Raw genomic sequence first — 57,120 nt, 5'->3', positions numbered from 1 at the left:
TTAAACACTATCTTCTCACATCAAAACTCAAAACTCTTCTTACCAATTTTCTATTCAAACCGTTTCTCCTTTTACTGGCACTAAATAACACCCAGTAATTTTCCATTTACCCTGAGATTGCTTTTTCATCAGATAAAGTGCCCTGATCAAATTTCCATCTCGATCGAGTAGAAGCACTTGCTGAGCTGGGAATCCTTCAATTGTGGTCATGTTCTCAAACATCACGGAACGAGGACGATGAACTGGTTGATAAGCAGCCTTCACCATCCTTAAAAAGTTGTCTGGAGTCCCGAATTGAGCTTGAATTTCTGCGCTAGCAAAGGAGAAAGCACCTTCAGCATCGTCTTTCTGAAACGCTTCTAGTTGGCTAGTGATGACAGAACGGATAATCAGGCGATCGCTATCAGTTACTTCCATTTGTTGAGCTTTAACGGGTAAGGTGAGCGGTAAAAAAGCCAGCAAGAATTTCAGGAAACAACGGACGCAACGCATCTGAAAATTATTTTGACTTATCGGAGATTTTAATCTGGGTTAGCAAGCCGGATTGGAATGAGCCAAGAACTCCGTTAGGCTCAATCAACCAGATTTAATCTGAGACAATCTATCTTGCATTTCTACATCCACCGACACCGAGCGAATTTTGCGCCCGATTGCTGGAGGCTGCCGCAGTTCGCATCGGAGATCCGCAACTAATTCGCACAAGTGTTGCGCTATGTCCCTATCCAATGGCGTCTCCGGTTGAAAGCTATGTTCAATCTGACGAGCTAGTTGAGAACCCCAAGGAAAGCCAAACATCCCTAAAGAACCCGCTAGCTTGTGAGCTGCCCAAACTGCTCGGTGGCGCTGTTCCAACCCCAGTTCGTCTCTCAATAAGGCAGTCGTTGCCTCCTCAACAACATCTATCCGAGAGATAATCTCTCCTTGCAAGCGCTCCCAAACTTTCATCACTGCCGCCTGCGTTTGAGCGGGAGTCGGCGGCTGGTGTAGGGCGGAGGATACCGCTTGTGTTAGAGGATGAGATTGAGCTGGCTTGAGGCGATATCCTAGCCCATAAACCGTCTCAATCAGATCGGTGGGAGCGCCCGCGGCTCTCAGTTTTTGCCGCAACCCTTTAATGTGAGATCGGACGGTTTCTTCAGCGGGTGGTTGCTCAAACGACCACAGGTGTTCCAGAAGCTCGCTGCGGCTAAAGACTTGATTCGGACAGCGCACAAACAGTTCTAGTAGCGCATACTGTTTGGGGGTAAGATGCAAGTTTTTCCCTTCATAGCGTCCCTCTAAGGTAGGCGGGTCAAGACCTAGGCTGCCATTCTTCAGAATTGGCGGCTTTAATAAACAGCAATGACACAGGAGAGTGCGGACACGAGCCGCTACTTCTTCTAAATCAAAGGGTTTGAGGACATAATCATCCGCACCAGCATCCAGCGCAATGACTTTATCGCCATCAATTTCATGGGCAGCGTATAAAAGAATCGGCATCAACCGCCCTAAAGAACGTAGCCGCTGACAAAGACTGATGCCATCCAGTGTGGGGAGCATCACATCTAGCAAAATTAAGTCATAAGTACCAGCCCGTGCGAATTGCCAGCCTGCTTGCCCATCGGCTGCCCGGTCAATTATATAATTGCGATCGCTGAGGGTTTTGGTGAGAGCTTGTGCCAAACGCTCATCATCTTCCACTAGCAGAATGTTCACTTTGAGATTTCCCCTAATCCTGATTCGCTTCCCGTCAAGCACTGGCGACAGACGCCCGCAGGCATTTTCTACATATATCAATTAATTTGTCAATAGTGTTTTAAAAAATAAGCATTTCTATGAAGTTATTTAAACTAAGTTTGCCTGATATTAAAGATAAAAGCAAAAAGGCAAATAGGAATCATCACAATTTGCCTTCTGCTGGCAGCAGTAACCGTAGCAGTGAAGCATCTTTTGAAATTGGCAATTGCGGTGGGTTTTAGAAAGATTTTTAAGTACGACAATCGCTAACGATGGCTGTCTCTGCAACAATAACATCTAGCAATTTTTTGTTGTGCTATTCGATTCATCTTGGGTTTACAATTCAAGGCAAATTGCGATCGCTAATTTCCGCTAACTTCTAACTAAACAACCGCGCCACAGGACAAGTAAAACCGGGAAGCAAGGGTGAGGTGAGTTCATCGCTGGCAAATAATGTTGCTGTTAGTACCAATGTTGCCCCCTCTCGTCGATAAATCTGAATTTGCTGCAAACGCCAATCAACTATCCAGTATTCCCTGGCTCCCTGCGATGCGTAGAGTTTCAGTTTCACCTGTCTATCTCTGCGTTCATTCTCCTCGCCTGGAGATAGCACCTCAACCACCAACTCTGGCGCTGCGGTTAAATGCCCCGCATCATCTAACACAGCAGCTAATCGTTCCTTGCGTACCCAAACTACATCAGGAATCACGTTATCAGTATCCGTAAAAATGATGTCCGCGCCACTCACAGATTCTCCTAAACCAGTCTGTCGCGACCAAAAATTCAACTCTGTACAAATATTGCTACATACTCTTTGATGGCCCCAGTGGGGTGCGCGTGTCACAAATAATTCTCCATCCACAATCTCATAGCGATTCCCGTTATCTGGCAACAACTCCAGATCGGCAACCGTCCAACGGACTCGATCCGTAGTGGTCTGACTCATCAGGCACTCCTTGAGTGTGTTACTCCATTTTATGAGTGCAAAGAAAAGACTGAGAACTAAAATTTAGTCCTCAGTCTGCGAAGAGAGTGCCGCTACGCGAACACTCCTTAGTGCTATTTTCAGATGCAGGCTTTAGCCGCGCAGATGGGCGGCATTTTCCATCAGTTGCTGTTGCAGATTCACGGGTACCGGCTTATTGGAGACGAACTCCATTGAGAAGTTAGCTTGACCGGAAGAAAGCGATCGCAACTGTGCAGAATAACCGAACATTTCCACGAACGGCACTTCCGCACGGATGACGGCGTAATTTTCCATCGTCTCCGAACCCAGCAGGACGCCGCGACGAGACGAGAAATCGCCCTGCACTCGCCCGACAAACTCGTTCGGTGTCTCCACTTCCACGAGCATAATCGGTTCAAGGATGACTGGCGTTGCTTTGGCAAAAGCTTGCTTGAGTGCAAGACTAGCCGCAGTTCGGAACGCCATTTCCGAAGAGTCAATCGCGTGGTAGGAACCCGCTTCTAGTACCGCTTTGACACCAACAATCGGATAACCGATGAGATGTCCGCTTGCGATCGCTTCGCGGAAACCTTTCTCGCAAGCGGGGATGAATTCTCTGGGAATCGCACCCCCAACCACCCGATTCTCGAACGCAAACGGTTCTTCACCGGGTTCAATCCGACCGATAACATGAGCATACTGACCGGGACCGCCGCCTTGCTTCTTGAGCCTGTAGTCGAAGGTTGCCGACTGGGTAACGGTTTCGCGGTAAGCTACGGCGGGGGCACCGACGTTCACTTCGGCGTTGTATTCCCGCTTCATGCGTTCGATGTAGATTTCTAGATGCAGTTCGCCCATTCCCGAAATCAGGGTTTCCTTGGACTCCGGATCGATGCTGACGCGGAAGGTGGGATCTTCCCGTGTAAAGCGATTCAGCGCTTTCGACATTTGATCGGCATCTTCCCGTTTCTTGGGTGCGATCGCTAGCGTCATCACGGGTTCTGGCACAAATATCCCCTCCAAAGAGAGGTTAGTTCCGTCCGAGCAGAACGTATCGCCAGAAGCGCAGTCTACACCCAGCAGAGCTACAATGTCCCCAGCGGCGGCGGTTTCGACCTCCTCGCGTTTGTTCGCATGCATACGTACAATTTGGCTCACTAGCACCCGTTGGTTAGTGCGAGTGTTGTAGATGCGTTGTCCCTCGCGTAGCATCCCAGAATAGATGCGGGTATAAGTCAGTTGTCCATACTCATCTTTGGCAATTTTGAAAGCCAACGCAACCAGTGCGGCTTCCGTGTCTGCATATACATGAATCGGCTCGTTTGTCGAAATCGCGATCGCTTTCACCACTTCTCTATCGACAGGTGACGGCAAGTAAAGAGCAACAGCATCTAATAAGTTCTGAACCCCCTTATTTTTGAAGGCGGAACCCATCAGAACTGGAGTTAATTGCAAGCTTAAAGTTGCCCGACGCAGGGTTTCCCAAATCATTTCTTTGGGAATTTCCTCGCTCTCAAGTAGCATCTCCATCATCGGTTCGGAGAACATAGAGAGTTGATCGAGCATCTTTTCTCGTGCTTCTTTTGCCTCATCCCGTAAGTGTTCGGGAATCGACTGAATGACGCGAATTTCGCCTTTTTCTCCAGCAAAATAGTTTGCCGTCATTTCAACCAAATCAATGACGCCTTCAAACTTATCCTCGCTGCCGATAGGATACTGAAGCAGTACCGGGTTCAAACCGAGTTTTTCTCGCAGCGATCGCACGACTCGGAAAGGATTTGCACCTGTCCGATCCATCTTATTAATGAAGGCAATCCGCGGCACTCGGTAGCGCTTCATCTGCCGATCTACGGTGATAGATTGCGATTGCACACCAGCAACCGCGCAAAGCACCATAATCGCACCATCAAGAACCCGCAATGCACGTTCAACTTCAATCGTGAAATCTACGTGTCCCGGAGTATCAATCAGGTTAATCTGCGTATCATTCCATACGCAAGTTGTCGCTGCTGAAGTGATGGTAATGCCTTTTTGTTGCTCCAACTCCATGTAATCCAACGTCACGCGATCGCTACCTCCCCGAACTTCGCCAATCTTGTAAATTTTGCCCGTGTAGTACAGAATCCGCTCGCTGAGGGTGGTTTTACCAGAGTCGATGTGAGCGGAAATACCAATATTACGGATGCGCGTTCGGGGAATCATAGGACAAATACTCTGCCTTACCAGAGCCATGAAAAGACGTTTGCCTTGTGCGGCAACTTTAATACTACAATTATACTACACAAGTGTCAAGGGTGTGCGAAGGTAGAGCGACCGCACTCTATCATCGATAAAGGCGTATTAAATAGCTCTAAAGCTGATTGGGGAAATGCTGAAGCAGTGTTTTACCAGGTATGTGCATCGAGCTAAACAACACTTAAAATTTTATGGATACAAAACGAAGACTTTTGAACCACAACAAACGTTGGAATATAGAGATTGACCAAGCAGCACAGCTTAGACAACTCAAAAACAGGGTTATTGGAGTTACAGATCAGCTCTTAGGAATGTTTTTAGCGCAAGAAGAAATAGACAAAGAGTTTACTTTTCTGATAGGCGAAGAATTCGAGATAACTTCTTATCGCGAGGAGGTTGAGTATCTTGTTCCACCTCCAATATACCCAAGAGCTGCTAAAGAGATATTTGAACCCCGTACTATAATTAAAAGGGCTTTTGGAAGCACCTGTGCATACAAAGCAATCCAGAAAGCTGATAGTTTAAAACGGCTAGTTACCGTACTACAAAATTTATTTTGGCTTCTTGAGAGGCACAAGCACCCCTACTTAATTAAATTTTCAGAAAGAATCCAAGAAGCAGTCAACTTAACTCCAGGAGCTGGTTTGCAGGTTGTGATATCGGGAAAATCCATAACTCTCTATCCACTTGGGGCAAAATTATTAGACAAAGGTGCAGTCAACGATGTACTGGCTTGGCTTGAGAATTACCCAAAAGTAGCTAAGCATTTTGAACAGGCTCTAAAGATTTACATGGATGGAGATAGTGGTAAGTATCGAAACCTGTTGGATAACCTTCGATTTGCCATAGAACAACTTCTAAAAGAAGTGCTAGGTAATAAAAAATCACTAGAGAATCAGCAAAAAGACCTTTTGAATTGGCTAAATAAACGGGGGATACACCAGGAAGTTGTAAATTTATACAACCAACTTCTCTTCGGACAATATTGTATGTACCAAAACGATGCTGTGAAACATAGTGAAGCATTTTCCAAGGATGAAATTGAATTCATGATTTACCTGTCTGGTACTTTTATGCGTCTTTTACTACAACTTGTATAAATATCAATCGCTGCGATCGCTTCTTGTCCTTTGTTCCAGCTCAAGTTATTCAGCGCGATCGCGTAGTGTTGGGGAACGCGAAGTGTGTAAACGCCGAAAAACAGGAATCTCTCCAGAGCGATCGCATTCTCCCCCTTGGCAAACTCGCTCAAAATATAAAAAAGCTGACCTATAATTTTGGTCAGCGAATAAGATTAGATTTAGCTAGAAATCTTAAGTCCAGTAGAGAATGCGACCTTGGGGAAAGCGCTTAGTAATCTCACTTTCAAAAAAGCGGCGTAGCGTCTTCATCGTGTCAGTGTCATAAACATACTTGGTGCCGCCAAACTTGTTACGCTTAACAGTGCGTGTTTCTTCATCCATGTCCAGCTTTGATTGGGGATACCAAGTTTGCAAAACCTCTTTTGATCCAGGCGTGAAGCGGTGCGAAATCAACTCGAAAGTCAGGTCACAATCGAAATCGAGTGCTTCGCTAATCGAGTCAAGCAAACGAGTGTAGTGTGTCTCCCAATCCTCTATCGGCATAATCGGTGCAATCACTAAACCCACTGGATACCCGCCACCACCAGAAGATTGAGGTAAAGCCAACCGCCGCAAAGCTTGCAGCCGGGAAGCGACTGAGGCTGTACCGCCTTCAAACCGCCGAGACACCGGATCGGCATTCACACTGATTCGACAACGGGTGTGACCATTGTGTGGTAAGTCGAGTAATTCATCCACCGCATCGAACTTGGAAACCCAACGCAGATGTCCGTTCGTCCGCGTGCCAAAGTAGCGGATACATTCTGCAAGGCTGCCAGTTAAATGTTCAATGCCCAAGGGATCGGTGTAGCAGCTAACCTCAAAACTTGTGGCGTCGCTTCCTTCGTAAGCTGCTAGATTCTCCAATATTTGCGGCAAGTTCGCAAAGACGCGAATTACTGGTGGCCCTGATAAACTACCAGCTAAATAACAGTATTGACAGTGTGCTGGACAGCCTTCCGCGATGTGAAATTGCCAGTCAGCCGATGGAGGGATGGGGCTGAGTTTGAAGGAACTAGGCGGTGCGGTGACGACGGCGAGGGTACGCTTAGCAGTGTTATAGGTATCGCGATCGCTCTCGCCACGTAAACCAGTCAGGCGGTTTCGCGCCAACTCTTCGATGGGTAAATTAAGCGACTGGACGCGAGAAAGTATCTGCTGACCGTAAGGTTCTTCTAAAGCAGCGGGTGTGAATAAAACTCGCTCCGGCATCCACAAACGGGTGGATGGCGCTTCTGGAGATGAAATGTTGTTTGCGATCGCGTACATACTGTCAGGTTCTCCGGATTGATCAATTTGGAGCTGAAGTAAGGGGCGATTGCGATCGCCCCTTACCGATGACCTTAATTCTCTAAAACTTGGCGGATACGCCGTTCCAACAGTTCCAGATCCAGACCGCCTTCATCCCGACTAATCCGACGCACCGTTGAGTTAACGTTGCCCAAATCTACCAATAAATCTTGGAGAATTTCTTGCTGTTGACGGGATTGGGTGACTTCACGCGGTTCTTGTACCAGGTCACGAACGATGGTATCTTCAGCCCGCGAGGCAACGATGGGGTCAGCTTCTCCCTGTAGATGAACGAAGGTTCGCCGCCCCGGTCCCCGCTCTTCCTCGATGGGGATAATTGCTGTCACCTGGTCGGATCGCACGTATTTTCCGAATCCTAGATGGACTAAAACCGATGATTGTAGTTTCATTTAGAAGAATGTTTATTTTGTCCCTTACTTCTATTTTAAACGCCTAACAAAAGACCTGAGACCTAGAACTGGAGCGGGTTTTACTCCCTTAAGAGTAGTAGTATCCGGTGGCGATCGCGCGACTTTTTGACACGGCTATCATGGGCGCAAAATATCTGTTTACGCAAAAGATTTATCTGTACCATCGGGATTCCCGGTGGTTGAATGCGATGCTTCACTTGCCTACGGGTAGCCTTGCCAAGTCGGATTTAGACCAATTGGCGGCTGAATGCGATCGCTACAGAAAGATTCCATTTCCTATGGGATATTATCTGCATAATCCTCTCGGATATTAGAGAGTGCAAGATGATTAAAACTTTGTGGCAACCTCCCCGCCTGCGGACTGCGGAAGAGAACGAAAAAGAACGACGCGCGACCTGGCTGGAACTGTTTTATGACTTAGTCTTTGTGGCAGCGATCGCGGAAGTGGCGCATAATCTCAACGAACACGTCTCGCTGCTGGGTTTTTTGGGTTATATGCTGCTGTTTGTGCCGATTTGGTGGTCTTGGGTTGGGGCGACTTTTTACGCAAGTCGGTTCGATACTGACGACTTAGGACACCGACTGCTGACATTACTGCAAATGATTGCGATCGCAGTCCTGGCAGTAAACGTGCATTACGGCTTAGGAAAAACTTCCGACGGCTTCGCCCTTTCCTACGTAATTGTTCGATGTATTTTAATTTTCCAGTATCTGATCGCTGGATACTTTGTAGTGGCAGCGCGTAAGTTGACAACTTGGTACGCGACAGGCTTTGGCATTGCCGCCGCTATCTGGCTAATCTCAATTTTTGTACCCGTTCCTGGGCGTTTTTGGCTTTGGGGATTGGGGTTGATTATCGACTTTGGCACACCTCTCACTGCTGGAAAGTTGGTTGCCAAAGCGCCACCAAGCTTTTCACACATCCCAGAACGTTTAGGCTTATTTACGATTATCGTATTGGGTGAGGCGGTGATTGCCGTAGTCAAAGGCGTTTCTCAGCTGCAATGGGGTTTTGCATCTGCCACTGTAGCTGTGTTAGGGATGATTGTTGCTTTTAGCCTGTGGTGGATCTATTTTGATAGCGTGGATGGCTCACCCCTAAGGGCGATGGGACTTGGCAATATGAAAATTGGTTTAATCTGGCTCTATTCCCATTTACCCCTCGCTATTGGTATTGCTGCTGCTGGCGTGGGTGTGGAACATATTGTCGTGTCCAGCAAAACGGCAGGCGCATTACCCAGTAACGAACGATGGCTGATCTGCGGCGCTGTAGCGATTTGCTTAACTGCCTTGGCGGTGATTCACCTGATTACCTGTACTTTAGGGACAAAGCGACATCGTAAGATTTTAGCCGCCTATCGTTTGGGTTCTGCGGCTTTTATTCTGGTGATTGCGATCGCGGGTGCGGCTTTGTCACCGATTACAGTCGTTAGTTTGGTAGCTTTAGCTTGTGCTGTGCAAGTGGTGCTGGGTTTCCTGACACCCCCTCACGTTCAGCCTGAGGCAAAGTGCTGATCGATACGATAAAGGTATTCAGCCAGCCTCAGGCTTGGGAAAGCGATCGCCCACTTTCCTCAAAATTGCGTGCGATCGCGAGAATTCCAACCTCTAACGCACTCGATAGTTTCTAGCTTCCTCCCTCTAAAGGGATGAAGCAAGAACCGCAGAAGAGGATGAGGCTGGCGCTACGGGCAAACAGCTTAACAATTTATCTTCGATTGCTGAAGGCAGGAACCGCAGAAGAGGATGACGCTGGCGCTGCGGGCGATCGCTGCCCAATCGATGCCTGGAATATAGGATAATTCCCATATTTTCCTAAAGGTAAGAATTCCATCGTAAACTGCTGGTTTTTTAAAGGCAGCTTTACCTCTTCAGGCTTTTTCTCAGAGATTTGGCAGGAACGAGTGTAATAGCAGACATAAATAAACTTCTCTTTTTTCTGCTCAAGTAACGCCTCGCCCAAAGTTTGTAAATCCTGAGGTTCTCTCGTCAGGAAAAATACTTTTTCAAGTAGGGGTGCTTGGAGAACTTGAGCGACATATTGGTTGGACATCGCGACTACTGTTTCTGGTTGCGATCGCAAGAACTGAATAGCTGGGGAAATGCCTTGATAATTTTTACTGAGATAAGCTGTGCCGGAGTAGGTGTTTTTATAAACCCCAATGATAAAAAGCACCAAGAAAATAACCGTACCTATCTTTTTAATACTTCCTTTGGCCAACCTCCGGACAAATTCAAACTCTTTGATTGCGACTAAGCAAATTAGCGGTACCAAAACCAGCAAAAACCGAGGTCCCCATTGCTTGCCTCCTGCACCAGCCGGAACCATTACCGCAACCGCCACAGTAAATAAGAAACAGGTTGCATAGATAACCGTCATTCCCAAGCTTAGTTTTAGCTTTTGTCGGCTAAATAAACTCACTCCTAAATATAAAATTGCAAATAAGGTTAGGGGAAAATACTCAAACAAGCCAGAACTCATTTGATTAAAATTTGCCACCGCCACTAATAATCTATCGCTTAGCGAGAATTTCTCTACTATCTGAACGGAATGCATTCCTAGAGGATGCTTATAAATCAATGTATTCAACACAAAGAAGATGGCAATCGTCAAAAATGTGCTGACAACAAAGAGTTCCTTTCTTCTCGCTAAAAACTGAACTTTTTTTAATTTTAAAAAAGATGCAGCATAAACCAGGACAGCCAAAAACGCGACAATGCCTAGAATTTCTTCTCTAAACCAAACAGATAAGCCAATAAATACCCCACTTAATACAGCATCCTTTTTAGACAACCCTTCTGTTCCCGGTATTAATAAAGTTGCCATTCCGTGAAAGCAAAGCGCTACAGCGAGGCTATGTTCCCAATACATCGCGCTATAGATAGACAAAGGGGAAGCAAAAATTAGGATTGCAAGCGCGATCGCTGTGCTAAAAGCGTTTAATTTCAACCGTCTGCAAGCAAAATAAAAACTTACCCATACAGCCCAAGTTGCAATCAAGGGAACGACGTATAATCCTCTATAGCCGAAAAGCGCTTGGAAAGGTGCGGTAACAAGGGGAAAAGTAAACGGAAAGGTGATGAAGTACTGCCCAAATCTGTTATAGACAAACGGTTCTTGAAACGGGTATAATCCACTTTGCCAAAGATTCCGAACCCAGTCTTCTACAGGTAAGTTCAGGTCAAAGCGAAACTGCCCGCTGCTAAATTGTTTCGCTAACAAAGCTTTAAGCCCAGCATCTCCACTAAAAAAGACATCATTTGGGAGTTGCGATTGCAAAAACAGTGAAAATAAAACGCCCGCTAGAATAATGAGTAAGGGAAATCTATATTGGTTGATTTTAGCCTTACTATCAGAATCGCTAGGATTGGATGTAACATCTCTCCACGTTTTTGACATATAATTTCTCATTTTTTTATTCCCTCAATTTACAAGCATTAATATTAAATACAAGATTCACAACCGGCTCTCGTTTGGGTAAAGATTCCTTCCATAATTTTTACCAACTATCCCTTTACTTGGGTATTGTAAAAATTGGCTACTTACGTAAGGTCGGGCAATCCCTAAAATAGGTTCGCTATATTTTACGCAATTAGACTGAAATTCTACGACAAAGAATAGGCTATCTTTACTAAATCTTCAAATAATGGCTATTTTTCACCTGAAGTTGTAAAGATTAGGTGAAGTGAGGTCTAAACTATACAGAAATGAAATAAAGGCTGAGCCACTATGGTCGCAACTAATAAAACTAAGTAGAATCTGTAAATTTAGAAACAGTTTTCATCGATAGTCTTCCTAACAAACCGATAATTTAACTAAACTGCCCTCCGGATGCATAGAGAGATAAATTTTGATTCAATGCTTGTAAGCAATTTCCTGACACAATAGCTAACTCTTTCTCCAGCCGATTTGCTACTGCGCTTATGGGTGTCCGATTATAAATAATTTCTATTTCATACCATTAAATTGCTCGGTATTTCCCTAAAATTGCTCATTCTAGAAAACAACCTAGAGGCTTGGTGAAAAATTAGGCACAATTTTGAGTTTAGAGCGAATTTCGCTAACCGATAAACCCGTGAAACTGACTGCTGGCGCTACTAGCGAACTCCCAGAAAAAACATTTACTGCCAAAATTGAGAAGAGTGACCTATTTTACCGGGAAGTGCTGTGACGACTAAAACTGTTGATGCCATTCTTGAGGGTGCCCTGGCAGGTGGCGATTTGTCACAAGAAGAGGGAGTTGTACTATTAAAGCAAACCGATCCAGATGTCCAGTCAGCGATTCGGGAAACATCTGACAAGCTGCGACTCAGGCAAGCGGGTGAGACTGTCACCTACGTAATCAATCGCAATATTAACTTCACCAATATCTGCGAACAGCACTGTAGTTTCTGCGCCTTTCGCCGGGATGAAGACGAAGAAGGCGCATTTTGGTTAGAGAGTCCCCAAATTTTGGAAAAAGCGGCTGATGGAGTCCGGCGGGGGGCAACTGAGATTTGTATGCAGGGGGGACTCCATCTTGGGGCAAAAATTAATGGTGCTTCTTTGCCTTATTACCTGCAACTGGTGAAGACAATCAAAGAGGAATTTCCCCAACTGCACCTACACGCCTTCTCCCCCCAGGAAGTGCAATTTATTGCCAGGGAAGATGGTCTTAGCTACGAGTCGGTGATTGCGGCGCTGCGAGATGCCGGTGTTGGCTCAATGCCAGGGACGGCGGCGGAAGTTTTGAACGATGAAGTGCGGCGCGTCCTTTGTCCGGAAAAGCTGGATACTGCAACTTGGCTAGAAATTGTGGGAACAGCACACAAGTTGGGAATGCCAACCACTAGCACCATGCTTTCCGGTCATATTGAGACCCCAGAACAGCAGATGCAGCATTTAGACAAGTTGCGATCGCTCCAACAAACTGCTGTTGCCCAAGGATATCCTGCGCGGATCAGCGAATTCATCCTATTACCTTTCGTTGGACAAGAAGCCCCCAAACCCCTGCGTCGTTGGGTGGGGAGAGATCAACCAATTTTAGAAGACGCCCTGTTGCTGACTGCTGTGGCGCGAATTTTCTTAGGAAATTGGATTCCCAACCATCAACCCAGCTGGGTGAAACTCGGTCTTGCAGGTGCGGTGGAAGCCCTGAAATGGGGCTGCAATGACATCGGCGGCACCTTAATGGAGGAGCATATTACAACAATGGCTGGGGCAGTGGGTGGCACCTGCATGGAAGTGGAAACTTTGCAGGAAGCGATTCGTTCATTAGGGCGTCCTTACCAACAACGGGATACACTCTACAGAGTGCTAAAGAGGGACACGGTTGCTGTTCTCTCCTGAGCGGGCAGTTAATATTTGGCTCGACTCAGATCCGGGCGTCAGCGTTGCACAGCATTGGCATCCGAATCAGTCGGTTGTTGCTCAAGATGGCTCGCCCGAATGCTTCGCTCCTACGACTCTTGACTTGGTTTATGCCTCAGAAAAATCAACGTTCCCTTCTGACTGTGGCAGCTGCCGTGTTGCTGATTGCTGGCGGCGCAGCGGCTTACTGGCTGCTGATGCAGCGGAATCTATTTCAGGCCGATGTCCCGGTGGGTGCCGAGATGGTTCCCCAGGATACCTTGCTCGCCGTGTCAGTCTCGACTGATGAAAAGCAATGGCAGCAACTGCGGCAATATGGCACTCCCGCTAGCCAAGCCGCATTTGGCAAACAACTCGCCGAACTGGAAAAAAATCTCCTCACTGCTAACGGCTACAACTACCAGCAAGATATCAAGCCTTGGGTGGGTAAAGAAGTCACGATCGCTTTTTTGTCACAGCAGTTACCCCAGAATCCCAACGCTGTCCCGGTTGGTCAACAATCGGTGGTGATGGTATTGCCGATTGAAAATCCTCTGCAAGCAAAGCAAGCGCTAGAAAAATATAGAAACCCGACCTCTAGCAAGTTTGTTGAACGCATTTACAAAGGCATCAAGATTCGAGAAACCCAAGGCAGTCCCGCCCAAAAATTCTCAACGACGCTGCTAGAGCGTTCCTTAATTGTTAGCACCGATCCGAAAGGGACGGAGCGCGTCATTGACGCTTATAAAGGCGGTGCCTCCCTAGCGGATACTCCAGGCTACACAGAGGCTTTGGGGAAGATAAAAGCGGGTGCGCCGTTTGCCAAAGTGTATTTTAATGTGCCCGTGGCAACAGCAATGGCAGCCACCTATTCAGCGCGATCGCTTTCTCCCCAAAATCTCGCCTCGGTTCAACAAAGGCAGGGAGTTGGCGCGACGGTGACGCTGGAACCGGAGGGACTTCTATTTAAAGGAGTGTCTTGGCTGAAGCCGAATAGCGAGACAAAGTACGTGGTGGAAAACAACGCCAAAAGTATGCATCGGCGTCTCCCCGGCAATACTCTGATCGTGACCACTGGTGGCAATTTGCAGCAGTTGTGGCAAGATTACGTCCAAGGTGCCCAAGCGAATCCGCTGATCCGGGTTAGCCCAGAACAGATGAAGGCCGAGATTCGGTCTAAATTAGGTCAAGATTTAGAGCAAGATTTGCTGCCTTGGATGAAAGGCGAGTTTTCTCTAGCTTTAATTCCCACACCTCCAGGAACTCCCTCGATTTTAGGTGCTGGGGTGGCGTTCTTAGTGCAAACAAGCGATCGCCCTAGAGCTGAAAAATCTCTCAAGCAGCTGGATGAGGTGATGGCACAGCAATATAAGTTTCAGGTACAAGAAACGACGCTCAACGGTCAACCCATCATCAATTGGACATCGCAACTCGGTGGCTTAGCCGCCACTCACGGCTGGTTAGATGGTAATGTTGCTTTCCTGACATTAGGGGCACCTGTTGCTAGTACCCTCGTCCCCAAACCCCAAGCGACTTTGGCGGACAGCGAGTTATTCAAACAAGCGATTCCTCAGCAGCTCAATGATAAGAACGGTCTATTTTTTATTGATGTTGACCGTACCATTAACGCCGGGAATCTGTCGCTCTCGCAAGTCGATCCAAATCAAAAAATCTTTACAAACGCGATACGCTCCATTGGCGTCACGGGTGGCATCAGTAGCGATCGCAGTAGCCGCTTTGATATCTTCGTCAACATGAAGAAAGTTGGAGATCCCAGTCCTTCGCCGAAAGCCAGTCTCTCTCCCAGTCCTAGCCCTTCTCCTTAAAGTTTCGCTTTTCAACCCCAAGGTACGCTAAGGTTCGCGCTAAGGTACGCAAAGCTCAATAATTCCTTGGCGTACCTTGGCAATTGCCTTAGCAGGATGACAGCGTTAAAAAAAATAACAATTAGTTGGCTAAACCTGGGTGATTCTACCAAGCCTCAGAGCGACCAGAACCGATAGGATCAAAGTGGCGCTTGTGTGAGCGACTTAGATAACAATTGCTGGAAAGAATACAAGATGAACCTGGTTGCACTCCAGAATGGGTTAGATAATATCTCCTTCGCCGTCCTGTTTGCGACGATGTTGATGTACTGGATAGGAGCAGCTTTCAATGGCATCCCCTATCTGTGGGCTTTATCGACGGCAGGGATGGCGATCGCAAACCTCTGCATTGCCGCCCTACTGGGCGCACGATGGCTGGACGCAGGCTACTTCCCTTTGAGCAATCTCTATGAATCCCTCTTCTTCCTAGCTTGGGGGATTACCACGATCCATCTGATTGCTGAAAACATGAGCAAAAGCCGCTTAGTAGGCGTCGCCACGTCACCCATTGCAATGGGCATCGCCGCTTTTGCTGCCTTGACGTTGCCATCAACCATGCAGTCGTCAGAGCCTTTAGTCCCGGCACTAAAATCCAACTGGCTGATGATGCACGTCAGCGTCATGATGCTCAGTTATGCCGCGCTGATGGTGGGATCTCTGCTTGCGATCGCTTTCTTGGTGGTAAGTGGCGGTCAGAACGTCGAACTCCGAGGCAGTTCTGTCGGAACCGGCGGATTTCGCAGTAAAAATGACCCGGCACGCCCCTACCGTCTGCAACGCGCCAGCGATTTCGTGCCCCAGCCACAAGGAGCAACCAGCGAGTCATCTTCTGCTGTGGAGCGTATTTTTGAAAGCAATGGCAGCACGAAAACAGCCGTTCTCGATTTAGTGACCTCCCAGCCTTCCCAAGCAGGGGTATCTGAATTACCAACCCTTTCGCCCCAGCGCCTGAGCCTTGCCGAAACCTTGGATAACATCAGCTACCGCATCATCGGTTTGGGATTTCCTCTCCTGACGATTGGAATTATTGCCGGTGCTGTCTGGGCAAATGAAGCTTGGGGTTCTTACTGGAGTTGGGACCCCAAAGAAACTTGGGCACTGATTACCTGGTTGGTATTTGCCGCCTATCTCCATGCCCGCATCACCAAAGGCTGGCAAGGAAGACGACCGGCAATTTTGGCGGCGACAGGCTTTGTTGTCGTCTGGATTTGCTATCTTGGGGTCAATTTGCTAGGTAAAGGACTCCACAGCTACGGTTGGTTCTTTTGATCTTTTAGTCAATTCGCGAATGGCTTTTAATAATTAGCATTCCTGCGATTAGCCATTAGCAATGACGGATGACCAATGACCGATAACGAATAACTCTTTAAACTATCAATTCAACCGGGGGAGATGGTTGTGGATAATCAGTTCGACTCGCTAGCCAAAGGTGAAGTTCTCTCTGTGGATGAGTCTTCCCAAATTTTAATTGGGCACCGCACATTCAGAGTCGGTGAATTCGCAGATGCAATCAGAACGCAATTGGAATATGGTTTAGGCGGATGGACAGAAGAAAAGGATGGCTGGTTTAGCGACCAAGGTATTCCTTGCGAAGTTCTGAAATTCGGCTCTAACGGCTGGCAAAAAGGGAAAGTCAGATTTAGCTTAGAATTTTGCCCAGAAGATCCACAAACGCAGCAGTCATCAACCATTGAAGACAGTGAGCCACAAAGGGCACCGATCCCAGCCACCTTGGATGAGGAAGTGTTAGTTGGAGCCGAAGCACCGTTAATCTATGAGGAAGAGTTAATTCTAATAGAAGTGCCAGAATCCGCTTTGGAAGAACTGGAAATGGCACCGGAATCAGCCTTCGGTGCAGATGATTTGGAAATGGCACCGGAATCAGCCTTCGGTGCGGATGATTTGGATCTCCCCGGGGAATCAGCCTTTGGTGCGGATGATTTGGAAATAGCACCAGAATCAGCCTTCGCCGTGGACGAACTGGATCTCACCGGAGAAGCAGCCTTTGGTGCGGACGAACTGGATCTCACCGGAGAATCAGCCTTTGGTGCGGACGAACTGGATCTCACCGGAGAATCAGCCTTTGGTGCGGACGAACTGGATCTCACCGGAGAATCAGGTTTCGGTGCGAACGATCTGGAATTTCCAGAATTGTCTGAAAAGGAAGAGAACCCATCAGACTCGCTACTCGATGATGTCTGGCAAGACATGAATGAAGCTAGCTGGCGTAACAATCAGTAGGGAAGCGGAAATTGGGCGAGTAATCATCACTCACAAGCCAACCGATACCAGACTTACGAAGAAGGGGCGCTGTTATATGACAGCGCCTCTTTTTCTGTAGTTGATTTAATGAAGGCGCACGCCGCTTTACCTGATAGTTTTAGAACGACTTGGAAAGTGATCGGGGATCTTTATTACCAACAAAATTGAAAATTCAGACCGATAACAGTAAGTCTTCTCCAACTCAAACCTCAAAATCCAATCTCTCCCCCACTGTTAAGCGAGTTCCATTCGCAAAGTCCCAACCAGACTGAGGGCGTTTTCCAGCCATCTGTATTTCTCGCAATAGCAACAGTCCATCGCCAGTTTGAACAATTGGGCCAAATCCTTTGGCAATGCTCACCACCTCGCCTGGATGTGCCGAACCAGAGGACAAGGAAGACCAATCCGATAGCGCCTTTAATTCTGGGACGATTTGCCAGTAAGCCGCTCCTAGAGGGGCAGTGGCGCTGATTTTGAGCGGATTCCCCCGAAATGTTGCCACACAATCCGGGAAAAATCCTCTGACTTGGTTATGTAATGCGATCGCGCTTTTCGACCAATCGAGACAATAATCCGGTTTTTTAATCAGCGGCGCATAAGTCGCCTGCGATTCATCTTGGGGGATTGGTTCAATTTCCTGGCGTTCCAGCTTCAGGAGGGTTTCTACTAATAAATCTGCCCCAATCTCGGAAAGCTTTTGCGCCAAATCTTGAGCATTATCCAACAGTCCAATCGGCGTATTAGCTTTTAGCAGCACTGCCCCCGTATCCATCCCCGCATCCATTAGCATCGTTGCGATCCCCGTTTCTGTCTCGCCATGATAGAGGCACCACTGGATGGGAGCAGCACCCCGATACTTGGGCAAGATCGAGCCGTGTACGTTGATGCAACCCAATTTGGGCATATCTAGAATTTGTTGGGACAAAATTTGTCCGTATGCCACCACAACAAAAACATCTGCATTTGTCTGTTTTAGCTGAGCGAGCGTTTCCTCGTCTTTTTTAATCCGCTGCGGTTGCCAAACAGGTAGCTGATGCGTCAAGGCGACTGATTTTACTGGAGAAGGCATCATTTGGTTGCCCCGTCCCCGACGTTTATCCGGCTGCGTAACAACGCCTAAAACTTCAAATTCTGGATTAGCGAGTAACCGTTCTAAAGTAGGGACGGCAAATTGTGGGGTGCCAAAAAATATGACTTTCATTTCCTTAGGGAACGGTAATTGGTAATTGGTCTTGATTGAAAAGCAATTTTTCCCTTAACCATTAGCAAAAAAGTAAAAACTAAGGGTTAATAATGGCAATTTCGATGCGGCGGTTTCGTTGTCGGTTGGTATCGCTATTATTTTCTACTAAGGGAAAAGTTTCGCCGTAACCAACAACAATCATGCGATATTTTTTCTCCAAAGCAGTGAATAAATACTGCTCAGCAGCTTGGGCGCGTCGAAACGATAGCGCTTGATTGTCTGTAGATTCACCAACGTCATCGGTGTGAGCAGCAATTTGAATTGTGGCACCTGGGTAGTTCCGTAAATCGGCGATGACATTGTCTAAAATTACGGGTGCCTGTGGTAGCAGAACGCTATCGCTGTCTTTAAATAACAAGTCGCTAGGTAGGGTGGCTTTCAAAGCATCCGATGGTAGAGAAACCCTAGAAGCGGTAGTGACTTGATTGGAATTGGGAACGCGATCGCCTTGAAGTTGCTGGGAGATTTCTTGTAGACGTACGGCGAGGGGTTCGCTGGAACTCTGGCGACCGACTTGGGTTTCCAGTTTAGTCGTGCGATCGCGCAGTGCTTGCAATTGCGCCTGTAACTGTTGCAGCTCTGCTTCCAGTTGCCGTCTTTGTTCCGCACTCAGTTCTACTGGCGGACTGGCGCTGGTGACAGCAGGGGACGGCTTAAAAGTAGAGGAGGCGGTGGATGTCTCTAGTTTGGCGCGGCGCAGCACTTTCACAACTAGGGGCACCTCTGGCGTCAGGTCGGGAAAGACTCCCGCGAGGACGAGACCGAACAGCCACGCCAAGCCACCTCCCACCCCCAGCAACAGCACTCGCCAGAGTAAAACCAGTAAAAACCTCCCAATGCCTGTAGATTGGCGAGGAGAAGTGTTATCGGCAAATGGTGCTTCTTGTTTTGTCACCCGTTTTCCTATTTTTATCCAGACAACAGATTAACACTCGATAATTGCGATTAAGCTTTTTTCGTTGTCCGAGGCAATAAAAATGGGCGATCGCATTATTAACTTGCGCGAAGAGACATTTGGGAATACTTTTGGGATATAACCCTGGAGTGCCGTTGTGATGTTATTAGGTAGCCCTCAGTCACTGTCTAGGCAAGTATGTAGAAATCAGTCAACCTGCCCCCAAGAAAATTTCTTGCCTTAGATTAATTTTTAATCGCTTTTCGACCGTCTTGTGGAAAAATATCATAACAAGAGAGATAAGGTGTTTCACCCATCAAGCCGGATTCATTGAGATATGATAAATTTTTTTACATCTTTTGTTTTTTTTGACAGGTTTTGTGGATATACATATAGATATAGGGACGCTGCACCGTTCCTTGGGCGTTGCTCCTCACACAAGAAACGCCGTTTAGCAACCCCACCCCCAATCAATGTTCATTCGCCTCTTCCGCTCAGGATGGTGCTCTAATCAACCATACCTTCCGCTTATTGCGGCTGCGCTGCTGATGGCTCCTAGCTCATTTGCCTTAGCTGGCACGGCTGCGTCTACAATCGCAGGTCCCTCTACCATGCAATATCCGCAAGCCCGAAAGGAATTATCTGAAGCTGCTCCCGACATGACTCAAGCAGTAGTGCAAATCGACCCCCTCGATAGCCCTCATCCCGTCCCGTGGAATTGGGTAATGACTACTCATGCAGAAGTTACCGCCAACGGCGGCACTGGGGTACGTTACTATCGCAGTCCCTCTTTAGTGTCTCCTGATGGTCAGTATGCTGCTTACAGCCGGATTCAGTTGCAGGTGCAACCGGAGTTGTACCAATGCCGCATTTCCAGCGTCATGTTTGTAGAAAATTTGAGGACAGGGGATTTACGAACGATCTCGGCGTCTTCTCCTTTGGCTGACAATCCCTTTGTCAGTAACGAAGAAGCGGATATGCCGGGGATCATCGCCATCTTGATCCCCATTTCGTGGTCAGCGAAAGGCGATCGCGTCTTAGCACGGCAATTTGAAGGTTTATTTAGTACGTCCGATGCTTCTGACTATGCCGTTGTTTGGGATCGTCAGCAGAATCGTACTACGACTCTCTCTCCTGACCGCGATGATTACACCAACGCGGTGTTGTTAGGCTGGAGTCAAACTAATCCCGACCAAGTGCTGTTTCGAGCAGGCGAATTGGGCGAGGAAGAGTGGCCTCTATGGGCTGTTGATTTGAAGGGTCAAACCGTAGCCGCAATTGAGGATCAACCCCTCATTTTTGGTCAAACGATTACCCATTCTTGGGCAGGGCCACAGGCTCATTTCTAAAGGAACAAAATCAAGGATGAAGGATGAAAAAGATTGAAGGTGACAGAAAAAGTTTTTTACTCATACTGTCAGCCGGAATTTCAAACTTCATCCTTCTTTTTTTCTGATGAATCTAGCTTAGAGCTGCCAATATTTATATATTTTTAAACTAAATTTGGTTAAATCTTTGATTAAGTCTAAACGATTTAAACGAGTCTTTTTAAGAGTTCTCGTTAGCCTGACTTTTTTGCTTTTGGGTTCAGGCTTTTTTATTTATTATACATTAAAAAATTCTGCTAACAAAAACAATATATCAAATTATGAAATTTACCTCAAAAATCAATTAAATCAACCAAATTCTTATCCGGTTAATTATCCTATCTCATCGAGTGTTTATCAACCCGTCAGCGTGTGGACAGGACGCCTAATATTACTACCGAAAGAGCAGAGACAGCTTAGAAAATCGGTGCTTTTTGAAGTTTATAATGCTGATTCCGTGCATCAGAATCTAGTAGGAAAAATTGTAAATTTAGAATGGAGCCGGGACGCAGAAGTGCAAAGATTTGTCCAGGCTGTAACGCAAGATGTCAAATTTATTCAGGCAACTGAAGATAGTAAAAAAACGGGGAATTTGCATCCTGACCGATTAAACAATTGGCAAAATGTCGATCCCTTAGAATCCTTGGCTGGGGCGCGACCTCAAGATGATGTCGTCGTGGAACTCAAAAACCCTGTAGTTGTCACCAATCACCAAAAAGAACGCCCCTCGCTGAAGATTGCCCAAGAACCCGTACAAGTCACGGGTCGGATTTATGCTTTAGTGACAATTATTAAACGAGAGAAAGCAGATAGCGTTAGCGCAGCGTCTCCTTCGGATCGCTTTGTTGTGCGTCACTTTAATAAAAAAACAAAACAATTTGATGGCCTTTTAGAAACAATTCGGATTCCTCAAGTGCCATCTGACCGCAATGGAATTTCTCGGTCAACAAATCGAGGAATTGAAAAGTCTCCCCTCAATTCCGCAGGCTGGTACATTTATGGGACAAAAGATACCGAGGGAATATTTGTCACCCAGGCAATTGAACCCCGCGCCTTGATGCGTTTGCAACCAGATGAAGTGCGGGTAAATCGGAAATCTGCTAATTCCTATCTGAAAAAAGAACTTTGGAAAGGTACTGAAGGTCAAAAAGGAACCGCCAAGATAGTTTTACTCGATCCAAAAAGTCAACAATTTAACGAGGCGGTATCGAAATGGCGCGAGGGAGATCGAGCAATTGTCCTTCATACATACGGTGGAATTGGGGGTAAAAAACCCGAACCCGAACCGCTGGGCGTAGTTACGGGACATTTTGCTTATGGCATTGCGACAGTCGTACGCGATCGCTTCACAGATGAGTTACGCTTTGACATCGAGTATCGGCAAGTTTACGCCCATAACCCTGATGGGATTATTGCTGGCACCATGAAATGGTCTACTTATATGGGAGATTTGCAGCGGGGTTGGCTGGGAAATCGGCCTGTATCCGATGCGATCGTCAAGCTCGATGCTGTGACGCAAGATTATGATTTTGATGGCATCCAACTGTCACCTATGAAAGAATTTATGCGCCAGTTGGATATTATGATGGCACGCTACCGGATTGGAGATGGAACGGGTAGTTCAGTGGTGACACCCTCAACTTCTTGCGTACAAGATGCTAACCAAGCGCTTTTTGTGACGATTAAGCAGGTAGAGAAACAGGTGGCGTCGAATCCTCGGATTCAAGAGTGGTTGCGACGTCATCCTACCGACGCTCAAACCTTACGATTTCAGCAACTCGTGAAATTAGGGCGATCGCTTGAAAAGCAATTAGCACCCCTAGGGATTATTCGTTCCGATTGGCAAGAAAACGCTGAGAATTTAGCAGGAACCAGGACAGCGGACGGCACCCTTACCACTGTCTTGAAGGCAGCAACAACTTGGCGAACCATGTTACCTCGACGGGCGCATGATGAAATTGCCACGATTTTGTTAAATAATGGAGCCGCTTTGTGGGTAATTCGGACGAACCAAGTGGGGGGATTTAATCCAGATATTGTGCCTCGTGCCCCTACGGCACTTTTAGGGCACCGCACAAATTGAGAAAAATTCTCCCATCAAACAGCAGAAACGAGCAGGAGGCAGGAGCAGCAATGGTGCAGCAACCAAGACAGGAGGATCGACCACCACTTTACAGCTGCGTTATTGCAATTGATAGCGTCACAGGACGCCAAGAGGAAGAAATAATCGCCTTCGGCGTATCTGTAGATGACGCGAAAAACAAAGCTCAGCAGTTGTTAGCAAACTATGGATGTGACGAATCGCAAATTCTCAAGTTAATACAGCAGGCAAGAATTGAACCCCTATCTCCCTGGTGTTCTCCTGAAAATAAACAAGGTTAATCTGAATGCGATCGCTACTCGTCTGCTTTATCTAGAGGATTTTGAAGGCGCTTCCGTTCGATCTCCTCTAAAGCTTTTCGAGGATCGGTACGGCGACGACGATACCAAGTCGCGCCCCCAACCAACATCGCAATTAATAGCAAGGCACCAATTAAGGGCAAGAAATCGCCCGTTTTTAGCGCCCGTAAGCCGTAACTCCCTAACATTACAAATGGCAACACTCCGGGGATGGTTCCCAGAATGGTTCCTAGTAGATAATCCCGAAAGCGAATTGAAGTCAAACCAGCCGCAAAATTAACTAAGCCGTAGGGAATAATTGGCTGTAGGCGGATGGCAAACATATAGAATAAGCCACCCTGAATCATCTCCGCATCAATCGCTTGCAAGCGTCCACCCAACTTTTGAACGACAAATTCACGCCCCACCGTGCGCGTAAAGGCAAAAGCCACTACAGCCGCAATCACGGCGGCAATACTCGTCCAAAGCGTCCCCAACCAAGGACCAAAAATTGCGCCACTGGTAAGATTTAGTGCTGTAGAAGGCAAGATTAACAGTGTCGCCAAGGTATAGAAAACGATATAAATAATCGGTGCCCAGATACCAGCTTGATTTAGCCATGTTTGGAGTTGAGCTGGATCGATGCCTCCCAAAAAATATACTGCGAGTCCCGTCGCTACAATGCAGACGGCAGTCAATAGGAAAATGCCACTTTTAGCGTTCAACAAAAACTCCTTTGTTTTTAGCCATTAATCATTTGTCATTAGTAATAGGGCTTACGCAGAGATCCCCCTAAATCCCTCGATAAATTGGGGAACTTTTCCGGTTCTCCCTTTTTTAGAGAGGTTAGGGGAGCTAGGTTTCAAGCTTTCAGCGCGTAAGTCCGGAGTTATTCGCGATTAATCCTTGCTTATTCGTTCTTCAGATATTACTAAAGCCTCTTGAGTGCTAATTTCTGATTTGTGACGCTTTTCGGTTGACTCTTGACTTTTGAAACCATAAGCTTCACGCACTAAATAAAGCGGACGTCCTTTGACTTCTTCATAGACACGACCAAGATACTCGCCAATGATCCCCAGTGTTATTAACTGGATGCCTCCTAGAAATAACACCGCCACCATGATGGAAGCATAACCCGGAAGATCGATCCCAAAAATTAGAGTGCGAAAGAATAAGAAGCTAGCGTAAATAAATGACAAAAAAGATATCGTAACGCCCACGTAACTCCATACTTTTAAAGGGAGAAAACTAAAGGAAGTAATTCCATCTAGGGCAAAGTTCCACAGACGCCAATAGTTCCAAGTCGTGGTTCCCTTATAACGTGGGGGACGATCGAATAAAACAGAGGTTTGCTTGAAACCCACCCAAGCAAAGAGTCCTTTCATAAATCGGGTTCGTTCTGGCAGTAGCTTGATGGCTTCTACCACACGCCGATCGAGCAACCGAAAGTCCCCGGTATTGCGGGGGATGGGGACGCGACTCATCTTGCCAATGATCTGATAGAAAGCTTTGGCTGTAGAGTTTTTCAGCCAACCTTCATCACGCGATCGCCTAGTTGCATAAACGACATCATAGCCTTCGCGCCATTTGTCTACCAGTTCCTTAATTAACTCTGGCGGATCTTGCAAGTCGGCATCAATTGGGATTACCGCAGCACCCGCAGCATAGTCTAGTCCGGCACTGAGGGCGACTTCTTTGCCAAAGTTGCGGGACAAGTTGACGACTTTAATCGCTGGGTTACGATAATGATGCTCAATTAGACACTTCAGGGTATTGTCCTTACTGCCATCATTGACGCAAACAATCTCGTAGGTTGTATTTACGGTTTCTAGTACCGATAGCAGCCGCTCAAACAAGTAGTCAATATTGTCCTCCTCGTTGTAAAGCGGTACTACCACAGAGAGTTCTACTGGGTCAATATCTAAGGACATAAAAAAACAAAGACAAGCTAATATATGTCAAGTTTCACCTAACTTGACTGCACTTTAACCTAAATTCTAATTTCGTCAATATTATGAGCCGAAGCTTCACAGTTCCTAAATCATCGCGGCGCTGGTTGTCGCTGGAGATGTTGCTCCTAGGCGCGATCGCGATCGCTGTTTTGTTAAGAATTATCTATCTAGGCAGCCGAGAATTTTGGTACGACGAAGTTCTATCCCTGATCCTCGCCAGCGGTCACGGCGTTGACTATCAAGCTCCGGGAGCGCAACCCGTCAACCTGCGGGACTACAGCGCTTTATTGATCCCACGAGCCGGTGATGTCGTAGGAACGATCAAAGATGTCTATAAAGGTATCTTGGGCGATGTCCATCCGCCCCTTTCTTATTTCAGCCTGTACTTCTGGCTACAGCTATTTGGCAATAGCGAAGCTGCCTTACGAGGTCTGGGCGCATTGCTGAGTGTAGGTGCAATTGGCGGCGCTTACGGATTAGGACGTTTTGTGATGGGACATCGCGGCGGACTGATTTTTGCCGCCTTACTCGGTACAAATCCTTTCTATTTATTCCACTCTTTAAATGCCCGGATGTATGGCCCGCTGATTTTATGGACGATTCTCAGCACCTGGGCAATGCTGCATCTGGTTGACACAAAAGGAGCAACAGAGAGTGTCCGAGCCTCCGAGTGGGAAATTGAACCAGACGCCACGCCATCATCCCATCATCCCCGCAACCGCTCATCGATTCTCTGGAGTGCGATTCTGATTGTTTCAGTCGCTGCTGGACTGCTGACGCAGTATCTTTTTGTCTACTGGGTGATGACCCTAGGCATCTTTGTCCTCATCTTTGACCGGCGGCGGTGGTGGCAGCACGGATTGCGTTTGGGGACGGGTGTATTGCTGTGGATGCCTTGGTTTGTTTGGGGAACTCGGAAGCAGGGGCGTCTGGGTGAAGTGGGCAATCAGTTTTCCAAGGGAAATCATTTCGCAGATGTTACCCAAACCTTGAGCAGTCACTTGTTACTGGGAGACTGGGTGGGAGATGTCGTCAAAACTCCCGCAGAAGCGACCCTCGCGATTGTGGCAGGGTGCCTGATAATTTTGTTACTAGCCGGGTGTACCTTTAGCCTCTGGGGGCAAGGAAAGCGTCGTACCTTATTCATGGCTTTGTCACTGGGAATTTTGCCCCTGTGCATTGCATTTGCAGTGGATATTCTCGCTGGCAAATACACGATTGGCTTTGGCGGTGGAAGGGCACTGATTTTTGTTTTGCCTGGATGCTTGCTATTAATTGCTTTATGGCTGGAACGGGCGGCGGGACGCTGGCGCGGAGTAGCGGTAGCAGGTTTGCTGCTGTTGTATCTGGGCATCAGCATCGGGGACTTCAGCACGAGAAACCGCTCGATGTTCCATCAGATAGCAGATTTGATTCAACAGGAACCTACAACGCCAACTTTAATCGTGATGAACTCCCGCGCTTGGGGTCACATTCTGCGTTTGGCTTATTATCTTCCTCCCACTGCCCCGGTTCAGCTATTAGCACAGCATCCTGCCGACCTTGCGCCTGCTTTAGAAAAAGTTCTAACAAGCGGACAAGCAGCGCAATATCCTCGGATTCTCTGGTTAGAGAGCGCCCGTCCTGTGAATAAGGCTCCCAAAACGGAGGCTGAAAAACAGCAAATTCAGCAGGAAATCCAGCGAGTTTTGCAATCTCGTTACCAGTTAGCGCAATCGCAGCAGCTATCGGGAACCACGATTCTGGATGAGTTTGCGGTCAATCTTTACAAGAATCGGAATCTCTAATTTTTAGGCCATTGCCAGTTAAAACGATTCCATTCGTAAATGCCTTGAATCTCATACTCGCTGCCATTCTCAAACCGGATAATGCAGTTGGTATGAGAGACTCCGCTCTCAGTAGTCTCGTAAACCCCAACCACCGTGCAGGGAAACCATTCGCGGCTACAGGGGCCGTTTTCTTGCACCCACTCCCACAGACCATTAGAAACCTCAATGCGATCGCCTACTTTCAGCTTTAACCCTTGCTTGCCTTCCCGCTCATAATACTCAGCCAGATGAACCGGCTGAATGCGATAGAGCCACCCAAAGCCATAGCGATCGCGTAAAAATTGCATCGCTCCCGAATCCTGATTATTTAACCAGTCATTCAGTAAAGTAATCTTCCAAGAGCGATTTTGTCTTTCTTGTTCCTTGACAAATTGCAGTAAAGCTTTGACTTGTTCTGCTGTCAGTTCCTCCAATGGATTCGCACCATCGGCATTTTCATCACCACTCGCCGGGTTCTCCCCTTGGGCACCCAGCAGTTCCTTGACAACAACTTGCAGCAGAATTTGCTTCTGTGTATCGCTGAGAGGATATACAGCCTCCTCACATAGACTAAATGCTGCTTGCAGTGCCGCTTCAATCTCAGATCGGGTCACAATCAATTCCTTCTTTGGAATGGATCGCCACACAGCAGAGCTATCTCGGTGATTCTGAGTGGGAATGCCCAGACTTAGAGCGCTCATTAAGGGCGATCCCCTATTATCGCAGAATTGTCAAGATATCCCGAAGCTCCTGTTTGACTAGATTCGCGCTAAGCTGAGGGGTGAAGTTCCCAAAAAACCTGAAGTCATGGTACGGTTTATGCGATTTCGAGCTGTGTCTATTTTTTTCATCTCTTGCCTTATCGGAGTTGTGAACTTGCTGTTTACTCCTCCGGCTTTGGCATTGACACAGATTAAACTGTCTGAACTTTCCTACCATGACTGCCCATCTGAGTTAGCAGATGGGGCGGTTATGAGTACCGGCGCTTCCAGAGCTGCGAGTTGCTACATTGTTACCGGCAAAGCTCAAAATGACTCTGATAAATATGTCTACAACGCCGATATTTTTGGTCGCATTTACGACGCGAATGGCGACTCGGTAATGCAAAACCGAACGCGCCTCGGTTCGATCGAAGAAGTGCCGCCTGGAGTCAGCGATTTTGAACTCAGGATCTCGGTTGCTGCAAACCAACCGACACCCTTGCAGCTCAAGCAATTCAAAGCCGCTGGATTTAACGGTACAGTCCGCCGTTAACAAGTCCGCACGCTAACAAATCCGCCGTTAACATCTGATTGCAAGGATTTTAGATTATAGATTCACTCCAAAATCCAAATCTAAAATCCTTTGACCCTAAAAACCCGGAGTGAATTGAATGCTGGAGAACAATCCAGCCAGAATTTGCAGCACAAAAATCGCTAAAATCGGGGAGATATCCAGACCACCCAACGGAGGAATAATCGAGCGAAAAAGGTTGAGGTAAGGGTCTGTAATTGGACTCAAGGTGGAAGCTATCTGGTTCATCCAATTGACTGTCGGAAACCAAGTTAAAAGAATCCGTACAATCAATATGAACATATACATATTCAGAAAAGTGGAGATCGTATTGATCAGTAATTCGGCTGAAGAATTCATCGGTGTTGAAGGTTCCTTGTTAAAATTGGTGAACGCTTGAAACTTGAAGACAGTTTAACGGATTTACCGGATTGAAACTTAGGAATCTTGATTAAGCGATGTTCCTAGGGAACGACCCCTTTCAGAAATTCGTGCTGTATCTGAGGAAGAAAATCGCTCCCGCTCTAGTTCTGTACTCTTGCCATTTACAGTGCCTAGCTGTGTCCGGACTTCATCAATTGCTGCATTTAACTGAGCAATTTTATCCTCTAAGCCTCGCCGTGCAAATTCAATACTTTCTGAATCCTTTAGCTGACGCTTTTTCCCCTTGCTCAACTTCGCTTCTGACGAGCCAGGATTGAGCAGAGAGGCGTCAGTTGTGTCAGTTTCGGACGCGCGTCCAGAAGCAACCAGCGCTCCGACAATTCCACCGACTAGACCGCCAACTATCGTTCCAGCCAGAAATCCACTGCCAAAACTATCGCGCTGACTCATCTTAAAATTACCGTTGTTTTTTTTCTTGTTGCAACTGTTTTCAGGTTAACTTTTTGCTGACCTCGATGCCTACCAGTCTAAGGAGTCATCTGTTCAGTTGTCAGTCGTCCTAAGTAAGAAATCTGAACACAGATTTCATCTTTGATTGCTCATCTTTTGGATCGTGCGTTGGATACCGCTTTGGACACCGCATCAGGTGCCAAACGTGCGATCGCCTGCATCTCCCAGCCCCGGTACAATATACCCGTGGCTGTTCAAACCCTCATCAATCATTGCCGTATAGACAACCAAGCCCGGATACGCGACAGAAAGCTGTTGCAGGGCGGGTGGCGCTGCTACAACCGAAATAATCCGCATTAAAGCTGGGTCAACGCCTCGCTGTGTCAGTTCTGCGATCGCCCTCATCATGGTTCCACCCGTCGCCAGCATCGGATCGCAAATTAAAACCCGCGTTTGAGGGTCAAGCCGTTCCGGCAATTTATTCAGATAACAGCTAACTTCCAGGGTTTTCTCATCCCGCACCAAACCGATATGGTAAATCGACGCCAAAGGCAGCAACGTCTGCGCCCCATCTAATAACCCCAATCCTGCCCGTAAAATCGGCACCACAACCAGTGGCACCTCTGGATTGATAAATGTAGCCGGACATTCAGCCAGGGGCGTCTGTACGGTTGTTTCTATCGTCGGCAACCATTCTCTAGTTGCCTCATAAGTCAGCCAGCGCCCCAGTTCCGTCATCGCGCTTTTAAACAGCACCGATGGCGTCGCAGCATCACGAGCAACAGCCAGCCAATGTTTAATCAGTGGATGGGGAGGAACATAGACACGCAGTTGGAGAGTCATAGTTGCGATTTTGGCAGTCAGATGCCAGCTCAAAGACCTGACCTATCATAGAACCTCCTGGGATGTCTGAAAACCCAGATTGATTCTGGGTTCGGTTTCTTTGTCACCAAACCCCACGCCAAAAGCATTTGTGGGGTAACGAAAAGCCCACAATTCCAACTAACTTGGTTTTTTCTATTGAAAATAACTTGCAATAGTATTGACATCTATTTTCAACAAGGCTATATTTATTTTCAGTGTTCTCCTCTCATTAAGGATCGGCAGGTGGGGCTGGTTAGCAGTAGCAAGCTAGTCCCCATTTTTTTTAAGAGGCAAGACACAAGCCCAATAAAAGCAGCCTTTAGCTCATGCAGTCGCTCATATGAGTCTGGTGAGATAAATTAGACACCAAAGGGCTTGAGTTATTGGTTGAGTTGTTGGCAGCGGGGCATTTTTGTGTTAATCCCTAATAGGGATTGAAATGAGTAAAATTTTCCCTTACTGCTGCCTCATGCCTTCAACTACCGTTAAATCTCCAACTGCACAAACGTTTGATGCCATCGTGATTGGCTCTGGAATTGGAGGGCTGGTAACAGCCACCCAACTGGCAGCCAAAGGAGCTAAAGTTCTTGTACTGGAGAGTTACTTAATTCCAGGTGGCAGTGCCGGATATTTTGAGCGGCAGGGATATCGGTTTGACGTAGGGGCGTCGATGATTTTTGGGTTTGGGACTCAGGGCACCACCAATCTGCTCACCCGCGCTCTAGATGCTGTGAATGTCAGTCTGGAAACCATCCCCGATTCCGTCCAGATTCACTACCATCTTCCCGCCGGTTTGGATCCAAAAGTTCATCGCAATTATGAGAAGTTTTTGCAAGAACTCACTGCCTACTTCCCCCACGAACGGGAAGGGATTCGACGCTTCTACGACGAATGCTGGAAAGTTTTCAACTGCCTGAATGCGATGGAATTGCTGTCGTTGGAAGAACCCCGGTATCTGACACGGGCATTTTTTCAGCATCCCTTAGCGTGTCTCGGCTTGGTAAAGTATTTGCCTCAAAATGCTGGTGATATTGCAAGGCGATACATCAAAGACCCGCAGCTACTGAAGTTTATCGACATGGAGTGCTACTGCTGGTCAGTTGTCCCCGCTGACCGGACACCGATGATTAATGCAGGGATGGTGTTCTCAGACCGGCACTACGGCGGCATTAACTATCCTAAAGGGGGTGTAGGACAAATCGCCCAAAAACTGGTGGAGGGACTGGAAAAAGCTGGGGGACAGATTCAGTACAAAGCCAAGGTGACGAAAATTATTACCCAAGAGGGTCGAGCGGTAGGCGTCGAGTTGGCAAATGGAAAAGTCTATGAAGCCAAGCGGATTATTTCCAATGCAACGCGCTGGGATACTTTCGAGAAGTTACTGCCAGCGGAAGAAATACCAGCGGCTGAGAAGAAGTGGCAAAATCGTTATCAAAAATCGCCGGGTTTCTTAAGTTTGCACTTAGGCGTTAAGGCAGATGTGCTGCCGCTTGGTACGGACTGTCACCACATTTTGCTAGAAGATTGGCAGAAGATGGAAGCGGCGCAAGGCACGATCTTTTTGTCGATTCCTACGTTACTCGACCCGGATTTAGCACCAGAAGGTCATCATATTCTGCACGCCTTTACCCCTGATTGGATTGAAAATTGGCAGGGACTTTCTTCTAGCGAATATGAACAGAAAAAGGAAGAGGCAGCAGGACGAATCATTGAGCGGCTAGAGAAGATTTTCCCCGGTTTAGATGCAGGGTTAGATTATCTGGAAGTCGGGACGCCCCGCACGCATCGGCGCTTTTTAGGTCGTGCAGATGGTACGTATGGCCCAATTCCTAGAAACAAGTTATTAGGACTATTGGGAATGCCATTCAATCGAACTGCGATTTCGGGACTTTATTGTGTGGGAGACAGTACGTTTCCAGGGCAGGGTTTAAATGCGGTGGCATTTTCTGGTTTTGCTTGTGCCCATCGCGTGGCAGTAGATTTGGGGTTGTAAGGGTTTTATCGAACCCCAGACGACTCCCTAGGGCGCAGAGGAAAGAAAACAGCGGATTTCTGGCTGCTGATTGCACAAGTTACATTATTTGAAATGCCCGAATCATCACTTCGTTCAATTGTTGCATTTGCAGAATACCCAACTCTCCTAAGCGTCTGATGATTAATCTACGTTCAAGGGTAGCAATTCGAGTTACCCTAACTTTAGAAGAAACTCGCAATCCCGTGCTGGAAAATTCTGCGTCTGAAATATTGAGAGCAAATTCTTCAAGACTTAAGCTGGTGGCATTTTGAGAGGAAATGAAGCAAAGAGTCACTTCATCTATTGCAGAACTTGCCGTCAGCACTAACGCAGGACGTAATTTTGTTGTACTTAAGTCTGTAAAGGGAAAATTAACTAGGACAATATCTCCTTTTTTAAGTCTTACTAGATTGCTTCTCCATCCTCGAGGGTGTAAATATCAGGTTCATCGTGGAGAAAATCAAAAGCTCCTCCGCTTTGTGCAAGGTGCGCTAATTCAAGGGTTGAAGGGTAGGGTATATTGCTAAATAGTTTTTCTTCAAGTAGCGATCGCTCATCCGGTGGCAGAGATAAAATAACTTGGACTAGGGATTCAACTAATTGGGTATTCATGAATTATTCTCCTGGTTTCTGTTGAGTTGCTTGTTTTATGATAGCGATCGCGTCTTTCTCGAACTACAGGGAAAAGAGGAAACAGAGCGATCGCATTCAGCGCCATTTGCCCTTAACACTTGCCTGCTCTATTAGATAAAATCTTGTTGACTGCCACAGCCGCTACCATAAAGCATGGGTTTACTGCGCCTGCTTGACGAATTAACACAATGACGACAGAGCCTAATCCTTCCCAGTCCAATTCACCGTCAAACGCTCAAGATAGTGGCAATGGTAACAGACCTGCTGTGAACAGCCCGTCGCAGATGCAATCGCTGACACCGTCCGGACGGAACCAATACGAGCAACATTTGGCTACCATGCCGCGATCGCTGGTGCTGTCCAAAAAGAATCCAGTTGTTCCGCAAGGAACGCCCATCGTCCTGATAGCGATCGCCTTAGTCATCCTAGGGTTAGCGATTAATAACTTCTGGATCGGGATATCAGGAGCGATCGTGGGGCTAGTCGTATCGCTGCGGATGCTATGGCTTGGTTTGGAACCCGTGCTGGATGAGATGCTACCGCCAAAACAGCGAGCTGTCATCGTCGCCATCGTCGGAACAATCTTATCGCTCATCAGCTTGCTCAAGTTTTCTGGTATCAACCAAAACATCGGCAAGTGGTTAAACCAGCAAAAATGGGATGAACTCGGTTCCCTAGCAGAATGGACAGGAGCTGTAGGGCAAATTTTCATTGCTGTCATCGCCGTATACGTGGCGTGGCGACAGTACATTATTTCCAGAGACTTGACCATTCAGCAAAACTCCCTGACGATTCAGCAAAACCTGATTACTCAGCAGCAGACGATCGATACTTATTTTCAGGGGATCTCCGACCTAGTATTAGATGAAGAAGGATTGCTCGAAGATTGGCCTCAAGAGCGGTTACTAGCCGAAGGGCGTACCGCCGCTATCTTGAGCAGTGTAGACGCCAGCGGGAAAGCCAAAATTCTGCGGTTCTTGTCCAGTTCTAAATTGCTAACTCCCCTAGAACGCGATCGCCGCCTAGGTCGAGCTATCTTTGACGGACTGGGAGGCTATGCAGAAGACCGCGTCAACGGCGTGCGCGTTATCGACTTAGGAGTTATGTTAGCGAAGGCAGATTTGTCTGGCACCGACTTGCGCCGCACAGACTTAAGCGAAGCCAATCTTGTTGGTGCTAACTTAAGCAATTGCGATTTAGTCAAGGCTAATTTCTCTCGCACCATCTTGTATGAAGCGAATCTTGCTGGTGCCGATTTCAAAGCCACCCGCTTGTTCTATGGTCCGGGGGAAACTGCGACCCCTCGCACTCATACTCAACCTCCCTACGCTAACTACAAAACAGGTGCTTATACGGGCGCTGTAGTAGAAAATGCCGACTTCACCGACGTTGAGGGACTCTCGGAAGAACTGCGCCAATATTGTTGTGCTTGGGGTGGCGAAAAAACCAGAGCCACAATTCCCGGTGGTTGCGAAGGCATTCCTAACAAATTGGAACGATAATTCGTAGCTGTTAGCGATTAGTCATTAAATAGAGGGACTTAATTATTTGCCGGATGAGTAGGGCGACTAAGCGTTACTCATCAAACCTTATCAATGTATGGTTTTGTCCCTCAATCCAAACGACAAAATGACAGGGTTAAATTCAGTTATCCTACTTAGTCATCAGTCCTTTGCGATTGACGAAGAGCGAATAAATAATGACACTTGACCAATGACAGCGATTCACTAAAAGTTATTGGCGAATCGTTAACAGCTAATTATGAACCCCAAATATTCCTTCATCATTCCCATCTATAACGAAGAGAAAAGCATCCCCGAACTTTATCGGCGGATGAGTGCGGTGATGGAGCGGCTAGATGCCCCAACGGAGCTAATTTTAGTCAACGATGGCAGTCGCGATCGCTCTTTACAAATGCTGCGCGAATTGCATGAAAAAGACCCGCGAGTTTGCTACTTAAGCCTTGCCCGTAATTTCGGTCATCAGATTGCTGTCACCGCAGGTCTTAATTTTGTTCGGGGTGAAGCAATTGTTATCCTTGATGCCGACTTACAAGATCCCCCAGAATTAATTCCAGACATGGTGGAAAAATGGCAACAAGGCTATCAAGTCGTCTATGCTCAGCGCATCAAACGCCACAAAGAAGGCTGGTTCAAGCGCTTCACCGCCTATGTGTTTTATCGTCTTCTCAAGCGTCTGGCAAATGTAGACATTCCTACCGATACAGGCGATTTCTGTCTAATGGATCGACAAGTCGCAGATATCCTTAATTCGATGCCTGAGCGCAATCGTTATATCCGGGGACTGCGTTCTTGGGTAGGCTTTCCCCAAACCGCCGTCTACTTCGAGCGTCACCCCCGCTTTGCTGGCGAGGTGCAGTACACTTTCAGTAAATCTTTGTCATTGGCAGTGAATGGATTAGTCTCCTTCTCAAAAGTACCGCTGCGGCTATCTACTTATGTCGGCTTATTCGCGGCAGCGATCGCTCTGGTGATGGCGATATTAGTTTTATATTGGCGGATTTTTGTCCCCAATTCCCCTTTAACCGGGTTTACCTTAATTCTGGTAGCAATTTTCTTTCTCGGTGCCGTGCAATTGGTAAGTATCGGTATCCTAGGAGAATATATCGGGCGCATCTATGAAGAAGTCAAAGGTAGACCCCTGTACACTTTAGCGGAAGTGGCTGGTTTTAAAAATGTAGCGAGTCGCAAGTAGAAAAGGAAAGCTTTTTTAACGCAAGAAATGTAAATGTTTTCATAAAATCTGGCAGAGATCCGCTTCAAGTTGAGCTGGCGTTGCCAAGTGCCTTAACACAAAGTTAATTGACTACCCTAACAGCGCTTAAACTAAAACTGTCTGCCTAGTTTCTGCTGAACGACGGGCAGCATCGGCAACTTTGAGGGCGTATAAGCTAGCCTCTGGGGTAACATACAGCGGTGTGCCTTCAATCAAGTGGTCTAAAACCATGCTGGTGTCTTTGGCAAATAAACCCCGACGCCCTCCCACTTCAATTGGTGTTGTCTCGTTCTCTTTGATTAGCTTGCCTTCATCTCCATCGAAAATTAATCCCCCGTGTTCTCCGTGAACCTCAAAACTTCGGGATGGTTGCCAGAGATTTTCCCCTTTTCCATAAATCACCTCTGCAACCACGCCGCTAGTAAACTTTAGCTGGGCTGTGCAAAAACAGGATTGGTAGAACGCCCCCTCGCCCCAATACCGCGCTTGACAGCTGACGGTAGCGACGGAACCAAACAAATCTGTCAGTCGGTGGATGCGAGAGAGGGCACCGCACAGGGGAAAGCCAAATAGTTCGGGGTGATAAGTCCAGCGTTGGGGTGCGGGGTGTTGGGGATTGATAGTGCTGTAGCGGGCGTAAAAGACTTCTCCAATTTTGGGTAAGGATTGCCGCAGTGCTTGATGCAAACCGCCCAAAATTTCTATATGCTCGACGTGCAGGAGTTGATTGCGATCGCGTGCTAAGGCAATGAGTGCTTCTGCTTCGGCAACGTCCAAGCACAGCGGATATTCGACAATAACGTGTTTGCCAGCTTCAAGTGCGGCACGCGCGATCGCTCCATGCTGCTGGTTTACCGTGCAGATGACGATCAAATCGATATCCTCGCGCCCCACTAAATCTTCCCAAGATGAAACGGCTTGGCAAGAGTAGGTTTGACCAAATTCCTTTGTGCTGTCCGGGGTATGTCCGGCAACGGCTACTAGCTGGGTTCTATCTTGGGATTGAAATGTTTGCGCCCGGAGTTTAGCTGCATATCCGGTTCCCACCAGCCCGACACCGATTGGGAGCTTGCCAGACCACGCAGGATGAGACACTGATGTTGGCATTTTAAAAATGTGTTGTTGCTAACAGTAAAAAATCATCCGGTGATTAATCTCTAAATTTTTCAGTTCATCTGTCTGAATTTAAAGATTAATTGTTGTTATTAATTCTTTCTATAATTACAGCTAATATATTTACCCCGAAGAAGGTATCTCGATGTTCTCGAGGAATTGTCAGCTGAACATCGTATCACTGGTCTACCATTCCATTGATAAGTATAAGTAATTAGGATTGAATCTTAAAAGTTTATTACGAATACCATTCACACCATCTATTGATCTCGTGTTGAAGGCTCTGGTTTTTCCCGTAGTATCTAAAGAGGAAGTGAACCTAGTAAGCAAACCTTTACCTGAGCTTAGTCTAGCGAGGAAGGTCGCTCTACTCTGAATTACTACTGCCATTTCGACTACTTGAGAGGAACGCTACATGGCTTATAAAGTAAGGTTAATTAACGAAGCCGAAGGGCTAGACACCACGATTGAAGTTGAAGGCGACGTCTATATTCTTGACGCCGCAGAAGATCAAGGTCTCGATCTGCCCTACTCCTGTCGCGCTGGTGCTTGTTCAACCTGCGCTGGCAAAGTGACTGAGGGTGATATCGATCAATCTGACCAGTCTTTCCTGGATGACGATCAGATTGAAGCTGGCTATGTCCTGACTTGCGTGGCTTATCCCAAGTCGGATTGCACCATCATGACCCACCAAGAAGAAGAACTCTATTAAGAAAACCAGTCAGTGGTTGGTTGTCAGCGATCGCAGACAAGAAAAAACAACGTACAACGGATATCAGTAAAAGACGCGCTATTAGTGGCGTCTTTTCAAACCAGCAACTGACTTGTATGGGCGGGTTGATCGATAGGATTGACTATTTACAGATATCTGGATGAAACCTGCCGCCAAATAACTGACAACTTCTAAGCTTTTTAGCAGGGACACTCTCAAGCGTCCCTGCTTGATTGTTTTCAGGAGTTGGGCAACGCTTTTGTATTTTGATCCGGGCCGAAGGTAATGGACTGGTTAAGAGGCTGAATTTGGGCACCAGGATAGTAGAAGTTGAGAATCTGCTGACTTAACCAACCCGCTTTCGCTAAATTGAATGCGCCGGTTTGACTCATGCCTACGCCATGCCCCAATCCGCCTCCAATAAAGGCATAACCTTTTAGGGTTTTGTCTGCGCCATAGATAGGTTGTAGGTAGAAAAGGGTGCTGCGGGGTGGTCGAAAGGCACTGCGGATATCATCTTTGAGAATTTCAACCACGCCAGTGTCGGTTTGCACTGCCAGTCGGATAATCCGTCCGGAGGGCGATCGCTCTGCTACCCGCAATTGCTTAATTGCTTTAAAGGGAGTATGGGGAGTCTTTGTCCGCTTGAGATAAAGCTGCAAATCTTGGGTAATCTGAGCGATACTGCTGGCTTTACTCCAGCGAAACCAATTGCCGCCAGTTTCGTGAAATCCTTGTTTCAGGCTGATAAACCGCTGGAAATTTTGTTCTTGAGCCAAAGACAACTGCGGGTTCCAAATTGTCCCAGATGAATCTACCACGGCTTGGAGATACGGGCGATCTGGGCCATTCCAGACATCATTAAAGGGCGCACTGATGCCACCGCTGGTACTGGAATAAAGGGCATCCACCAGTTCATTCTGGTAAGTTAGTACTTGACCTTTCGTCGCCGCGATCGCTTTGTCTGTCGTCGGTACAGTGCCGGTGAGACCCTTGTAAACTTGGCAGTGGGTGTCTGCACACAGTTCGTACCCATCCACTGTAAACCGCCGTAAGTTCCGCAGTGCATAAGTCCGAGCAATGATTGCCTGCGCTTCCGCCGCCGCATAGGGGGCACCGCCATCCAGTTCGTGCGGTACGACGCCCCGCAGATAAATTTCTAAGGGTACTTGATTGACCAGGGTGTAAGTGCCGTAAGCGTTGGGTTGCAGCCGCAACGAGCCAGCGTAGAGAACGCTATTTTTCGAGTTTTTGCCTTTTGTCACCTGGATCGGGTTTTTGCCAGGGATAATCTCTATCTGGTCGCGATCGTACCGAAAACCATTCACAACGAGAGACGCTTTGGGCACTTTCTGCACCACTTCCGTCTCCAAATACGCAGCGCGATCGCCTTGAGCTTGAAGGTTCTGCAACAGCCAGCGGCGCACTAAAGGCGTTTTATAAACATCGCGTTTTGCCCACACCTGCCAGCGTTCCGGCTGCGCTACCTCAACCTCAATTCCCTTGGCTTGCCACGCTTTGGCACTGTCTTCCGCCATCTCAAAACTCCGATAAATGCCCAGGACAAGCCGTTCCTCTAACGCAGGTGCTGGTAGAGGTTGCATGGTCACTTCTAGCTTGGCACTGGTGGTTTGCAGGGTTTGCTGGCGATCGCCTGTATTAAAGCGCAACATCAAGCGATCGCCCGATGTTGCCTGCAACGTCATTTGGTCGGGTTCCTCACCAAATCGCTGCACAACCCCCACTTTCAGTTCCACATCATTGCTACTGGGTGCCGGTCCAGACGCCGCTGTGAGTCCTATCAGCCCAAACACCGTCAAAATGGTGCGGGACCAGTGACCTAAACGTTTTCCCATCCCAGCCGGACGAGTGAATTTCCGACTTTGCGATTTGGTTTTTACCAAATTCTGCCTCAAGGTACATCCCTTTTTTTGCATGGACTATCTGAGGATAGAAGATTTTTCTTCAAAGCTGACTCTATATTTTGTCTCAACCTACGCACCTAGTTGTTCCATCTATTGTGATAGACGCCAGGACGAATAGATCGGGGATGAACGACAATCTTCAGCTTAATTTAAAGTATCCAGTTGTCAAGTCGAAGTCATTCCGAGTATGATTTAGAAAGAAACAACAGATGGAGACAGCTACTCGTCCTATGGTAAGGGTGCAAGAAATACCCCTGCAAAAGATTCATCGTCCTCTGCCGCGACAAACTGACCAAGCCAAAGTAGCGGCTTTGATGGAATCCATTCAAGAAATCGGTCAGCAAGAACCCATCGACGTGCTGGAAGTAGATGGAGAATACTATGGTTTTTCCGGCTGTCATCGATTTGAAGCTTGTCAGCGCCTAGGTCAAGAAACAATTTCTTGCCGGATTCGCCGCGCACCGCGCTCTGTTCTGAGAATGCATTTAGCTTGAGTATTCAAAAACAAGCTTTCCAGCTCAAAATTCAGCCTGTACTGCGAATTAGTATCCTCGATCGCAGTTTATCTTGTCCTAAGCGTGCAAAGATAATCTACAAAAGTCTGTGCTTTTCTATACACTTCCATCTAAAAGGATCAAGGCATATGAGTAGTATCAATCATCATCAACGTCTCTACCCAACTAGCATTGACATCGCCGCAGAAACTCGCTCTAAGGTAATCGAGCTTCTGAACCAAACCGTAGCAACCACCCTTGACCTAAAAACTCAGGTAAAGCAAGCGCACTGGAATGTTAAAGGGATGGACTTCTACCAGTTACACCAACTTTTTGATGAGGTTGCTACTGAGTTGGAAGAATTCACCGATCTGTTTGCCGAAAGAGTCACCGCTCTAGGAGGGTTGGCAATGGGAACGGCTCGGATGGCGGTAGCTGCCTCTATTTTGCCAGAGTATCCGATCGATATCATCGACGGCAAAGACCACATTATCGCTTTGGCGGAACGCTTTGCACCTTATGCCAAGTCGCTGCGCCAAAATATTGATGCTTCAGCCGATTTAGGCGATGCTGATACCGCAGACCTTTACACAGAAGTGTCTCGCGCGATCGATAAGCGGTTGTGGTTCTTAGAAGCACATCTGCAAACTGGAACGCTAACCTCTGTTGGCACAAGACAAGCAGTTGCCAGTAAACATTAATTACTGACAGTAGGGGCGCACAGCGAGTTGTGTGCCCCTAGGAGCTTTCAATAATTAAAACGCACCTGCGGGGCGAACTGAAAAAGCAAACGTGGTAAACGAACCAGATTCTGTACAGCAATTTGCCCGCCAGTTGCAGCAACGGATGCAACTGCTGGGGATTTCTAGTTATAAAGCTTTGAGTCGGCAAGCTGGAGTTTCGGAACGACAAGTCAAGCGACTGCGACTAGGACAAGTTTCGCAGATGCGAGTAGAAACCCTGATCAAGCTCTCCCAAGCGTTGAAAGTGTCAGTAAGCGAGTTACTGACCGCCTTTGGGGATAGGAAACCGCCAGCGCTGGGAGAGCAGATAAATCGGGAGCCTGAGTTGGCGTCTTTACAGCAAGAGTATCAGCGGCTGCGATCGCTCTTAGAACAGCAGCGAGAAACTTTAATGCAGGAATTCCAGATGTCGAGTCTGCAAGTTTTAGAATCTTTTTTGTTGTATTGGCCTACCGCAGCCGCCAGAGCTTTAGAGAATCCCCAGATGGAAGCGGTGAAATTGCTGCCATTAGTCCGACCTGTGCAACAGATGCTTTCTCAATGGGGAGTGGAAGCGATCGCATCTGTCGGTGCAGAACTCCCTTACGATCCGCAGTTCCATCAACTCATTAAAGGAACTGCTCAACCTGGAGAAATTGTGAAAGTCAGTAATCTCGGCTACCGCCAAGGAGAGAAACTGCTGCACCGCGTCAAAGTCAGTGCTATATCCAAAGCTTGAGCCTACCCATCTGACTACGTTCAAACCCACGCAATATCAAGCGCTCGACTAATCTCCCCTTTGGCTGATGAATCCCCTGTATAGATTTGTTGCACTAGTAAGAGTGATTATCGCTGGAGAACACAACAATTATGCGTCCTTTAAACATAGGTTTAACAGAAGAGCAGCGTCAAGGCGTGACGGATTTATTAAATAAAGATCTGTCGGATGCCTACCTGCTATTGATCAAAACCAAAAAGTACCACTGGGATGTGGTTGGCCCTCAGTTCCGCTCCCTGCACCAGCTATGGGAAGAACACTACACCGCGTTGACGGAAAGCATTGATGCGATCGCTGAGCGAGTTCGCGCCTTGGGTGGTTATCCCGTAGGAACTGCGGAAGGCTTCCTGAAGTACGCTTCTATTAAAGAAGATCCGGGTACTCTTCCCAACGCATTTCACATGGTAGAAAACCTCGTGTCAGATCACGAACTGGTTATCCGCAACCTGCGCGAACACATCGATCAGTGCGGTGATAACTTCCACGATCAAGGTACCGCTGATTTCCTCACCGGCTTGATGGAACAACATGAGCAAATGGCTTGGATGTTGCGTTCCTTCATCGAAGGTGAATCCATTCAGCCAGACGGCAGACTCTCAGCGGAAGGTTTGAAAGTTCCCGTCAACATGAAGTAATTCATTCGGAAAAGTAGACACTGAGGAGGTAGATTAAGTTCTACCTCCTCAAGTTTTTTTATGCAGCCAGAACTGAGTCCTACTGAAGCAATTAAATTAGCTAAACAAGTAGCTAATTTGCTACCATCACCACCACGAATTTATCAGAATCAGAATGGGTGTGTTCAAGAATGGCCTGATTCCCCTGGTTCGGAAAATATTTTAACTTTACAGTATGTAGGCGGTGTTTGCATTCCAACTGAGTGCTACCCTAAGATAAGGCTACTCACGATTACCTTTGAAGGCGAAGCTGCTAAACAACAAAACGATTCGGTCACTCTAGTTCAAAAATTAAAGAATAGAATCTTTTCCCAAAAAAGCAATTCCTCCGTTCACTTACCTGTGGGAGGGGAAAACATAATATTTGTTTGTAAGTGGGACAGCCCGTATAAAAGAGGGGAACTTAAACACAGTTGGTGGTTTCATGTTGCTACAGACCACCAAGTTAAGTTTATTCTTGAGTCAGGAGATAATTTAATTTCCTACGATGATGGGCCGCCGCGTTGTTGAAGTAAACAATAAAATTAGTAGGACTTTCGCAGGTAGTTGACACTTGAGCAAGAAAAGCACAATCTATTATTGTGCTTTTCTAATAGCAATCCTATTTGAGTTATGAGATTCCAGCGGTGTCAGATACCCTAATTCTCTCTCGAAGCCGGGGATCTTGCCTTTAGGAATCCTTTAGGACTGCTATAACACGAGCTTTCTTTCTTGCCTTGTTCAGCCTACACGCAGCAGTTACACCATTGCTGCTATCTAAATATTCAAGTAATTGTTAAGTAGGAGAGAAAGGCTGTAACCAGCGGAGAATTTCTCTTTTCAACAAATTCAGCTCTTTGTATAAAATTTCTTGCTTTACCCATTGACCAACAGCATCAAAGGGTGTGAAGTCCTTTCCCGCTTGCCAATTGACATCTTGACCAAGCGGTGTAATATGACTTCCTGGTAACATTTGCATTGCTACCATCCCCGAAAATCGCTTTTGCAAAACCTCAGTTAAGCCAGTTGATTGGTCAAGCGTATCGTTAGAAAATTTAATCAGTAAATTTCGCGGAATACTGTATTTATCAGCGATCAACTTGTTAGTTTCTACCGGCGAAGGTGTAAACTCGACATTAAAAGCTGGGCTGAAATTAAACTGCTGCACAAATGGGATGGCTTCGCTTGCGGTGTAGTTATTAAAGGAAATCAGGATATTCCCAGCACGTTCCACTGAAAAAAGACTACCAATGAGTAAATGCAGTTTGCAACCCATGCTGTGTCCAAGTCCGTAGATTGGGAGATATCGCCGCCGCAATAACGCTTTTGCCCGTAATTGTTCGATGGCGCTATCGAAGCTCAGGAGAACGTTGCCTGCGATCGCGCTATGATCCAGCGTATTCACAAACGGCGTCGCAATCACCGCATACCCTTGATTCCCTAGTTGTTCTAATAACCAGCGATAAGTGACGTGGGGTGCAGCCGCCACAAATGCGCCCCCAAGAAAATGCACAATTCCTACAGGATGTTGGGGAATTAACACCCAATTACCGGATATTTCTTTCCAGTCCATGAAGCGATATTCGCGTTGTTAATACTTCTTCATCTTAAAGCTTGCTTGACGGAGGTGGGGAGCGATAAGCCTAACGGCTTCGCTTCGCTAACGCGCTGACAAAAAGAGAATGCGATCGCCTTTGCTTACCCAGCGCTTTTTGCTAAGACTCAAAATATATTCGTTCTCTTCCTTACCGCTCTACTAACTCCGACTGCCCTGAGTGCGGCGGAAATCCCACGGCATCATCGGTTGAGCTTGATTCCAAAAACCCAGACGTTGCTTTTTAGCTGCTGCCTGTGCTTGCAGATATTGGTTTTTGGTAGCAGGGCAATTGTTTAAATGTTGCGGGTAGACAACGGCTTGACCTTCTTTCACCATTTGAAGGTTTACCGACTGATTGCCTCGGTAAACTTCCGCCACAGTTCGCCCAGACTTGTCTGTATTCACCACCCTTAGCCGCACACTCTGACCAGGGACGAGAAGCTGCTTGAGGCGATTAGCCGATCGATCGCCCCACGGTTTCTGCTCTCTTTCAGGCGCATCAATACAAGCTAGCCGAATTCTGAACTGTTTGCTGCCTTGGTTTACCGTAACATCATCTCCATCTCTAGCACTTACTACTTGAAATGAGGCGTTTTGGGCTAAGCTATTGCCGCTCAAAGAGGCAAAGGCAATCGTTAACACAGCAGCAGGCAGGATTATTTTTGCAAACATTGATAGATTCATGGCAGTTGTTGTGAACGCCTTGTAAAAGACGTAATTTCTAAGTTTCCGATATGCGATCCGAAGGCTGCGCGGTAGCGCAATCGCTCTTTTGTCTACGGCTGACACAATCGTGCGATCAGCCTAACGGCTTCGCTTCGCTAAGACGCTCAACCAGAGGAAATGCGTGAAACGTTCGCGTAGCGTTCTCGTTCCTCGAAGGGGGTCCCGAAGGGTAGAGTAGCTATCCCATAGGGAGTCGCGCCTCTGCTTCCTAAAGCATCACTCGTCAATCGTTGGAGGCTCACGCTTTAATAAATCAGAGGGAGGGCGATCGTTACTCCACGCCCACCAGACACTACCGCACTGGCACTGATAAAACTCCTGCCATTTTCGGCGATAATCTTCTGTCATTACGGGCGATCGCCGATTGAGCCAAACCTGTTGCGCTTCCCTGGAGGAAGCCCGACAGTTAGGACAGCAAAACTCGCGGGCGTGAGTAGCAGATTCGATCCATTTGGGAGGAACTGAGTCAAAAGCTTCCATGTATTGAATTTGTGGGTAATTAACTGCCCAAGAGCAGCATTCTTCAAGCTGGGACTGCTCTAGCTAAGTTGTTTCCTTGTGTTTAGGAATTCTTAAGTTTGAATAAGATACAGGCTTCTGTGCTTATTTTAAAGCTGTAGTAGTACTGAAGCGCCTCATTTTCAGGTATTGTCTTGGGTGTCCCGTGTCATCCTTCTCCAGGCGGGGATAAAGCCGAAAAACGCGCTGATTTGTAGGGGACGGCAAACTGGGAAGCACTCTCTCAAGAAATAAGGATTCAGCCCATGTCTCATCCTTTTTATCTCAACCTTATCTCCTTTTTCGGCCTTTTTGGTTTATGCGCGATCGCATGGCTCTTTTCCGAACACAAGCGAATCATCCCTTGGCGCGTCATTATCTGGGGCATCGGGTTGCAATTAGTCTTGGCTTTTTTGGTGTTCAAGTTTCCCCCCACGCGAATCGCACTGGAGCGGTTTACGACCTTACTAGACGCGGTGTTTGTCGCTGCTGACACTGGGGCGCGGTTTGTCTTTGGGAGAAATATTGTCCCCATCCCCGGTCAAGATCCACCAATCAATCTTGGCTATATTTTTGCTTTTCGCGCCTTACCAACAGTAATCTTTTTCTCCGGACTAATGGCGCTCCTCTACAACATCGGCGTCATTCAAGTCATCACCGAGCTATTTGCCAAATTATTTTATTGGACGATGCGCCTAAGTGGGGCGGAAGCGCTCAGCGGTGCCGCGAATATTTTTGTGGGCATCGAGGCGGCGATTGTCGTTAAGCCTTATCTGCCAAAAATGACCCGTTCGGAACTGTGCGCGATTCTAGCGTGTTGTTTTGGTACGGCTGCCTCCTCAACCCTAGCTATTTACGTCAGTTTCCTCAGACCTGTCTTTCCGAACATTCTGGGACACTTAGTATCGGCGTCGATTATGGCTATCCCCGCCTGTTTTGTGATCTCAAAAATTTTAGTGCCAGAAACAGGAACTCCTCTGACGCTGGGCGGCATTCCTAGCGAGAAAACAGCCAAGGAATTTGAGCAAAATGAGTTTGAGGAAGTCGAGAAGGAAGGGACGTACAAACAGGAAACCGTAGCTGGAGAACCCATCGAGCGAGTTAGCCCCTTAGATGCGGCGATTGTCGGCTCTTTAGATGGGGTGAAGATGGCAGTCGCGATCGCTGCTGTGCTGATCTTAATCTTGGGTCTAGTTTCTTTAGTGAATCAATTTTTTGGTTGGTTGGGCGGTTTACCCGGAGCAGTGGGTGACTTATTCAAAGTTGTCACTTTGGCAAATATTCAAGGAGTCTTGTTTTATCCCCTAACAATCTTAACCGGCGTCCCTTTTAGCGAATCTTGGACGGCGTCTGTGATTATTGGGCGACGACTCCTCGAAACCGCAATTCCTCCCTATCAAGCGTTAGCAGAAGCCGCTCAAGCCGGAACTGTAAGCGATCGCACGGTGTTAATCGTCAGTTATGCCCTCTCCGGATTTGCCCATCTGGCTTCGGTGGGAATTTTTGTCGGTGGCACCATTGCCCTAATTCCCTCGCGCCGCAAAGATATCTCCGAACTCGGTTGGAAAGCACTATTTGCTGGCACGCTGGCGACAATGATGATTGCCTGTCTAGCTGGCATATTTGACACTGGAGATCCCAGCATTTTGGGTGTACAAGGCGCTCCTGCTTCCATCACCGCTCCTGCTGCTAGCCCAACGGTGTCTCCTGCTCCCGGTACGACAGTTTCCCCTGTACCAACGTCAACACCCGTTAACCCAGCGATAACGCCCTTACCGGCTACAACGATTTCACCCGAACCAACGTCAACACCTGTTAGCCCAGCCCTAGCGCCCTCACCCGCAACTCGGCTGCAAGCCCCCGCCACAAAACCTCCGGCGACACCCAGAGCGACAACAACACCCAAGGCGACGCCTAGAACTACCACTCCGCCCACTCAGCAAGCTCCTAAACCCAAGCCTACGGCTTCAGCCGTTCCGTCTCCCTCCCCCTAAAACTGAGGATTGTGGATTTATTTCAACTACCTGGGTAGGGGCATATCCCTACTTTTACCAGTTATTTCATCCACATTCCTTAGAATAGTTTTCAGTGAGTAGAGGGGAGCGATCGCGTCTTTACCATAGTTGCCCCAAGTCATCCAAGATGAATCCAGAGCCTGAAATTCGCCGCTTATTAGATGTCATGCCTGCATCTGGTCGAATGCTGACAAAAGTGGTTAGCAAACCGGAGCAACCGCAGGTGATTAATAGCCCATTTCCGCTGCCTTGGGCACAAGATCGACCGATTTATATCAATTTTGATTTATGGCGTCGCTTGTCTCAGCCGCAGCGAGATTTGCTGATTTTACGCACAGTTGCTTGGCTGACTGGGATCAAGTGGTTTAAACCCGACCTTTATCAAGGTGTGGTGGCGGCTGGGGCAATTGGAGCAATCGTGCAGCTTGTCCAAGGAGATGCCGTAGGTGTTGTCGTGGCTAGCGGATTGAGCGGATTGGCAGCGACTCAGATTTGGCGAAATACTCGCAGTTCTCAGTCTGAACTGGATGCGGATGAATCGGCAATTAAGGTAGCAATTCGGCGGGGCTACACGGAAGCTGAAGCTGCCCAGCAATTGTTATCCGCAATTGAAGCCGTCGGTAAAATCGAAGGTCGCTCTAGTTTAAATTTTACAGAGTTAATTCGCTCTCAAAATTTAAGAGCGATCGCGGGTTTGTCATCGCTGAGCGTTCCAGAAAGCGTCAAAAAAAGCAGTTAAGCTTTAGCGATCTCGACAGTAATAAAGTTTGGTTTCGTAGCCATCCACTGAAGGGAAATTGGCATTCGTAACACATTTATCTAACTCTATGGGTGCGTGGAAATTTACCAGCAAAACATCTAGAGGGCGCGGTAAAGTCGCCAAAGTTTTTTGCAGCGCCGCTGTTGAAGTTTGAGGATTTTGGTCTTGATGCGCTAGGAGAAATTGGATTTCCCTTGGCTGTACCGCTTGCTGTTTGAGTTCCCACGCGATTCCCATCATTTCCCCATTTTGTACATGGGTTTTGTGAGTTGTGGCAATTAGAATTGGCACTTGCACAGATGAAGATGGGGAATCTTGTAACTCTATAATCGGTGGCACTAAGAGATCGGGGCGATAGTATTTCTGATAACCCAAATTGCAGGCGACTGTTAGCCCGCTCAAAAGTCCCATAAGCCAAATGAGCGCCACAGCTTTTTGACCAGATATTTTAATAAAAGGGTTTATTTTACCTTTGGCTTTTGAGCCGGGATTGGTGCTGACTGGACTTGACTGTTTTAAAGCAGTTTCTTCAGCCTTTACAGCGTTCCAGCAGTCGGCAAGACTGGCTCCTACGATAACAATTACAGCGGGAAAATAGACGAAGTTATACCTTGCCCCGCGAGTTAAATCAATTCCGAGGATGTAGGTAAAGACAAAAAATAGCGCGATCGCACTCCAAATAAAACCCTCAAAGAGTTGGGTTGTCAAACCCGCCTCTTGCCGCTGAAATTTCAAGCTTCGATAGAGGATGGGTAGCGCCCAAAGAAAGAAAACAATCATCACAGCCCCAGAAAGAATCACCACGACTAAATCGGGTGACTCTACCGGAAGTAGGACGATCATCGTAATCCAAGCCGCGATCGCTTGAAATATAGGGCTAAGCCAAGCAAAACCGACGCGATCGCCTTGAATCCATTCGGTTAGCTTGCCCCCATAACTATTCTGTAAAAATACTGGCACCCACACTAATCCCCCCGCCAGCGTCCCAGCCGCAACCGCCAGCAATGGGATTGAGGACTTGACAGTGGGAAATTTAAAATTATTCTTCTGAGTCCGTCTTTGTTGCCACAGAAGGACAATCAACGCCAGCGCTTGGGCACCCAAAGTTAGAACGAAAAAATAGTGACTGGAAATTCCTAATGTATTAATCCCTACCCAGAGCAGTACCAGCCAAATGGGCAGAGATGCCTGACGTTGCAGGTGTCGTGCGGAAACCACCAGACAGGAAAGGGAAGCGATCGCCCACAAAATTGCCAAAGTGTAATGACGGGCTTCCTGCGCTAGAAAGATGCCGTAGGGCGAAACCGCCATCATCGCCGCCGCCAGGTGCCCTACTAACCGAGAACGAAACGCAAACCAGCCAAATGCGTACATCGCAGGGATAGAGACGATACCGAAAAGGGCAGCAAGCGATCGCGCCCCCCACAGCGAAACCAATCCCCCATCCGGCGGAAATAGTTTCAACCACAGGTGAGTTAGCACAAAGTAGAGAGGGGGATGGTTGCTTTCAGTGACTAAGTGATGAATGACATCGTTGATTCCGGCTGCTGGGTTTGCTTGCAAAGGTTGCAGAAGAGTATCGAGTGCGATCGCTCGATCTAGGGGAACGCCGCGAAAACTATTGCCCAGGCTGAAAACCAGCGTCGAAAATTCATCCGTCCAAGGCGACTTGCCAGCCAAATTCAGCAAGCGCAAGCCAGTCCCAACTCCTATCCACACTAAAAGCAGCAGCCAGTTATTAATCATTAGTCAATGGTGAATGATACTTTGTTAAGCGCGATCGCTAACTATCATCCCTAGCTTAAATGGCACTCGCCTTAAGCCGTGTAAGATTCCATTGAACAAACGTTCCTAATCTGTTGACGTAGTAAACAATCAGGTTGCTGCATGACCGGATATGATTGGCGGCGCTTTCTAAGTCTCAAGGTACTGCGTCCCGGACGCTCTTTGATCGCAGTCTAAATGCACAACAGCTTAGTAATCTGAAGAGACACTCGAAAAGGACATCCTCTCCTATCCGCTTGGCGAATCATTGCCGTAGCAAGACATTACTCAAACATAGCACCGGCTATCAGTTTCACAGGAGCCGTAAAAACGTAGTAGATGATACCTGTACCCAAGAGTAAGACAGCCAAACTGAAGAGCATTACCCAGCGATCGGACGGTTCATAGGTATCTTCGTCAATATCACGAGCCTTTAATGCGTGAACTACCCACCACCAACCGCAAGCGGTATGGTGGCGCTTCCAACTTCGTGGGGGATTTACGGCGAATAAGTTAATTTCACTTTATGAGGATTGCCTCATAAAAACAAATAAACTTTCTTGTCAGATGAATAATTAGAAGTGATTGAATGCTGCCTTCAGCTATTAAAGCTTGATATCAGAGAATTCCAATCGAGGTTTTTCACCAGTTGGATCGCATCTTGGGGCAAATTCCCGATCTCACCCCACAACTGTCCGGGGGTAATGCCAAAAACGTACTGCAATCCCACCACCAGCACCAAAATCGTCAAAATCAACCCGAAACCAGCTTTTAAGATTCTAATCAGCAGCGTAACCAGCAAGAGGGACACGGCGATCGCTGCAACTACTAACACAATCTGCGAATCTACTGACCCAATTAAAGAATCCATATTCCAAAATGCTAATGAGTGAGTAACAATAACTTTCCCTTCTTTGTACGGTGAGTTGACTCAATGAGCTTGCAAGCCAATTTGTTAAATCATTGCGTCAACCCACTTGTACGCATCTCATTAATCGTCAATTTCTACGGCTGTGAACGTACTAGGAATGCGAGATTCAATAAATTCCTGCGATACGTTAGGAACCGCCAGCTTATTCTCCTGGGAAGACTTGAGTGGTGGAACGTTAAACTCAAGCGCAGAGGTATCAGGATTTCGGCGGGCGATTAAACGGGTACCATCCAGAATTGTATAAGTGGCAGGTGTTGACTCAATGCCTGCAACGTTAATGCCACTCGGTAGATAAACTCCCTGGCAATCCCAGCCTTCAGGCGTTGTCTCACCGTCTGCTAGGAAGTAGAGACTGTTATCGCCAGTCTTCGATTCTTCAGAGGCGGGGCCAAAGATGCCGATTGTGTTCCCAGTTTGATTGCTGCATTGTCCCCAGGTGACACCCGACTCGATTGCGGCTTTTTGCAAGGTCAATTCGTCAATTCGCTGTTGCACTTCTGGAGGTACATCCTGGCTTTCCTGGAGTGCTGATAAACCGTTTAGCGTTTTTGTCACCTGAATATAGTCAGGATTTTTGGATACCTTGGGTCGATCTGCCAGAGAGGGTTGGGCGATCGCTAGGTTCACCACAAATATCACTAGGGCGAGCGCAATTTTGAAAAGATTCTTCATGTTTTTCTCTTGTGACAACCAGAAAGGCTTTCTCAATGTTCTTGTGTCTTTTGTCCAGACTGGCTATCCAGACTGGCGATCCGGTTTGGCAAGAATCTATTGCAGAAGCATAAATTCATCCTACGTAATCACAATTTATAAAAGCAAACACTCTTTTTTGTTGAATCGATAAACTCAATTGATTGAGCAACTGGCATTACTGAAATTACCCGCAATTTGCACCAACGCTGTTCTGGGTAACAACCAGGGTTGGAAAAGTCGAATTCATAACGCTTAGCCTAAGTCAATCACTTCAATTTATTAATTCAACAAGAAAGAGTATTTGCTCTTATACTTTAAGCGCCATACAGTGAAACTATAGCAAGTGCAGCACAAATACAAAAAACCCCTAAGCGCACTCATCAAAGCATTAAACGAATTTGAAGTTGCAAGAGGTAACAGCATGAACTCCACTCAATCCAGTCAACCCACTATCAACGAATCGCAACAAGCCCCTGTCGTTCTGAAACAACCACAATTTTCAAAGATTCAACCACCTGTGAAGAAGCCCTTAACGTTTGGGCAAAAGGTGGCAGACAAAATGGCAACTAAAGTAGGTTCTTGGGCGTTTCTGATTGGACAATCAACCGTTCTTGCTGGATGGGTAGGTTGCAACCTGATACCGGGACTGCCTCACTGGGATGAGTCTCCCTTCATGATGTTGAACCTGGTGTTCTCCTTTGCCTCTGCTTATACCGCTCCTGTCGTCTTGATGAGCCAGAACCGCCAATCAGAAGAAGATCGGGAAAGTGCGAATCACAACTACCAGATCACGTTACAAGCCGCTCAAAACCTCGAACTGATCCACGAAAAGCTGGATGCTGACTATGCCAAAAAACTAGACGAGCTAACTGTATTAATCAAGCAACAACACCAAGCAGCGAGCGAAGTCAAGGTTGTGTTCGTACCGGCTCAAGACTTGAATGAGTTGGAGCATCACTCCAACAAGATTGCAACGGTGGCTGTTCTCAATAGCCACTCCAGAAAACAGGCTTCCTAAACATTTTCAATAATTTAGCTCGAACTAACGGTCAACGACTAGCTAGAAATGCTAAAAATGATGCCTTTACGATTCTCGTGGCTTATTTATTAATCCTTTCGTCATCCGTAGGTTTTGAGCTTCGTTGTGAGACGTATTCTCTTCAAAGCATCTCTCACAATCCCAACAGGATTGCTACAGCGTCGCGCCAAAAGTTCGGATAGACACAACAGAATTTGGAGCATGAACTGAACATGAACGGACTTTTCGCGGCAATTTCAACCGGCTTTACCGCCTTCACAGCAACTAACCTGGATGACATTTTGATTCTGATGCTGTTCTTTTCCCAGGTTAATACCCTCTTTCGCAAACGCCACATCATTGCCGGACAGTATCTTGGCTTTGCCGCCCTCGTTCTCGCCAGCCTTCCCAGTTTCTTTGGCAGTTTGTTGTTGCCGCGTCCCTGTATTGGAATGTTAGGATTGGTTCCGATTGCGATCGGCATCAGCCGCTTAGTGAATTCTAATACAGAAGATGATGCTGACTCAGACGAAACGCCAGCTCAACCAGCCTGGTTTAGCAGTTTCATCTCACCCCAGGCGTATAGCGTAGCAGCGGTAACTTTTGCGAATGGCGGCGATAACATTGGAATCTATATGCCGCTGTTTGCAAGCTGCACCTGGGAAAATCTAGTCATCATTCTAGGAGTATTTTTCTCACTGGTGGGTGTGTGGTGTCTTGCCTCTTACAAATTAACCCAAATTCCTGCGATTGCAGATAATTTGACTCGTTACGGCAACCATCTAGTCCCTTTTGTTCTGATTAGTTTAGGGATGTTAATTCTATTTGATAGCGGCACTTTAGAAAATCCAGGATTGGCAGTACTGACGCTCGTAATTAGTGGTCTTTACCTGTTAAAACTAGGAACCACAATTAATCAAACGCTACAAGCCCAAGCACCAGTTTTGAAAGTTCTGAAGTAGACAAACGGTGTGCGGTTTTAAACTGATATTTCTTTCTTGCACACCTGACTTAAGATAGTTTTCAACTTTTGAATCACATTTTTAGTTGGAATGTTCAGTTATCTCAAAGTAAGGAGAATTCCATGAAATTTATCAAAATTGCTCTCGTCGCGCTCGTGCTTCTGGTCAACCTCATGATTGCTCCTCCCTCATGGGCAGGTAAAGACTTCACGAAAGGAACGGATTACGCGGAAGTAACGCAAGCCATCAATCAATTACTACAAGCTAAGGATAATCCAGATCAAGCGGGTTACACGCCCGAAACCTATCAGCAAACGCTCAGCCAGTTGCAACAGCAGAAGTACGTGATGGAAACGGCTCGAAAGCGGGCGCAGTGCCATAACGAAACCCCTGGCACAGTGGCTGTCTATGCCAACAAGCCGAAGAAGTCTCCGACACAACTCTATTACCTGGCTGCGGGTGAGGAAACGGATGATGATTGGGATTGCGATGGATATTATCTACCTGCGGGAACTCAAGTGGTTCTCGGCCCCAATGCTCAAGCACAAGCATTAACCGAACCCGTTGCAGCCAAGTTTGTGGACGGAACTCAATCAATTGTGAGAACAAATCGTGCAACGGGTGCAATTGAATTGAATGTGGTTCCTGCTCATGTGTTCAAAGCAGGTGAGACAAATTGGACGATTCCTAACTTGTCTCAGGCCGATGTCAACGCCCAAACTCCCAGTCCACAAATTATTGATTATCCCTCTTCTGTCACTTTCCGGGTATTCTGAATAAAAGAAGAAAAAAAGAAAACCCTGAAAGGTAAGTAGGGCAATGGATGTAGAGTTACAAATCCTGAAACATTTGGCAAGAGATGCTCACCCAACAGTTGCCATTATAGATGAATATTGTGCCGAGTATAAAGACCTATTTAAAGAAGTAAGAAATTATGAGTGCTTCAAATATTTACATCTGGGAATAATGTCACCAATCAAAAGAAAATCATTACCAGAGATAGCAAAAGTCGTAAGGATAAACTCCGCCCAGTCATTACATCATTTTCTAGCCAACTCAGATTGGTCAGGAGATAAATTAAAACACCGAAGATTAAATAAACTCAAGAAAGCACTAAATGGGCAGGCGATTACGGTAGTAATAGATGAAACAGGAGATAGGAAGAAAGGGAAAAAGACCGATTATGTAGCAAGACAATATTTAGGAAGTGTGGGGAAAGTGGAGAATGGGATAGTTTCCGTCAATGCCTATGGAGTTGACTCTAATATAACTTTTCCATTAAGTGTAAAAGTATTCAAACCAAAAGGGACGCTAAAACCAAAGGATAAATATAAAACGAAAATAGAGTTGGCATTAGAAATCATTACTGAATTAATTGAATCAGGGTTTATTATTGAATTAGTACTAGCTGATAGCTAATATGGTGAAAGTAGTCAATTCATTAGAAAACTCGCTGAATACAAATTAGATTATGTCGTAGCAATAAGAAGTAATCATGGAGTTTGGCTACCAGTAGGTCAGGGGGTGAGGGCGAACAAGTGGTGTAGATTTGAAAGAACCTCTAGCGATCAAAAATCAGAAATTAGATATATTAGAGAAATAATCTATGGTAAAAAGAGAGCCATAACTCACTGGGAAATAACTACAGACCCAGAAACCATGCCGGAGAATTCTACTTCTTTCATAATGATAAATCTGCAAGGGAACCTGAAGAAAATTTTAGGTAACCTGTAGGGATTAAGAACTTGGGTGGAATATGGTTTTCGACAGTGTAAGCAGGAACTGGGCTGGACAGATTACCGTTTCACGAATTTCCAACATGTTGAGAGATGGTGGGAACTAATTTTTTGTGTTTACACAATGATTAGTTTAAATTCTCCAGCCTTTTTAGGCTTAACTCAATCTTGTAAAATTGAGACTGAGGTAAAAGAAACTAGTTCTATTGATTTTTCAAATCATCAACAATAGAACCATGAATGCGGATGGAAGAATACTATAAATAATTGGCGTCTAATTATTCAACTACTCTTACTATTTTGGATGATTTATCCCTGGCTAAACATTTTCCCTGATTCACATTTATTACTAGGATTTAATCATTTAATTGCTGCAATGAATCAATTTAAACCCTGCTATGCTTCTGGATAATTTTACTTATTTACTACTTGCTTACTTCGGAAAGTGACAGAAGAGGACTAAGTTGCGGAGGGCGGCTTTATCCCAATTTTAGGGATAAATTAGGTCTCTGGCTATCAAACCTACCTCTACAAAAATCAAACTGTACATCCACAGAAATATAAATATCGCAATCCTAATTCATTCATAAAATCGGAGAGATCTCTTCTTACTCGTCCTCAGTGCTTTATAGCGAAGAGAGTGTAGCGTTAATAAATTCAATTAGGATCGGGATCGTTTTTTGCGGGAGAATCTAGCCACGTCCACAACTGCGGAGAGGTGAAATCAGGCACTGCAAAAATTGCTCCGCAGTCGCAGAGAACTTTGGGGTCGTAGGTTGAGGCAATGCCAATTGTCACAATGCCTGCGCCTACCGATGAACGAATGCCGGAGGGAGAGTCTTCAAAAGCGATCGCTTGTTCCGCTTTAATACCAAAATAATCCAACGCCAGTTGATATGGAGCCGGATCGGGCTTGCCTGCGATCGCATCTTCCGCTAAAACAACGGTGGCGAAGGCATCTGTCAAACCCAAAGCTTCTAGCATGAAGTAGACATTTTTACGCGGTGCATTTGTGACAACTGCTCGTTGCAACTTTAATTCTTCTGTCCATGCCAAAATTTTAGAAAGTCCAGCCAGGGGTTTAAGTTCTGGTGATAATTCTCGGAAATAAGCTTCTTTCGCTTCAGCGAGTTGTTCGCCTTCTGATAAGGATAACTGAGGGAGAATATCTTGGATAATAACTGGATTAAGGCGTCCGCTAATCCGGTTTTGGTAAAAATTTTCGTCAATATCAATATCGTATTGTTTTAAAATATCCTGCCAAGATTTGTAATGGATTCGGTCAGTATTTACCAGAGTCCCGTCCAAGTCAAATAAAATTGCAGCCAACATAGTTTCAGGGGCGAGACGATTGAATCAGTGCCATAGCTATCCTAGGGTGGGAAGCAAAGCCAAGCAAACATTCTGTCATCTTACCTGTACCTTTTGCCGTATTGAAGAAAACACTCCCAAGCGGACAATAGTAAGTATGCAGTCGCTCGACTGTTATACCCTCAATTGACAAAGCGGGATAAAAAGAGCGATCGCTTTCTATCTCTGCTGTGTCGTAACTTCTGTACTAATGTCCTCAAACTTTTTGTTATACGGTGCGAATGGCTATACCGGAACCCTGATTGCGCGATTGGCAGTGCGGCAAGGGTTACGCCCGATTCTGGCAGGACGCAATTCCGAAAAGTTGCAGCCGTTAGCGACATCGCTTGGTTTAGAACACCGCGCCTTTAGCTTAGAAAATGAATCCGCCGTGGATGCGGCACTCCAGGATGTTACAGCCGTACTCCACTGTGCAGGGCCATTCTCCCGCACCTCTAAGCCAATGGTTGAAGGGTGCCTGCGGACAAAAACGCATTATCTGGATATTACCGGAGAAGTCGCAGTATTCGAGGCGATCGCTGCCAAAGATGCTGAGGCAACAAAAGCAGGCGTAATGCTGCTTCCCGGCGTCGGTTTTGATGTCGTTCCTTCTGACTGTCTCGCGGCTCATCTCAAGAGACAGCTGCCTTCAGCAACAAGTCTGGCGCTGGCTTTCACCGCCGGTCAGACATCGCGGGGAACTGCCACAACAATCGTGGAAGCTCAGAAGCAAGGAGGCTTAGTGCGGCGGGGTGGCGTTCTGACTCCGGTTCCAACCGCCTGGAAAACTAGAACCATCGACTTTGGAGAAGGCCCTGTTTTAGGAACCACACTTCCTTGGGGAGATGTGTCTACCGCTTTCTACAGCACAGGGATTCCCAATATTGAAGTTTATATGGCAACCCCTCCCTCCACTTACTGGGCGCTAGTCGCAAGTAGATATTTGGGTTGGTTATTGGGGGCACCACCCATACAAAGCTTACAGAAACGTCTAATCCAAGCTCAACCACCAGGACCAACCGATGCACAGAGGCAACAGGGGAAAACTAGATTGTGGGGAGAGGTGTCAGATGATGGCGCAACTAAGGTATCCCGACTGCAATGCCCCGAAGGCTATACGCTCACGGCAATGACAGCGCTGGCAATTGTTACCAAGGTGCTTGCCGGACAGGTGAGTGTTGGTTTCCAGACGCCGTCTAAAGTCTATGGTGCCGATTTGATTTTGGAAATTGAGGGGGTTGAGCGGTCAGATATTAATAATGGGTAATGAGTAATGGGGTATCCCATTACCCATTCCCAGCTTTATCTACCCAGATGGCGAGCTGCTAACTGCATCGCATCAGCAATATCAACATCGCCATCGCGGTCGGCATCTAAGAAAGTATTCAGAACTGGATTCGACCCGTGCGGATTTTGAGCGCTGGAGCCAGTTTTTAGAAGATTTAACACCAAGGGAACTAGAATCGGCAACATCTGTTGAA

The 57,120-nt window shown here is 46.9% G+C and carries 55 protein-coding genes and 1 pseudogene (1 of these 56 running past the window's edge); 28 read left to right on the top strand and 28 right to left on the bottom strand.

The genetic code is table 11. From position 1 onward, the window contains the following. Positions 1-54: 54 nt before the first annotated feature. The 4 genes from H6F52_RS12765 to fusA form a co-directional block, all read right to left on the bottom strand. On the bottom strand, positions 55-492 hold the full coding sequence (locus H6F52_RS12765; RefSeq protein ID WP_242033934.1) for a DUF4864 domain-containing protein: 438 nt from the start codon (positions 490-492) through the stop codon (positions 55-57). A gap of 84 nt (positions 493-576) precedes the next feature. Further along, positions 577-1,695 (bottom strand): response regulator, encoded by a 1,119-nt coding sequence (locus tag H6F52_RS12760; protein WP_190535142.1) that lies wholly within the window; start codon positions 1,693-1,695, stop codon positions 577-579. A gap of 400 nt (positions 1,696-2,095) precedes the next feature. Next, entirely contained in the window at positions 2,096-2,662 is a 567-nt protein-coding gene (locus H6F52_RS12755; protein WP_190535138.1) for a Uma2 family endonuclease, read from the bottom strand. A gap of 132 nt (positions 2,663-2,794) precedes the next feature. Next, positions 2,795-4,864: an elongation factor G gene (fusA, locus tag H6F52_RS12750; RefSeq protein WP_190535135.1), complete on the bottom strand. Its 2,070-nt coding sequence runs from the start codon at positions 4,862-4,864 to the stop codon at positions 2,795-2,797. 224 nt (positions 4,865-5,088) lie between these two features. Between fusA and H6F52_RS12745 the strand changes: the two genes are divergently transcribed. Next, entirely contained in the window at positions 5,089-5,997 is a 909-nt protein-coding gene (locus H6F52_RS12745; RefSeq protein ID WP_190535132.1) for a hypothetical protein, read from the top strand. Here H6F52_RS12745 and H6F52_RS12740 read toward each other — a convergent pair. The 3 genes from H6F52_RS12740 to H6F52_RS12730 form a co-directional block, all read right to left on the bottom strand. Then, complete coding sequence (locus H6F52_RS12740; RefSeq protein ID WP_190535129.1) at positions 5,952-6,149, bottom strand: hypothetical protein; 198 nt, start codon at positions 6,147-6,149, stop codon at positions 5,952-5,954. The genes H6F52_RS12745 and H6F52_RS12740 overlap by 46 nt on opposite strands. 61 nt (positions 6,150-6,210) lie before the next feature. Next, positions 6,211-7,287 (bottom strand): spore photoproduct lyase family protein, encoded by a 1,077-nt coding sequence (locus H6F52_RS12735; RefSeq protein WP_190535126.1) that lies wholly within the window; start codon positions 7,285-7,287, stop codon positions 6,211-6,213. A gap of 74 nt (positions 7,288-7,361) precedes the next feature. Then, positions 7,362-7,718, bottom strand: a complete 357-nt coding sequence (locus H6F52_RS12730) for a hypothetical protein (RefSeq protein WP_190535123.1) — start codon at positions 7,716-7,718, stop codon at positions 7,362-7,364. Positions 7,719-7,825: 107 nt separating this feature from the next. On the opposite strand from H6F52_RS12730, the gene H6F52_RS12725 reads away from it, so the two are divergent. Together H6F52_RS12725 and H6F52_RS12720 are read left to right on the top strand one after the other, a co-directional pair. Then, complete coding sequence (locus tag H6F52_RS12725) at positions 7,826-8,053, top strand: hypothetical protein (protein WP_190535120.1); 228 nt, start codon at positions 7,826-7,828, stop codon at positions 8,051-8,053. Positions 8,054-8,063: 10 nt separating this feature from the next. After that, positions 8,064-9,254 (top strand): low temperature requirement protein A, encoded by a 1,191-nt coding sequence (locus tag H6F52_RS12720; protein WP_190535117.1) that lies wholly within the window; start codon positions 8,064-8,066, stop codon positions 9,252-9,254. A 193-nt stretch (positions 9,255-9,447) separates the two neighbouring features. On the opposite strand, the gene H6F52_RS12715 is transcribed toward H6F52_RS12720, so the two are convergent. Further along, positions 9,448-11,139 (bottom strand): dolichol-phosphate mannosyltransferase, encoded by a 1,692-nt coding sequence (locus H6F52_RS12715; RefSeq protein ID WP_199300534.1) that lies wholly within the window; start codon positions 11,137-11,139, stop codon positions 9,448-9,450. A 768-nt stretch (positions 11,140-11,907) separates the two neighbouring features. Here H6F52_RS12715 and cofH point away from each other — a divergent pair. From cofH to H6F52_RS12695, 4 genes are all read left to right on the top strand, one after another. Beyond that, a complete protein-coding gene (cofH, locus tag H6F52_RS12710) occupies positions 11,908-13,068 on the top strand; it encodes a 7,8-didemethyl-8-hydroxy-5-deazariboflavin synthase subunit CofH (RefSeq protein ID WP_190535114.1) in 1,161 nt (386 codons plus the stop codon). A gap of 44 nt (positions 13,069-13,112) precedes the next feature. Further along, the gene (locus H6F52_RS12705; RefSeq protein ID WP_242033933.1) at positions 13,113-14,894 is read left to right on the top strand and encodes a DUF3352 domain-containing protein; all 1,782 of its coding nucleotides are present in this window, start codon (positions 13,113-13,115) and stop codon (positions 14,892-14,894) included. Between the two features lie 234 nt (positions 14,895-15,128). Further along, positions 15,129-16,202 carry a c-type cytochrome biogenesis protein CcsB gene (gene ccsB, locus H6F52_RS12700; protein WP_190410477.1) on the top strand — a complete coding sequence of 358 codons (1,074 nt, stop codon included), beginning with the start codon at positions 15,129-15,131 and terminating at the stop codon, positions 16,200-16,202. Positions 16,203-16,331: 129 nt separating this feature from the next. Continuing rightward, positions 16,332-17,174, top strand: coding sequence for a KGK domain-containing protein (locus H6F52_RS12695; protein ID WP_190410476.1), 843 nt, complete (start codon positions 16,332-16,334; stop codon positions 17,172-17,174). A gap of 223 nt (positions 17,175-17,397) precedes the next feature. Here the strand turns inward: H6F52_RS12695 and fmt are convergent, their stop codons facing one another. After that, entirely contained in the window at positions 17,398-18,396 is a 999-nt protein-coding gene (fmt, locus tag H6F52_RS12690) for a methionyl-tRNA formyltransferase (protein WP_190410475.1), read from the bottom strand. A 79-nt stretch (positions 18,397-18,475) separates the two neighbouring features. Further along, positions 18,476-19,333 carry an OmpA family protein gene (locus H6F52_RS26440; RefSeq protein WP_190535111.1) on the bottom strand — a complete coding sequence of 286 codons (858 nt, stop codon included), beginning with the start codon at positions 19,331-19,333 and terminating at the stop codon, positions 18,476-18,478. A gap of 659 nt (positions 19,334-19,992) precedes the next feature. Here H6F52_RS26440 and H6F52_RS12680 point away from each other — a divergent pair. The 3 genes from H6F52_RS12680 to H6F52_RS12670 all read left to right on the top strand — a co-directional run bounded on the left by H6F52_RS12680 (position 19,993) and on the right by H6F52_RS12670 (position 23,082). After that, complete coding sequence (locus H6F52_RS12680) at positions 19,993-20,682, top strand: hypothetical protein (RefSeq protein WP_190410893.1); 690 nt, start codon at positions 19,993-19,995, stop codon at positions 20,680-20,682. A 445-nt stretch (positions 20,683-21,127) separates the two neighbouring features. Further along, the gene (locus tag H6F52_RS12675) at positions 21,128-22,783 is read left to right on the top strand and encodes an abortive infection protein (protein WP_347276211.1); all 1,656 of its coding nucleotides are present in this window, start codon (positions 21,128-21,130) and stop codon (positions 22,781-22,783) included. A 50-nt stretch (positions 22,784-22,833) separates the two neighbouring features. Further along, the gene (locus H6F52_RS12670) at positions 22,834-23,082 is read left to right on the top strand and encodes a hypothetical protein (RefSeq protein WP_190535108.1); all 249 of its coding nucleotides are present in this window, start codon (positions 22,834-22,836) and stop codon (positions 23,080-23,082) included. A gap of 14 nt (positions 23,083-23,096) precedes the next feature. On the opposite strand, the gene H6F52_RS12665 is transcribed toward H6F52_RS12670, so the two are convergent. Both H6F52_RS12665 and H6F52_RS12660 read right to left on the bottom strand, forming a co-directional pair. Beyond that, the gene (locus H6F52_RS12665) at positions 23,097-23,807 is read right to left on the bottom strand and encodes a VTT domain-containing protein (RefSeq protein ID WP_190535105.1); all 711 of its coding nucleotides are present in this window, start codon (positions 23,805-23,807) and stop codon (positions 23,097-23,099) included. Positions 23,808-23,978: 171 nt separating this feature from the next. Further along, entirely contained in the window at positions 23,979-25,010 is a 1,032-nt protein-coding gene (locus H6F52_RS12660) for a glycosyltransferase family 2 protein (RefSeq protein WP_190428012.1), read from the bottom strand. Positions 25,011-25,093: 83 nt separating this feature from the next. On the opposite strand from H6F52_RS12660, the gene H6F52_RS12655 reads away from it, so the two are divergent. After that, positions 25,094-26,818 carry a glycosyltransferase family 39 protein gene (locus tag H6F52_RS12655; protein ID WP_190535102.1) on the top strand — a complete coding sequence of 575 codons (1,725 nt, stop codon included), beginning with the start codon at positions 25,094-25,096 and terminating at the stop codon, positions 26,816-26,818. Here H6F52_RS12655 and H6F52_RS12650 read toward each other — a convergent pair. Then, positions 26,815-27,453 carry a hypothetical protein gene (locus tag H6F52_RS12650; protein ID WP_190535097.1) on the bottom strand — a complete coding sequence of 213 codons (639 nt, stop codon included), beginning with the start codon at positions 27,451-27,453 and terminating at the stop codon, positions 26,815-26,817. The two genes, H6F52_RS12655 and H6F52_RS12650, sit on opposite strands and share 4 nt — an antisense overlap. A 205-nt stretch (positions 27,454-27,658) precedes the next feature. Between H6F52_RS12650 and H6F52_RS12645 the strand changes: the two genes are divergently transcribed. Next, positions 27,659-28,093 carry a hypothetical protein gene (locus H6F52_RS12645; protein ID WP_190410892.1) on the top strand — a complete coding sequence of 145 codons (435 nt, stop codon included), beginning with the start codon at positions 27,659-27,661 and terminating at the stop codon, positions 28,091-28,093. A gap of 96 nt (positions 28,094-28,189) precedes the next feature. Here H6F52_RS12645 and H6F52_RS12640 read toward each other — a convergent pair whose 3' ends face one another. The 3 genes from H6F52_RS12640 to upp form a co-directional block, all read right to left on the bottom strand. Next, the gene (locus tag H6F52_RS12640; RefSeq protein WP_190410467.1) at positions 28,190-28,471 is read right to left on the bottom strand and encodes a YggT family protein; all 282 of its coding nucleotides are present in this window, start codon (positions 28,469-28,471) and stop codon (positions 28,190-28,192) included. A gap of 78 nt (positions 28,472-28,549) precedes the next feature. Next, complete coding sequence (locus H6F52_RS12635; protein ID WP_190525255.1) at positions 28,550-28,945, bottom strand: hypothetical protein; 396 nt, start codon at positions 28,943-28,945, stop codon at positions 28,550-28,552. Between the two features lie 192 nt (positions 28,946-29,137). Beyond that, positions 29,138-29,788, bottom strand: coding sequence for a uracil phosphoribosyltransferase (gene upp / locus H6F52_RS12630; RefSeq protein ID WP_190431668.1), 651 nt, complete (start codon positions 29,786-29,788; stop codon positions 29,138-29,140). A 490-nt stretch (positions 29,789-30,278) separates the two neighbouring features. Here upp and crtH point away from each other — a divergent pair, with 490 nt between their 5' ends. Beyond that, positions 30,279-31,802, top strand: a complete 1,524-nt coding sequence (crtH, locus tag H6F52_RS12625) for a carotenoid isomerase (RefSeq protein ID WP_190535321.1) — start codon at positions 30,279-30,281, stop codon at positions 31,800-31,802. Positions 31,803-31,881: 79 nt separating this feature from the next. Here the strand turns inward: crtH and H6F52_RS12620 are convergent, their stop codons facing one another. Then, complete coding sequence (locus tag H6F52_RS12620) at positions 31,882-32,208, bottom strand: type II toxin-antitoxin system PemK/MazF family toxin (RefSeq protein WP_190535318.1); 327 nt, start codon at positions 32,206-32,208, stop codon at positions 31,882-31,884. Between the two features lie 20 nt (positions 32,209-32,228). Further along, positions 32,229-32,435, bottom strand: coding sequence for a hypothetical protein (locus tag H6F52_RS12615; protein WP_190535094.1), 207 nt, complete (start codon positions 32,433-32,435; stop codon positions 32,229-32,231). A 209-nt stretch (positions 32,436-32,644) separates the two neighbouring features. Between H6F52_RS12615 and H6F52_RS12610 the strand changes: the two genes are divergently transcribed. Together H6F52_RS12610 and H6F52_RS12605 are read left to right on the top strand one after the other, a co-directional pair. Further along, positions 32,645-33,958 carry a pentapeptide repeat-containing protein gene (locus tag H6F52_RS12610; RefSeq protein ID WP_190410463.1) on the top strand — a complete coding sequence of 438 codons (1,314 nt, stop codon included), beginning with the start codon at positions 32,645-32,647 and terminating at the stop codon, positions 33,956-33,958. A 259-nt stretch (positions 33,959-34,217) separates the two neighbouring features. Next, positions 34,218-35,171, top strand: a complete 954-nt coding sequence (locus tag H6F52_RS12605; protein ID WP_190410462.1) for a glycosyltransferase family 2 protein — start codon at positions 34,218-34,220, stop codon at positions 35,169-35,171. 126 nt (positions 35,172-35,297) lie between these two features. Here the strand turns inward: H6F52_RS12605 and H6F52_RS12600 are convergent, their stop codons facing one another. Next, a complete protein-coding gene (locus H6F52_RS12600; RefSeq protein ID WP_190535090.1) occupies positions 35,298-36,299 on the bottom strand; it encodes a Gfo/Idh/MocA family oxidoreductase in 1,002 nt (333 codons plus the stop codon). Between the two features lie 421 nt (positions 36,300-36,720). On the opposite strand from H6F52_RS12600, the gene H6F52_RS12595 reads away from it, so the two are divergent. After that, complete coding sequence (locus tag H6F52_RS12595) at positions 36,721-37,017, top strand: ferredoxin (protein WP_190410460.1); 297 nt, start codon at positions 36,721-36,723, stop codon at positions 37,015-37,017. Positions 37,018-37,256: 239 nt separating this feature from the next. On the opposite strand, the gene H6F52_RS12590 is transcribed toward H6F52_RS12595, so the two are convergent. Then, positions 37,257-38,954 carry a SpoIID/LytB domain-containing protein gene (locus tag H6F52_RS12590; RefSeq protein ID WP_190535088.1) on the bottom strand — a complete coding sequence of 566 codons (1,698 nt, stop codon included), beginning with the start codon at positions 38,952-38,954 and terminating at the stop codon, positions 37,257-37,259. 218 nt (positions 38,955-39,172) lie between these two features. Between H6F52_RS12590 and H6F52_RS12585 the strand changes: the two genes are divergently transcribed. From H6F52_RS12585 to H6F52_RS12565, 5 genes are all read left to right on the top strand, one after another. Beyond that, positions 39,173-39,436 carry a sulfiredoxin gene (locus H6F52_RS12585; RefSeq protein ID WP_190410890.1) on the top strand — a complete coding sequence of 88 codons (264 nt, stop codon included), beginning with the start codon at positions 39,173-39,175 and terminating at the stop codon, positions 39,434-39,436. A gap of 149 nt (positions 39,437-39,585) precedes the next feature. Further along, positions 39,586-40,137, top strand: coding sequence for a DNA starvation/stationary phase protection protein Dps (gene dps, locus H6F52_RS12580; RefSeq protein WP_190428693.1), 552 nt, complete (start codon positions 39,586-39,588; stop codon positions 40,135-40,137). A gap of 145 nt (positions 40,138-40,282) precedes the next feature. Further along, positions 40,283-40,897: a nucleotide exchange factor GrpE gene (grpE, locus tag H6F52_RS12575; RefSeq protein WP_190535315.1), complete on the top strand. Its 615-nt coding sequence runs from the start codon at positions 40,283-40,285 to the stop codon at positions 40,895-40,897. Positions 40,898-41,028: 131 nt separating this feature from the next. Further along, the gene (locus tag H6F52_RS12570; protein ID WP_190410457.1) at positions 41,029-41,571 is read left to right on the top strand and encodes a Dps family protein; all 543 of its coding nucleotides are present in this window, start codon (positions 41,029-41,031) and stop codon (positions 41,569-41,571) included. Positions 41,572-41,631: 60 nt separating this feature from the next. Then, entirely contained in the window at positions 41,632-42,120 is a 489-nt protein-coding gene (locus H6F52_RS12565) for a hypothetical protein (RefSeq protein WP_190535085.1), read from the top strand. Positions 42,121-42,385: 265 nt separating this feature from the next. Here the strand turns inward: H6F52_RS12565 and H6F52_RS12560 are convergent, their stop codons facing one another. From H6F52_RS12560 to H6F52_RS12550, 3 genes are all read right to left on the bottom strand, one after another. Continuing rightward, complete coding sequence (locus tag H6F52_RS12560; protein ID WP_190428694.1) at positions 42,386-43,162, bottom strand: DUF1350 family protein; 777 nt, start codon at positions 43,160-43,162, stop codon at positions 42,386-42,388. A 183-nt stretch (positions 43,163-43,345) separates the two neighbouring features. Further along, positions 43,346-43,858: a thermonuclease family protein gene (locus H6F52_RS12555; RefSeq protein ID WP_190535082.1), complete on the bottom strand. Its 513-nt coding sequence runs from the start codon at positions 43,856-43,858 to the stop codon at positions 43,346-43,348. Between the two features lie 270 nt (positions 43,859-44,128). Further along, positions 44,129-44,392 carry a hypothetical protein gene (locus H6F52_RS12550; protein WP_190431685.1) on the bottom strand — a complete coding sequence of 88 codons (264 nt, stop codon included), beginning with the start codon at positions 44,390-44,392 and terminating at the stop codon, positions 44,129-44,131. Positions 44,393-44,676: 284 nt separating this feature from the next. Here H6F52_RS12550 and H6F52_RS12545 point away from each other — a divergent pair, with 284 nt between their 5' ends. Both H6F52_RS12545 and H6F52_RS12540 read left to right on the top strand, forming a co-directional pair. Next, positions 44,677-46,404, top strand: coding sequence for a nucleoside transporter C-terminal domain-containing protein (locus H6F52_RS12545; RefSeq protein ID WP_190535079.1), 1,728 nt, complete (start codon positions 44,677-44,679; stop codon positions 46,402-46,404). Between the two features lie 148 nt (positions 46,405-46,552). Further along, the gene (locus H6F52_RS12540) at positions 46,553-47,164 is read left to right on the top strand and encodes a DUF3318 domain-containing protein (RefSeq protein ID WP_190535076.1); all 612 of its coding nucleotides are present in this window, start codon (positions 46,553-46,555) and stop codon (positions 47,162-47,164) included. A gap of 3 nt (positions 47,165-47,167) precedes the next feature. On the opposite strand, the gene H6F52_RS12535 is transcribed toward H6F52_RS12540, so the two are convergent. The 3 genes from H6F52_RS12535 to H6F52_RS12525 all read right to left on the bottom strand — a co-directional run bounded on the left by H6F52_RS12535 (position 47,168) and on the right by H6F52_RS12525 (position 50,552). Then, entirely contained in the window at positions 47,168-48,931 is a 1,764-nt protein-coding gene (locus H6F52_RS12535; RefSeq protein WP_190535073.1) for a phospholipid carrier-dependent glycosyltransferase, read from the bottom strand. Positions 48,932-49,547: 616 nt separating this feature from the next. Then, positions 49,548-49,820 (bottom strand): hypothetical protein, encoded by a 273-nt coding sequence (locus tag H6F52_RS12530; protein ID WP_190535056.1) that lies wholly within the window; start codon positions 49,818-49,820, stop codon positions 49,548-49,550. Positions 49,821-49,940: 120 nt separating this feature from the next. Beyond that, positions 49,941-50,552 (bottom strand): hypothetical protein, encoded by a 612-nt coding sequence (locus H6F52_RS12525; RefSeq protein WP_190535053.1) that lies wholly within the window; start codon positions 50,550-50,552, stop codon positions 49,941-49,943. Positions 50,553-50,994: 442 nt separating this feature from the next. Here H6F52_RS12525 and H6F52_RS12520 point away from each other — a divergent pair, with 442 nt between their 5' ends. From H6F52_RS12520 to H6F52_RS12505, 4 genes and pseudogenes are all read left to right on the top strand, one after another. Next, the gene (locus H6F52_RS12520) at positions 50,995-51,591 is read left to right on the top strand and encodes a DUF1003 domain-containing protein (RefSeq protein WP_190410446.1); all 597 of its coding nucleotides are present in this window, start codon (positions 50,995-50,997) and stop codon (positions 51,589-51,591) included. A gap of 233 nt (positions 51,592-51,824) precedes the next feature. After that, complete coding sequence (locus tag H6F52_RS12515) at positions 51,825-52,553, top strand: cadmium resistance transporter (protein ID WP_190535052.1); 729 nt, start codon at positions 51,825-51,827, stop codon at positions 52,551-52,553. Between the two features lie 122 nt (positions 52,554-52,675). After that, entirely contained in the window at positions 52,676-53,329 is a 654-nt protein-coding gene (locus H6F52_RS12510; protein ID WP_190535049.1) for a hypothetical protein, read from the top strand. A 43-nt stretch (positions 53,330-53,372) separates the two neighbouring features. Continuing rightward, positions 53,373-54,701 (top strand): annotated as a pseudogene (locus H6F52_RS12505) (IS701 family transposase). A 245-nt stretch (positions 54,702-54,946) separates the two neighbouring features. Here the strand turns inward: H6F52_RS12505 and H6F52_RS12500 are convergent. After that, positions 54,947-55,621, bottom strand: a complete 675-nt coding sequence (locus H6F52_RS12500) for an HAD-IA family hydrolase (RefSeq protein ID WP_190535046.1) — start codon at positions 55,619-55,621, stop codon at positions 54,947-54,949. Positions 55,622-55,850: 229 nt separating this feature from the next. Here H6F52_RS12500 and H6F52_RS12495 point away from each other — a divergent pair, with 229 nt between their 5' ends. After that, positions 55,851-56,906 carry a saccharopine dehydrogenase NADP-binding domain-containing protein gene (locus H6F52_RS12495; RefSeq protein WP_190535043.1) on the top strand — a complete coding sequence of 352 codons (1,056 nt, stop codon included), beginning with the start codon at positions 55,851-55,853 and terminating at the stop codon, positions 56,904-56,906. 35 nt (positions 56,907-56,941) lie between these two features. Here H6F52_RS12495 and H6F52_RS12490 read toward each other — a convergent pair whose 3' ends face one another. Continuing rightward, positions 56,942-57,120: the 3' end of a DUF937 domain-containing protein gene (locus H6F52_RS12490; protein WP_190535041.1), read on the bottom strand. 343 nt of this gene lie beyond the right edge of the window; the window shows 179 of its 522 coding nt (coding positions 344-522); its start codon lies beyond the right edge, outside the window; the stop codon is at positions 56,942-56,944.

This window comes from Coleofasciculus sp. FACHB-542 (assembly GCF_014695825.1).
In the GTDB taxonomy this organism is placed as follows: domain Bacteria; phylum Cyanobacteriota; class Cyanobacteriia; order Cyanobacteriales; family FACHB-T130; genus FACHB-T130.
This window is presented reverse-complemented; position numbering and strand designations above follow the sequence as displayed.

Excerpts from the sequence above, each read along its gene's own strand:
- H6F52_RS12765 (WP_242033934.1), bottom strand. The coding sequence starts at position 492 with ATGCGTTGCGTCCGTTGTTTCCTGAAATTCTTGCTGGCTTTTTTACCG.
- H6F52_RS12755 (WP_190535138.1), bottom strand. The coding sequence starts at position 2,662 with ATGAGTCAGACCACTACGGATCGAGTCCGTTGGACGGTTGCCGATCTG.
- fusA (WP_190535135.1), bottom strand. The coding sequence starts at position 4,864 with ATGATTCCCCGAACGCGCATCCGTAATATTGGTATTTCCGCTCACATC.
- H6F52_RS12745 (WP_190535132.1), top strand. The coding sequence starts at position 5,089 with ATGGATACAAAACGAAGACTTTTGAACCACAACAAACGTTGGAATATA.
- H6F52_RS12735 (WP_190535126.1), bottom strand. The coding sequence starts at position 7,287 with ATGTACGCGATCGCAAACAACATTTCATCTCCAGAAGCGCCATCCACC.
- H6F52_RS12730 (WP_190535123.1), bottom strand. The coding sequence starts at position 7,718 with ATGAAACTACAATCATCGGTTTTAGTCCATCTAGGATTCGGAAAATAC.
- H6F52_RS12720 (WP_190535117.1), top strand. The coding sequence starts at position 8,064 with ATGATTAAAACTTTGTGGCAACCTCCCCGCCTGCGGACTGCGGAAGAG.
- H6F52_RS12715 (WP_199300534.1), bottom strand. The coding sequence starts at position 11,139 with ATGTCAAAAACGTGGAGAGATGTTACATCCAATCCTAGCGATTCTGAT.
- ccsB (WP_190410477.1), top strand. The coding sequence starts at position 15,129 with ATGAACCTGGTTGCACTCCAGAATGGGTTAGATAATATCTCCTTCGCC.
- fmt (WP_190410475.1), bottom strand. The coding sequence starts at position 18,396 with ATGAAAGTCATATTTTTTGGCACCCCACAATTTGCCGTCCCTACTTTA.
- H6F52_RS12680 (WP_190410893.1), top strand. The coding sequence starts at position 19,993 with ATGACTCAAGCAGTAGTGCAAATCGACCCCCTCGATAGCCCTCATCCC.
- H6F52_RS12670 (WP_190535108.1), top strand. The coding sequence starts at position 22,834 with ATGGTGCAGCAACCAAGACAGGAGGATCGACCACCACTTTACAGCTGC.
- H6F52_RS12660 (WP_190428012.1), bottom strand. The coding sequence starts at position 25,010 with ATGTCCTTAGATATTGACCCAGTAGAACTCTCTGTGGTAGTACCGCTT.
- H6F52_RS12655 (WP_190535102.1), top strand. The coding sequence starts at position 25,094 with ATGAGCCGAAGCTTCACAGTTCCTAAATCATCGCGGCGCTGGTTGTCG.
- H6F52_RS12645 (WP_190410892.1), top strand. The coding sequence starts at position 27,659 with ATGCGATTTCGAGCTGTGTCTATTTTTTTCATCTCTTGCCTTATCGGA.
- H6F52_RS12640 (WP_190410467.1), bottom strand. The coding sequence starts at position 28,471 with ATGAATTCTTCAGCCGAATTACTGATCAATACGATCTCCACTTTTCTG.
- H6F52_RS12635 (WP_190525255.1), bottom strand. The coding sequence starts at position 28,945 with ATGAGTCAGCGCGATAGTTTTGGCAGTGGATTTCTGGCTGGAACGATA.
- upp (WP_190431668.1), bottom strand. The coding sequence starts at position 29,788 with ATGACTCTCCAACTGCGTGTCTATGTTCCTCCCCATCCACTGATTAAA.
- crtH (WP_190535321.1), top strand. The coding sequence starts at position 30,279 with ATGCCTTCAACTACCGTTAAATCTCCAACTGCACAAACGTTTGATGCC.
- H6F52_RS12615 (WP_190535094.1), bottom strand. The coding sequence starts at position 32,435 with ATGAATACCCAATTAGTTGAATCCCTAGTCCAAGTTATTTTATCTCTG.
- H6F52_RS12610 (WP_190410463.1), top strand. The coding sequence starts at position 32,645 with ATGACGACAGAGCCTAATCCTTCCCAGTCCAATTCACCGTCAAACGCT.
- H6F52_RS12605 (WP_190410462.1), top strand. The coding sequence starts at position 34,218 with ATGAACCCCAAATATTCCTTCATCATTCCCATCTATAACGAAGAGAAA.
- H6F52_RS12600 (WP_190535090.1), bottom strand. The coding sequence starts at position 36,299 with ATGCCAACATCAGTGTCTCATCCTGCGTGGTCTGGCAAGCTCCCAATC.
- H6F52_RS12595 (WP_190410460.1), top strand. The coding sequence starts at position 36,721 with ATGGCTTATAAAGTAAGGTTAATTAACGAAGCCGAAGGGCTAGACACC.
- H6F52_RS12590 (WP_190535088.1), bottom strand. The coding sequence starts at position 38,954 with ATGCAAAAAAAGGGATGTACCTTGAGGCAGAATTTGGTAAAAACCAAA.
- H6F52_RS12585 (WP_190410890.1), top strand. The coding sequence starts at position 39,173 with ATGGTAAGGGTGCAAGAAATACCCCTGCAAAAGATTCATCGTCCTCTG.
- dps (WP_190428693.1), top strand. The coding sequence starts at position 39,586 with ATGAGTAGTATCAATCATCATCAACGTCTCTACCCAACTAGCATTGAC.
- grpE (WP_190535315.1), top strand. The coding sequence starts at position 40,283 with ATGCAACTGCTGGGGATTTCTAGTTATAAAGCTTTGAGTCGGCAAGCT.
- H6F52_RS12570 (WP_190410457.1), top strand. The coding sequence starts at position 41,029 with ATGCGTCCTTTAAACATAGGTTTAACAGAAGAGCAGCGTCAAGGCGTG.
- H6F52_RS12565 (WP_190535085.1), top strand. The coding sequence starts at position 41,632 with ATGCAGCCAGAACTGAGTCCTACTGAAGCAATTAAATTAGCTAAACAA.
- H6F52_RS12560 (WP_190428694.1), bottom strand. The coding sequence starts at position 43,162 with ATGGACTGGAAAGAAATATCCGGTAATTGGGTGTTAATTCCCCAACAT.
- H6F52_RS12555 (WP_190535082.1), bottom strand. The coding sequence starts at position 43,858 with ATGTTTGCAAAAATAATCCTGCCTGCTGCTGTGTTAACGATTGCCTTT.
- H6F52_RS12550 (WP_190431685.1), bottom strand. The coding sequence starts at position 44,392 with ATGGAAGCTTTTGACTCAGTTCCTCCCAAATGGATCGAATCTGCTACT.
- H6F52_RS12545 (WP_190535079.1), top strand. The coding sequence starts at position 44,677 with ATGTCTCATCCTTTTTATCTCAACCTTATCTCCTTTTTCGGCCTTTTT.
- H6F52_RS12540 (WP_190535076.1), top strand. The coding sequence starts at position 46,553 with ATGAATCCAGAGCCTGAAATTCGCCGCTTATTAGATGTCATGCCTGCA.
- H6F52_RS12535 (WP_190535073.1), bottom strand. The coding sequence starts at position 48,931 with ATGATTAATAACTGGCTGCTGCTTTTAGTGTGGATAGGAGTTGGGACT.
- H6F52_RS12530 (WP_190535056.1), bottom strand. The coding sequence starts at position 49,820 with ATGGATTCTTTAATTGGGTCAGTAGATTCGCAGATTGTGTTAGTAGTT.
- H6F52_RS12525 (WP_190535053.1), bottom strand. The coding sequence starts at position 50,552 with ATGAAGAATCTTTTCAAAATTGCGCTCGCCCTAGTGATATTTGTGGTG.
- H6F52_RS12520 (WP_190410446.1), top strand. The coding sequence starts at position 50,995 with ATGAACTCCACTCAATCCAGTCAACCCACTATCAACGAATCGCAACAA.
- H6F52_RS12515 (WP_190535052.1), top strand. The coding sequence starts at position 51,825 with ATGAACGGACTTTTCGCGGCAATTTCAACCGGCTTTACCGCCTTCACA.
- H6F52_RS12510 (WP_190535049.1), top strand. The coding sequence starts at position 52,676 with ATGAAATTTATCAAAATTGCTCTCGTCGCGCTCGTGCTTCTGGTCAAC.
- H6F52_RS12500 (WP_190535046.1), bottom strand. The coding sequence starts at position 55,621 with ATGTTGGCTGCAATTTTATTTGACTTGGACGGGACTCTGGTAAATACT.
- H6F52_RS12495 (WP_190535043.1), top strand. The coding sequence starts at position 55,851 with ATGTCCTCAAACTTTTTGTTATACGGTGCGAATGGCTATACCGGAACC.